The 57671-nt window shown below is 42.4% G+C and carries 45 protein-coding genes, 1 tRNA gene and 1 other RNA gene (1 of these 47 running past the window's edge); 23 read left to right on the plus strand and 24 right to left on the minus strand.

The features are described from left to right. Window positions 1-145 precede the first annotated feature (145 nt). On the minus strand, window positions 146-1390 hold the full coding sequence (locus V7K50_RS17950; protein ID WP_334962307.1) for an FAD-dependent oxidoreductase: 1245 nt from the start codon (window positions 1388-1390) through the stop codon (window positions 146-148). Between the two features lie 115 nt (window positions 1391-1505). Here V7K50_RS17950 and V7K50_RS17955 point away from each other — a divergent pair, with 115 nt between their 5' ends. Beyond that, the gene (locus V7K50_RS17955; protein WP_334962309.1) at window positions 1506-2216 is read left to right on the plus strand and encodes a pentapeptide repeat-containing protein; all 711 of its coding nucleotides are present in this window, start codon (window positions 1506-1508) and stop codon (window positions 2214-2216) included. A 76-nt stretch (window positions 2217-2292) separates the two neighbouring features. Here the strand turns inward: V7K50_RS17955 and V7K50_RS17960 are convergent, their stop codons facing one another. The 3 genes from V7K50_RS17960 to V7K50_RS17970 all read right to left on the minus strand — a co-directional run bounded on the left by V7K50_RS17960 (window position 2293) and on the right by V7K50_RS17970 (window position 3924). After that, window positions 2293-2454, minus strand: a complete 162-nt coding sequence (locus V7K50_RS17960; RefSeq protein WP_334962311.1) for a hypothetical protein — start codon at window positions 2452-2454, stop codon at window positions 2293-2295. Window positions 2455-2509: 55 nt separating this feature from the next. Beyond that, on the minus strand, window positions 2510-3364 hold the full coding sequence (locus V7K50_RS17965) for a cyanophycinase (RefSeq protein ID WP_334962313.1): 855 nt from the start codon (window positions 3362-3364) through the stop codon (window positions 2510-2512). A gap of 356 nt (window positions 3365-3720) precedes the next feature. After that, window positions 3721-3924 carry a hypothetical protein gene (locus V7K50_RS17970; protein ID WP_334962315.1) on the minus strand — a complete coding sequence of 68 codons (204 nt, stop codon included), beginning with the start codon at window positions 3922-3924 and terminating at the stop codon, window positions 3721-3723. A gap of 626 nt (window positions 3925-4550) precedes the next feature. On the opposite strand from V7K50_RS17970, the gene V7K50_RS17975 reads away from it, so the two are divergent. From V7K50_RS17975 to radC, 6 genes are all read left to right on the plus strand, one after another. After that, window positions 4551-6461: an ATP-binding protein gene (locus V7K50_RS17975; protein ID WP_334962317.1), complete on the plus strand. Its 1911-nt coding sequence runs from the start codon at window positions 4551-4553 to the stop codon at window positions 6459-6461. Between the two features lie 256 nt (window positions 6462-6717). Further along, window positions 6718-7386, plus strand: coding sequence for an O-methyltransferase (locus V7K50_RS17980; RefSeq protein ID WP_334962319.1), 669 nt, complete (start codon window positions 6718-6720; stop codon window positions 7384-7386). Between the two features lie 109 nt (window positions 7387-7495). Then, window positions 7496-8095, plus strand: a complete 600-nt coding sequence (locus V7K50_RS17985) for a thioredoxin family protein (RefSeq protein WP_334962321.1) — start codon at window positions 7496-7498, stop codon at window positions 8093-8095. A gap of 407 nt (window positions 8096-8502) precedes the next feature. Further along, the gene (locus tag V7K50_RS17990) at window positions 8503-10752 is read left to right on the plus strand and encodes a GAF domain-containing protein (RefSeq protein ID WP_334962323.1); all 2250 of its coding nucleotides are present in this window, start codon (window positions 8503-8505) and stop codon (window positions 10750-10752) included. 63 nt (window positions 10753-10815) lie between these two features. Further along, window positions 10816-10887, plus strand: a tRNA-Lys gene (locus tag V7K50_RS17995). 414 nt (window positions 10888-11301) lie between these two features. Beyond that, the gene (gene radC / locus V7K50_RS18000) at window positions 11302-12033 is read left to right on the plus strand and encodes a RadC family protein (RefSeq protein WP_334962325.1); all 732 of its coding nucleotides are present in this window, start codon (window positions 11302-11304) and stop codon (window positions 12031-12033) included. 89 nt (window positions 12034-12122) lie between these two features. Here the strand turns inward: radC and V7K50_RS18005 are convergent, their stop codons facing one another. Together V7K50_RS18005 and V7K50_RS18010 are read right to left on the minus strand one after the other, a co-directional pair. Next, window positions 12123-13505 (minus strand): glycerophosphodiester phosphodiesterase, encoded by a 1383-nt coding sequence (locus tag V7K50_RS18005; protein WP_334962327.1) that lies wholly within the window; start codon window positions 13503-13505, stop codon window positions 12123-12125. Between the two features lie 221 nt (window positions 13506-13726). Further along, window positions 13727-14098: a hypothetical protein gene (locus V7K50_RS18010; protein WP_334962329.1), complete on the minus strand. Its 372-nt coding sequence runs from the start codon at window positions 14096-14098 to the stop codon at window positions 13727-13729. Between the two features lie 1002 nt (window positions 14099-15100). Between V7K50_RS18010 and V7K50_RS18015 the strand changes: the two genes are divergently transcribed. The 4 genes from V7K50_RS18015 to V7K50_RS18025 all read left to right on the plus strand — a co-directional run bounded on the left by V7K50_RS18015 (window position 15101) and on the right by V7K50_RS18025 (window position 18934). Beyond that, window positions 15101-15478 carry a DUF6632 domain-containing protein gene (locus V7K50_RS18015; protein ID WP_334962331.1) on the plus strand — a complete coding sequence of 126 codons (378 nt, stop codon included), beginning with the start codon at window positions 15101-15103 and terminating at the stop codon, window positions 15476-15478. 435 nt (window positions 15479-15913) lie between these two features. Continuing rightward, window positions 15914-16984, plus strand: a complete 1071-nt coding sequence (locus V7K50_RS18020) for an aldo/keto reductase (RefSeq protein WP_334962333.1) — start codon at window positions 15914-15916, stop codon at window positions 16982-16984. A 426-nt stretch (window positions 16985-17410) separates the two neighbouring features. Next, window positions 17411-17497 carry a hypothetical protein gene (locus V7K50_RS30755; protein ID WP_442944625.1) on the plus strand — a complete coding sequence of 29 codons (87 nt, stop codon included), beginning with the start codon at window positions 17411-17413 and terminating at the stop codon, window positions 17495-17497. A 111-nt stretch (window positions 17498-17608) separates the two neighbouring features. After that, window positions 17609-18934 (plus strand): DUF58 domain-containing protein, encoded by a 1326-nt coding sequence (locus tag V7K50_RS18025; RefSeq protein ID WP_334962335.1) that lies wholly within the window; start codon window positions 17609-17611, stop codon window positions 18932-18934. Between the two features lie 287 nt (window positions 18935-19221). Here V7K50_RS18025 and V7K50_RS18030 read toward each other — a convergent pair whose 3' ends face one another. From V7K50_RS18030 to V7K50_RS18040, 3 genes are all read right to left on the minus strand, one after another. Next, a complete protein-coding gene (locus V7K50_RS18030; protein WP_334962337.1) occupies window positions 19222-19956 on the minus strand; it encodes a class I SAM-dependent methyltransferase in 735 nt (244 codons plus the stop codon). Between the two features lie 12 nt (window positions 19957-19968). Further along, a complete protein-coding gene (locus tag V7K50_RS18035) occupies window positions 19969-21048 on the minus strand; it encodes a sulfonate ABC transporter substrate-binding protein (RefSeq protein WP_334962594.1) in 1080 nt (359 codons plus the stop codon). Between the two features lie 313 nt (window positions 21049-21361). After that, the gene (locus tag V7K50_RS18040) at window positions 21362-22279 is read right to left on the minus strand and encodes an Rpn family recombination-promoting nuclease/putative transposase (RefSeq protein ID WP_334962339.1); all 918 of its coding nucleotides are present in this window, start codon (window positions 22277-22279) and stop codon (window positions 21362-21364) included. A gap of 341 nt (window positions 22280-22620) precedes the next feature. On the opposite strand from V7K50_RS18040, the gene V7K50_RS18045 reads away from it, so the two are divergent. After that, complete coding sequence (locus V7K50_RS18045; protein ID WP_334962341.1) at window positions 22621-23181, plus strand: ABC transporter permease; 561 nt, start codon at window positions 22621-22623, stop codon at window positions 23179-23181. Window positions 23182-23184: 3 nt separating this feature from the next. On the opposite strand, the gene V7K50_RS18050 is transcribed toward V7K50_RS18045, so the two are convergent. Both V7K50_RS18050 and V7K50_RS18055 read right to left on the minus strand, forming a co-directional pair. Further along, window positions 23185-24594 (minus strand): collagen-like protein, encoded by a 1410-nt coding sequence (locus V7K50_RS18050; protein WP_334962343.1) that lies wholly within the window; start codon window positions 24592-24594, stop codon window positions 23185-23187. A 192-nt stretch (window positions 24595-24786) separates the two neighbouring features. After that, window positions 24787-25809, minus strand: coding sequence for an NADP-dependent oxidoreductase (locus tag V7K50_RS18055; protein ID WP_334962345.1), 1023 nt, complete (start codon window positions 25807-25809; stop codon window positions 24787-24789). Between the two features lie 491 nt (window positions 25810-26300). Here V7K50_RS18055 and V7K50_RS18060 point away from each other — a divergent pair, with 491 nt between their 5' ends. Next, window positions 26301-32906: a HAMP domain-containing protein gene (locus tag V7K50_RS18060; protein WP_334962347.1), complete on the plus strand. Its 6606-nt coding sequence runs from the start codon at window positions 26301-26303 to the stop codon at window positions 32904-32906. Here the strand turns inward: V7K50_RS18060 and V7K50_RS18065 are convergent. From V7K50_RS18065 to V7K50_RS18075, 3 genes are read right to left on the minus strand one after another with little or no spacing between them, the layout of a single operon-like run. Continuing rightward, on the minus strand, window positions 32895-33134 hold the full coding sequence (locus V7K50_RS18065) for a hypothetical protein (RefSeq protein WP_334962348.1): 240 nt from the start codon (window positions 33132-33134) through the stop codon (window positions 32895-32897). The two genes, V7K50_RS18060 and V7K50_RS18065, sit on opposite strands and share 12 nt — an antisense overlap. After that, window positions 33127-33339, minus strand: coding sequence for a hypothetical protein (locus tag V7K50_RS18070; RefSeq protein ID WP_334962350.1), 213 nt, complete (start codon window positions 33337-33339; stop codon window positions 33127-33129). Before V7K50_RS18070 ends, V7K50_RS18065 begins: the two co-directional genes overlap by 8 nt. A 36-nt stretch (window positions 33340-33375) precedes the next feature. Continuing rightward, on the minus strand, window positions 33376-40491 hold the full coding sequence (locus V7K50_RS18075) for an AAA family ATPase (protein ID WP_334962352.1): 7116 nt from the start codon (window positions 40489-40491) through the stop codon (window positions 33376-33378). Window positions 40492-40672: 181 nt separating this feature from the next. On the opposite strand from V7K50_RS18075, the gene V7K50_RS18080 reads away from it, so the two are divergent. Further along, window positions 40673-41413: a cytochrome c biogenesis protein CcdA gene (locus tag V7K50_RS18080; protein ID WP_334962353.1), complete on the plus strand. Its 741-nt coding sequence runs from the start codon at window positions 40673-40675 to the stop codon at window positions 41411-41413. Between the two features lie 30 nt (window positions 41414-41443). Next, window positions 41444-42844, plus strand: a complete 1401-nt coding sequence (locus V7K50_RS18085) for a cytochrome c biogenesis protein (RefSeq protein WP_334962355.1) — start codon at window positions 41444-41446, stop codon at window positions 42842-42844. 18 nt (window positions 42845-42862) lie between these two features. On the opposite strand, the gene V7K50_RS18090 is transcribed toward V7K50_RS18085, so the two are convergent. Beyond that, window positions 42863-43117: a hypothetical protein gene (locus V7K50_RS18090; protein WP_334962357.1), complete on the minus strand. Its 255-nt coding sequence runs from the start codon at window positions 43115-43117 to the stop codon at window positions 42863-42865. 84 nt (window positions 43118-43201) lie between these two features. Between V7K50_RS18090 and pstS the strand changes: the two genes are divergently transcribed. Next, window positions 43202-44299, plus strand: coding sequence for a phosphate ABC transporter substrate-binding protein PstS (gene pstS / locus V7K50_RS18095; protein ID WP_334962360.1), 1098 nt, complete (start codon window positions 43202-43204; stop codon window positions 44297-44299). Between the two features lie 37 nt (window positions 44300-44336). Here the strand turns inward: pstS and queF are convergent, their stop codons facing one another. The 6 genes from queF to V7K50_RS18125 form a co-directional block, all read right to left on the minus strand. After that, a complete protein-coding gene (queF, locus tag V7K50_RS18100; protein ID WP_334962362.1) occupies window positions 44337-44738 on the minus strand; it encodes a preQ(1) synthase in 402 nt (133 codons plus the stop codon). 246 nt (window positions 44739-44984) lie between these two features. Continuing rightward, window positions 44985-45386 carry a hypothetical protein gene (locus V7K50_RS18105; RefSeq protein WP_334804558.1) on the minus strand — a complete coding sequence of 134 codons (402 nt, stop codon included), beginning with the start codon at window positions 45384-45386 and terminating at the stop codon, window positions 44985-44987. 156 nt (window positions 45387-45542) lie between these two features. Continuing rightward, entirely contained in the window at window positions 45543-45929 is a 387-nt protein-coding gene (locus tag V7K50_RS18110; protein WP_334962364.1) for a phasin family protein, read from the minus strand. Window positions 45930-45954: 25 nt separating this feature from the next. Next, window positions 45955-46051: signal recognition particle sRNA small type (gene ffs / locus V7K50_RS18115), an RNA gene on the minus strand. Between the two features lie 37 nt (window positions 46052-46088). Continuing rightward, entirely contained in the window at window positions 46089-46355 is a 267-nt protein-coding gene (locus V7K50_RS18120) for a YciI family protein (RefSeq protein ID WP_334962366.1), read from the minus strand. 165 nt (window positions 46356-46520) lie between these two features. Beyond that, entirely contained in the window at window positions 46521-46958 is a 438-nt protein-coding gene (locus V7K50_RS18125) for a KGK domain-containing protein (protein WP_334962368.1), read from the minus strand. Window positions 46959-47075: 117 nt separating this feature from the next. Between V7K50_RS18125 and V7K50_RS18130 the strand changes: the two genes are divergently transcribed. From V7K50_RS18130 to V7K50_RS18140, 3 genes are all read left to right on the plus strand, one after another. Next, window positions 47076-47627, plus strand: coding sequence for a 2'-5' RNA ligase family protein (locus V7K50_RS18130; protein ID WP_334962370.1), 552 nt, complete (start codon window positions 47076-47078; stop codon window positions 47625-47627). A gap of 325 nt (window positions 47628-47952) precedes the next feature. Next, on the plus strand, window positions 47953-48696 hold the full coding sequence (locus V7K50_RS18135; RefSeq protein WP_334962372.1) for a peptidoglycan-binding domain-containing protein: 744 nt from the start codon (window positions 47953-47955) through the stop codon (window positions 48694-48696). 710 nt (window positions 48697-49406) lie between these two features. Continuing rightward, window positions 49407-50348: an N-acetylmuramoyl-L-alanine amidase gene (locus tag V7K50_RS18140; RefSeq protein WP_334962374.1), complete on the plus strand. Its 942-nt coding sequence runs from the start codon at window positions 49407-49409 to the stop codon at window positions 50346-50348. Window positions 50349-50458: 110 nt separating this feature from the next. Here V7K50_RS18140 and V7K50_RS18145 read toward each other — a convergent pair whose 3' ends face one another. Together V7K50_RS18145 and V7K50_RS18150 are read right to left on the minus strand one after the other, a co-directional pair. Next, the gene (locus V7K50_RS18145) at window positions 50459-51328 is read right to left on the minus strand and encodes a zinc metalloprotease HtpX (RefSeq protein WP_334962376.1); all 870 of its coding nucleotides are present in this window, start codon (window positions 51326-51328) and stop codon (window positions 50459-50461) included. Between the two features lie 320 nt (window positions 51329-51648). Next, a complete protein-coding gene (locus V7K50_RS18150) occupies window positions 51649-51867 on the minus strand; it encodes a Chromate resistance protein ChrB (protein ID WP_334962378.1) in 219 nt (72 codons plus the stop codon). 6 nt (window positions 51868-51873) lie between these two features. Between V7K50_RS18150 and V7K50_RS18155 the strand changes: the two genes are divergently transcribed. Both V7K50_RS18155 and V7K50_RS18160 read left to right on the plus strand, forming a co-directional pair. Beyond that, on the plus strand, window positions 51874-52062 hold the full coding sequence (locus V7K50_RS18155) for a hypothetical protein (protein WP_334962380.1): 189 nt from the start codon (window positions 51874-51876) through the stop codon (window positions 52060-52062). A gap of 229 nt (window positions 52063-52291) precedes the next feature. Further along, window positions 52292-54808 (plus strand): CPBP family glutamic-type intramembrane protease, encoded by a 2517-nt coding sequence (locus V7K50_RS18160; protein ID WP_334962382.1) that lies wholly within the window; start codon window positions 52292-52294, stop codon window positions 54806-54808. A gap of 365 nt (window positions 54809-55173) precedes the next feature. On the opposite strand, the gene V7K50_RS18165 is transcribed toward V7K50_RS18160, so the two are convergent. After that, window positions 55174-55581 carry a universal stress protein gene (locus V7K50_RS18165; protein ID WP_334962384.1) on the minus strand — a complete coding sequence of 136 codons (408 nt, stop codon included), beginning with the start codon at window positions 55579-55581 and terminating at the stop codon, window positions 55174-55176. 89 nt (window positions 55582-55670) lie between these two features. Here V7K50_RS18165 and V7K50_RS18170 point away from each other — a divergent pair, with 89 nt between their 5' ends. After that, entirely contained in the window at window positions 55671-56873 is a 1203-nt protein-coding gene (locus V7K50_RS18170) for a phosphoglycerate kinase (RefSeq protein ID WP_334804547.1), read from the plus strand. 136 nt (window positions 56874-57009) lie between these two features. Further along, window positions 57010-57671: the 5' portion of an AAA family ATPase gene (locus tag V7K50_RS18175; RefSeq protein WP_334962386.1), read on the plus strand. 445 nt of this gene lie beyond the right edge of the window; 662 of the gene's 1107 nt are visible here — the first part of the coding sequence; its start codon is at window positions 57010-57012; its stop codon lies beyond the right edge, outside the window.

The following is a 57671-nucleotide window of genomic DNA, read 5'->3' on the forward strand; positions in this document are numbered from 1 at the left end:
ATTACTCATTACTCATTACTCATTACTCATTACTCATTACTCATTACTCATTACTCATTACTCATTACTCATTACTCATTACTCATTACTCATTTATTTAATCTTTCCTCACCACAAAACTTGTATCCCAATTGGAGATTTTCGTCTAATCTCTTGTTTCCTCAAAGCGAAAGCGTTCCATGAAGCGGCGGTCAATCCAATTTTTCCAATGCCATAATAGTTTGTGAGGTGGTAAAGTAAAACTGCCTCTGCTTGCGTAGGCGTAGCCCGGCGTTCGGGTAGCGTCTTGCAGAGAAGACATCGCTCGCTTGTCTCCTGTACCAATTAAACTCAAATATTGTTTCTGTGGTTTATAAGGTTTGAGCGACTTACCTAATAAAATTCGCTGCAAATTATTAAATAAAGGTTTGCCTTGCCTAACAGCAAATACCCCAGCTTTGGGACGTGGATGATTTACCATTGTGGCAATGTCACCAGATGCAAATACCTGCGGGTGCCTTTGAGATTGCAATGTGTCTTCTACCAGAATAAAACCTTGCTCATCAGTTCCTAGTCCAGCCGTTTTTAACCAATTTGGTGCTGAAGCTTGTGTTACCCAAAAGATTTTATTGCACTCTACTTTCAACCCCGATTCGCATTTAATTTCAAATACTTCTTTAGTTTCCTTGGGTGTTATGGGTGCAATTTTACACACAGTTTCCCCAAGATGGAGTTTAATACCTCGCTCAGTTAAAATTTGCTGAAGTTGATGCCGCACTGATTGATGGTAATTGGGCATCAGTTCTTGTCCGCGCTGAAATAAATGAATTTCTAGATTTTGAATTGGTTGTTGAGCTTGATGCAAAATCCCATGTAAGCGCGATCGCATCGATAGGGCTAATTCTACACCGCCTGCGCCACCACCTGCGATCGCGATCTTAATTGGTTCTTGAGGATTTTTACCTACGGTTTCAATTAGTTCGTGCCAATGCTCTAATAGCTGCCATACTGGTTTAGCTGCGATCGCATATTCTGCCGCACCTGATACAGATATTTTGGAAGGAGTGCTGCCAATATCAATAGACAGCAAATCAAAATCTACCGCCAGTCCGTTAGCACAAAGAACTTTGTTGTTTTCCAAGTCTAGGGCAACTACCGTGTCAATATACAACCGTGCTTGAGCAAAGTTCGCCAAGGGTCGCAAGTCAATATGGCATTCATCGTGGCTGTAAAGTCCGGCAATGTATCCTGGTAACATCCCAGAGTAAGCTGTTTCTGATGCTGCGGTAATCAACGTCAAACGTACTCCGGGCAACGGTTTTATTCCGAACATTTTCAAGACAATAGCATGGCTGTGTCCGCCACCAATTAACACCAATTCTTTAACTAGTGGCTGTAATTTTTGTTTCATTTAAATACTCAATTTTAGTTAATCGCTGATTATAAATAAATCAAAATCATCATGATCAAGGTTAATTGTCAGTCAAGAATAAATATCTTCAGTAATTATTAATTATTTTCCGATTGTGAAAAATATTTTATCCCTAAATAAGATCCAGCTATCAAAAATATTCCTGTGGATACCTACTTTCCAGGAACAAGTCAAAAAAACTCAGCATCATTCGCCAAAACAACGCTTAAGAATAGCAAGTGAACAGCTAGGAAATAACACACTAGAAACCAGTCTAGCGATAATTAATGATTTAGAGCAAATTGCCCACAATCATCCACAGTACCACTGGATAATCATAGACATTCTTACTACTTTTATCCGAAAAAATGCTCCTTACATACCCCAAGAAGAAGTTGCGAGTAACCTCTCAACAAAAGTTCGTGTAGATATTCAAGCAGCACTGACTGTTATCGCCAGAAGAGATGCAAACAAAGACCCAGAAAATGAACAACTTGATTTAAGCTACACGAATATGAGAGGAGCAAACTTAAATGGGGCGAAACTAGAACAGGCAAATCTCTATCAAGCAAATCTTGCTGGGGCTAACCTTAGAGAAGCTAATGTAGCGGGGGCAATACTTAGTGCAGCGAACCTAGAAGGAGCTAACTTATATCTAGCCAACCTAGAAGGAGCAATCCTCAGTGCCGCCAATCTAGAGAGAGCTAACCTCGAAAGAGCTAACCTGCGTCGTGCAAGTTTATATTTAGCTGGGTTGCATGGAGCAATTCTCAATGATGCCATACTCGATGGGGCAAACCTCAGAGAAACCAAATTTTCTGAGTAAAAGTTAAAGCGATTAGAAATCGCGGCTACACAAACCAAGTCCGCACTTCGACAAGCTCAGTGACCACCTACGCCAACTAACGCAAGATTAGGCGATTTACAGGAATAAATATACCGCCGCCGTTGGTTTCGACTTCGCTCAACCAACTGAGAGATCGAGAGTTGAGCGAAGCGATGCACTGAGCGTAGTCGAAGTGTCGAAACTCGCCAACACAGGTATTTTCGTTCTCGGAAATCACCTTAAGGGTTTTGCCTGTGTAGCCGTGACTTCCAGTCGCGCGGTACTACTAAAAATTAACTGTTAATTGAAGCAACTGGCACAGAGCCATTTGGTACAAAGACATTATTTAAGATAGGCTGGCGGGTTTCGAGGTCAAATTTGAAGCCATGTGGCAAAATATGAAGCTTTGCTCCACAAATCGCCAAAGATTCATCCTTCAAAATTTCGCCCATATTGTTATATGTAGCTTCTGATTCATCAACAATCGTAACCGCACCTTCACCAATTACTTCAACTTGGTTATCTGTCACCACCATCGCGGTATTTTCGTCAATACCAAATCCCAAGACAGCAGGTTCTAAAATTAAAGCTGAAATTAAGCGTCCCAAACGTCCACGCTGAGAAAAATGTTGGTCAATTACCACCCCTGGTAAAAATCCCAAACCTGGGCCCATTTCAACAGTTTCAATGCGAGGATGTGTCTGGGAGTCACCTTCCACAATCATTTTATCTGGCATCACAGCAGCTCCGGCGCTTGTGCCTGCAACAACGACACCTTCAGAAAACCGTTTGTGAATCGCCACATCGATTTCGGTATCCTTGAGAATGCTGGTAATCCGAGCTTGGTCTCCCCCAGTAAAAAATACTCCAGTTGCTTTATTAATCGCTTCTAATGCGGTAGATGAAGATGCATCTTCACGGGTTTCTGTATCAATAATGCGAACATTTTCGGCTCCCAGCCGCTCAAAGACTCTGATATAATTTTCCCCCACTTCTCTTGGTAGTTCTGTTGCGGCTGTCATAATCACAATGTACGCCTTTGTACCCCCGGCGCGTCGGACAAAATCCCGCAAAATTACAGAATCACCCTCTTTGTCTTCGGCTCCGCCAATAATTACTAACTGCCGTTTAATATTACTTTGCACCATGATGGCTCCTGATTGGAATTAATAAATTTCACTAAACCATGACAATTAAAAGTATCAAATCATCCCTGTGGTAGATTACTTGATGGAAGGTGGGATTAAAATTTGCGCTGGCAATTAGACCAAAAGATTTTTGATATACTAAATAAAATCCACAACATCAACGGCCTCTAGAGGTATTTTCTAGAGGCATTATTGGTGATGTTGCTAATTGCCGATTTATCGTGCGATTTTGACTCACTCAATTTTGGATTTGAGATTTATCCCATACATAAATGCTCTTTCTTGGATAAATCCAAAATCCAAAATTTAAAATTTCTAGCTGGGTGCAATTAGATTTAGATATCTAATGGCAAGTCCTAATCAATCCGACTTCTGTAAAGCAAGTCAGTCAAGAAAAAATGTGCTTGTTCTAGTGGCAGATGCCTGGGTTTCCCTTGGTAGACAATTTGATACTCATTCATATCTGCCCCATCTCCATGTCCAGAGATCAGCTTTTGGTGAAAAGCTTCCTCAGCAAGTTCTCGAATTTGATCTCTTAGAGCAGCTTGTGTGCTATTCATACTTTGCTGTCTTTTTTTAATACCCATATTTCTTTATACAAATTATCGGGTGAGTGTTGCACCTTTCAAAAGTTATATCTTCGATGATTCATGAGGATGAATTAACTGACTTTTCAGGTTCTATGCAAAAGCCCACGAAAAAGCTAACTCCCTTACCGACGTGGTTAGGGGAAAATTCAAAGTCTCTCTCCTTCAGGACTTACGCAACTGGCATATTATTTTCAGTTCGTAGTGTACCGCTTTGGGGATCTTGCTACGCGCAGCGTCTCGCAGAGAGGACGTTAGTCCTCAAAATAAGGGCTAGAGCCGCTTACTACAAACTACAAATCCGATTTTTTTGTGACACTTGCGTAAGTCGTATCCTTAAAGGAAGAGAGAAATAGAAGCGAGGCTTTCCAGATAAGGTGAAAATGACTGTTGTTGATTCTTCCCTCACGGATGAGGATTTAATTATGCCTTGAGATAGTTGAAAATACTTACTAATAGAGTTAGTGTAAGTTCTGATTAGTTCAATGGCAAAGCCATCACACTCCAAAATCAATGTGAATTAATCTACAATCAACAAGTCTGAGTAACTACAACTCAGCATTTAAATTTTAGGGTGTTTAGCCAAAGGTTCGTAATCAATGGTTCTACAAAAAAGCAGTGAATTAGTCCGCGTAAATGCTAGAAGAACGGATGTATTCGATATTTTCAACTTCAAGCATTACATTGGGCCAAATCCCTATTTAGATATAGGGGCGCTAGTATTTGATTTTGCTCTAGTTGACTCTAGAAAGCCTTTGCCCATTGAAGATTATATCGCAAGCATTAGCGATCGCTATCCAAACCTGCGCGATCAAAGCTACGAATCATATCCCCATCTCTTTGCCCAAGTTGTCTCCCAAGTTGGAAAGCTGGATATGGATTTACACCTTAACCATTGGAGTGTTAAGCCATATCCCAATTGCACGCGCATTAGCTTCCAATCACTACATGAACGTACAACTAGAGAGGTAGTTTACTTTGTTTGGGATTGGTTTGAAAGTATTACCCAAGATGAAGACTTTACCTTTGATGAGCAGCTAGTGAGGCTGCAAGATAGATTTCGCGCATCTGTCTACGGTGGTCCCACGGTTTACGCCCTATTGCGAACAGCTTACGAGAAAGCTATTCCCGCCTTTTATTTGTGGGAAGAAGGATTAATGCAATACGGCTTTGGAAAAAAACACGTCCGGGGAGTAGCAACAACATTTAACTGTGATAGCCATCTAGATTCGGAGTTTACCACCCGCAAAGATGATTGCAAGGCATTTTTGAAAACTTTGGGTTTTCCAGTACCTGAAGGTGATATTGTCTTTTCCGAGAAGGAAGCTTTGGTGGCAGCAAGACAAATCGGCTATCCAGTTGCAGTTAAGCCAGTGGTAGGCCACAAAGGAATTGGTGTCACGGCTGATGTGCAAGACTCAAAAGAACTGCTATCGGCTTATAATCGGGCACTGGCAGCGATTCCCGAAGATCAGCAAACCCGAATAATTGTAGAGAAAAGCATCTCAGGATCAGATTTTCGTTTGTTGTGTGTCAATGGTCGATTCGTCGCCGCCACAGAACGCCGTCCAGCCTCGGTTGTCGGTGATGGGTATTTAACCCTTGCAGAGTTAATTCGCCAAGAGAATCGCAAACCTGCACGTTTAGATACGCCAACCTCACCGATGGGTAAAATTCAAATCGATGAAGCGATGGAACTGTATCTAGAGGAACAGCGCTTATCATTAGATAGCGTGATTGAGAAAGAGCGGACTGTTTATCTGCGGAAAGTTGCCAATCTTTCAGCCGGAGGTATAAGCATCGATGCAACCCCGACAGTTCATGCTGACAATATTATTTTGGCGCAAGATATTGCCCAACATTTCCAACTGACTTGTTTGGGGATTGATGTCATTACCAAAAGTCTGGCAGAATCTTGGAAGTCCAGTAACTTTGCCATCCTGGAAATCAATGCGGCACCGGGAGTTTTAATGCATCTTAAACCTTCTGTTGGTGAAAGTGTTGATGTGCCTTCTCATATTTTAGAAACCTTTTTTGAGTCGGGTACAGATTCCAGGATACCAATTATTACCTTTAACAAAATCTCAGTTGAAGAACTACAAGAAACCATTGACCATATCCTTTTGCAAAATCCTAACTTGACAATAGGCGCTGTTTGTCGTGATGCTGTTTTTGTGAATCGGTCGAAAAAAGTATTAAGCAAAGATTACAACAGTAATGTCCAAACTTTGCTGCGTCATCCCAAACTTGATTTACTAATTGCCGAGTACCCTGAAGAAATCTTAGAAGAACAGGGGATGTTTTACCAGAATAGTAATATCGTAGTTTTGGATAATCCCACTGAAACTGAGATGATACTGGTGCGGGATGTTTTTGATAGTTCGACTGTGGTGATTAGAAAAGGCAACGGTATTTCTATTCGTCGCAAAGGGTTGATCGAAGATTATACTTTGGGTGAAGATGAACCATTTACGCGGGTTTATTTGAAAGAAACTGGAGCGATTTTGTAAATTGGGTACTGAAAAAATTTGGATACTTGAATTTACATCGGTTTGAAATTGAATAGACCCTCTGCAATAGACATATCCGAAAATTAATTCTGCGTTGCTCGAAATCCTTGGTAGGGACAATTCATGAATTGTCCCTACGTCATTTTCACTCCTATGTCTAATAATTTTGTATTCCAGTACCTTTGAAAATTGACGATTTTTGCATAATTCCTGGTAATCTTACCTTTGTGTAGGAACCGATGTAAAGCAAGGATTTATGACTCAGGAGCAATGGAGTGTAGTTGATCGTTACTTCACTGATCTACTTGTGCCGTCTGACCCCGTGCTGGATGCCGCACTCCATACCAGCGCTGCTGCCGGTCTGCCACCGCACAATGTTTCCCCGAATCAGGGTAAGCTGCTCTTTCTGTTGGCGCAGATCCAAGGGGCACGCACCATCCTAGAGATTGGCACTCTGGGCGGCTATAGTACAATCTGGCTGGCGCGGGCTTTACCCTCTGACGGTCGCCTGATCACGCTGGAGGCTGATCCAAAGCACGCCGAAGTCGCCGTCGCTAACATTGCCCGTGCAGGTCTGGCTGACATAGTTGAGCTGCGCCTCGGACGAGCGCTCTCTACCTTAGAGCAGCTCGCCACCGAGGGTAGCGGCCCATTTGACTTGATATTTATTGATGCTGACAAGCCAAGCAATCCCGATTACTTGGCGTGGGCGCTCAAGCTCTCCCGTCGTGGCAGCCTGATCATTGCTGATAATGTTGTACGCGATGGAGCAGTAGTCAACGCCGCCAGCGACGATCCTAGTGTTCAGGGGGTGCGTCGCTTCAACGAGCTACTCGCTGCACAGGGGCGCGTGAGCGCTACGGCAATCCAGACCGTGGGCAGCAAAGGTTATGACGGCTTCGCACTCGCCCTCGTCACCGGCTGACTAAGCCAAGCCCCTTTGGGGTGGGCTGTAGGGTGTAGGAGCATTGAGTTGAGTTGAACTAAAGCTAAACTAAAGAAGAAATTACTTAATAAGTTTTAATAATTCTGTTATGAGTACTGATTCACCTGTTAATTCTCCCGAAAAACCTGAATCCACATTCGGAAAGCGTCTGAGAAACTTCTTAATTGTAATGGTAGCGATCGCACTTAGCGTTTCCCTCGTCTTCGGATTGCGAACTGAAACAACCTCGGCAACTCTAGCCAAGTTAAGCGAGACATCCACACCGTTAGAACTAGCCGTCAGCAATGGCAAACCATCTCTAGTAGAGTTTTATGCCGATTGGTGTACTGTCTGCCAGAAAATGGCACCAGATATTACTCAACTAGAAACAGAGTATGCTGACAAGATGAATTTTGTCATGCTGAATGTAGATAATACCAAGTGGCTGCCAGAAATGCTGAAATATCGGGTAGATGGGATTCCCCATTTTGTATTTTTGAGTCAGCAAGGGGAAACCATCGCCCAAGCCATCGGCGATCAACCCCGGACGATTATGGCTAGCAACTTAGAAGCTTTGGTTACTGGTTCGTCTCTCCCCTATGCTCAAGCTAGCGGCAAAGTTTCCAAATTTTCAGCCCCAGTAGCACCAACAGCACCAACAGCGAGTCAAGATGACCCCCGCAGTCATGGCAGCCAAGTGGTAAATTAGTGACTGACAAATAAAAAAATACTTAACTACTTATTGTAGGGTAGGGGTTTCGCCATTGGCATCAAGTTAAAGCGTCAGCCCACTCCTTTTATTAAGAATTATAAATCTCATTGATGTATACTGATGATTGCACTTAGATATATGCAAGAATGCTGGAAAACTGTTAAAAACCAATTTTCAGTAAGTTTGCCCTAACCTGCAAATGTATTTTCGCCTTCAAAAAGCAGGATTTGTGAAGCTGACTTCTATTAGCTTTCCTAGATTTCTGACCAGAAGTAGAGAAAGATCCAAGTTTCCATGAGCAACAGCTGACAAGACTTTGCTATAGGCGCTAAAGTGCATCTACTACAAGCTTAACGACAGGAGAGCGCCTAGAAGAGTCAGTAATACCAGACAGGGACTCTCGCATGAATATAAATCCAGCAGAATCAACTATGGAGTTGACAAAATTATCGCCACCCCAAATTCTTTTCGGCACAGAATTAGATGATAAAAGCAGTAGTGAGCAGTTTCTACTAAGTATGTACGATTCTGTGCAAGCATCAATATTTGTAGTTGATGTTCTGGAGGACAAGGATTTTCGATATGTGGCACTTAATCCTACTCATGAGCGATGGATAGGCATTCGCTCAGATGATCTCCGGGGCAAAAAACCAGAGGATGTTCTCTCGCCCATCGATGCTGCTAAGGTGCGTCAACATTATGCTGACTGTGTACGCTTCGGCAAAACTATTTCTTACGAACAATGTTTGCAATTCCAGGGAATTCCCACTTGGTGGAGTACGACTCTCACCCCACTAAAAGATGCTAACTCTAGGGTTTATCGACTGATTGGTACTAGTAGCAATATCACCCCTGTGAAGCAAGCAGAACAAGCAGTTGGACTCCAGGCGGAACGGGAGCAACTGCTAGAAGCGATCGCCAGACGGATTCAGCAATCTATAGAATTAGAGACAAATCTGCATCAGACAGCAATTGAACTCCGACAGTTTTTGAATTGCGATCGCGTCCTAATTTATCGCTTCCACGCTGATGGTAGTGGGATAATCATTGCCGAATCAAGTGTCGCCCCTAGCGATCCCCTATTGGGAAAAAACATCACCGATCCCTGCTTCAATGGCAAACATCGAGAACACTACGGACGAGGTTGCATTCAAGTTGTTGAAGATATTTATGCCGCCGGCTTGCATCCTTGCCATATAGATTTCCTGGCATCTTTGCAGATCAGAGCCAATCTAGTCGTGCCGATTTTCCCAGAGCAAGATATGTGGGGGCTATTGATTGCCCAGCATTGCCACGAACCACATCAATGGCAACAAACTGAAACTGACTTGCTCAAACAGTTGGCAACTCAAATCGGTATTGCGATCCAACAGGCAGAACTTCGTCAGCAGCTTCAGGATCTCAAAGGCAAGATGGAGTTGCAGAAACAGAAGCACATCAATCAGTTGCACCAGGTGCGAAAATTTGAAGCCTTGGTGCGACGCATGACAGAACAAATCCGCGACAGTGTGGATGAAACTCAGGTGTTGCAGCCACTCACCCAGGAATTAGCACAGTTACTAAACCTCGAACGTTGCCAAATCGAACTCTATAGCACCTGCCAAACTCTGGTTACTATTACCTACGAGTACCGCATTAACCTACCCCACTGTCAAGGATTGACTAGACAGATTTCCAACCGTCTGGAAATTTATCAGCCGTTATTACAAAAACAACCATTGCAATTTTTGGAAATTGTACCGGGATGGCAACCAAAGTTGTTGGTTATGTCCCAAATGGCTTGTCCAATTTTTGATACTCAAGGGATTTTGGGAAATATTTGGTTGACAAAACCGACACAAGAGGCGTTTGAGGAATTTGAAGTTGAGCTAGTGCAGCAGATAGCAAATGAATGTGCGATCGCCATTCGTCAAGCCCAGCTTTACAACCAAACCCAGACACAGCTAAAAGAACTAGAAAAAGGCGATCGGCTCAAAAACCAATTTCTCAGAACCCTGTCCCAAGAACTGCGGACACCAATAACTAGCATCAGCCTCGCCGTCCAAACTCTCGAAAGTGTCCTCACACCAGCAGAAATATCAGAGATAGAAATAGTTCCGCAACTATTGCAGATTTTGCATAACGAGTGTGGGCGAGAAAGTAAATTAATTAACGACCTACTCACACTTACATATCTCGAAGCCGAACCCGATCCCCCAACATTGATTGCCATTGACCTTCAAAGCTGGCTTCACCCCATTATCGAGTCTTTTCGAGACCTCACCAACTGCCAGCGACAGCAATTAAACCTGATTGTTGATCATGGGCTGCCGCCTTTGGAGACAGATATCACCGATTTGGAGCGGATTGTCACAGAATTGCTGAACCATGCCTGCAAGTACACCCCAGCAGGCAAATCCATCAGAGTCTCTGCTCAACTGAGCGGGGATGCAGTAGAGCTTAATATTACCAATTCGGGAATAGAGCTTACCAGCAATGAACTTTCACAGATTTTTGAGCCTTTCTATCACCTTGACAAACACGATCCTTGGAAACATAGCGGCACTGGACTGGAATTGGCATTAGTGCAGAAAATGGTCAGACATTTAGGTGGCTCAATTTATGTAGAGAGTGCAGCAGGTCAAACCACCTTCACCGTCAAATTCCCCTTTTAATTTGTTTTTTGGGCGCGGCACTAGCCAAATTGTCAGAAGTTGTGCTATGATTGTTATTGGTGTGGGTGACTAGCTCAACGGTAGAGCAGTAGACTCTTAATCTATTGGTTGCGGGTTCAAATCCCTCGTCACCCACTTCTTTCAGTAACCTCGAATTTGCCCTTGACTAAGTTGAGCAAATATCCCCCTCCTAACGCACAAATTTTCGGGGATAAGCAGCCATTAAGTTTTGACTAATTTAAGTAAAAACCCCCCTTTTAATGCAGAAATGGTTCTGTGGGTTCGGGAACAGCAACGAGTTTTTCCAGTTCCTTAAAGGCTTAGTGAGCTTTAGAGACAATAAAACTTTTCAGATTGTTGAATAGATCATCGAACATAGCGATCGCCCTAAATCATCTTATTTTTAGTGTTCTCGTTGAAATTTTCAAATGAGAACACCCATAAAAACTGACCAAAATTAAAGATTTTCTCAAATAAAGATGATTTTGAGAGTAAACAAGGGATAACTAAGGATAGTTCGATGTGTGGTGACTATTCTCTTAGTTTTGTATGACCTATTGCCTCAGAATTGCCGACTTACCTACAAATGAGCGTCCGCGTGAACGACTAATAACGCATGGGGCCAAAATTTTAGCCACAGCAGAATTAATTGCAATTCTTCTAGGCACCGGTCAAGGGCCAGGAAAACTGTCTGCTGTGGGTTTGGGACAATATATTTTGAGCGAATTAGGCAAACACCAACGCGATCCTTTAGCAGTTCTGCGAGAAGTTAGCCCCGTCGAGTTGATGCAAATTTCTGGTGTTGGGCCAGCGAAGGCGACAAGCATTCTGGCGGCAATCGAATTGGGGAAACGCGCCTTTCAATCTCGTCCCAACGATGGCACATTAATTGATAGCCCACTTGCTGGTGCTGCTACCCTCAGTCAAGATTTGATGTGGCAGACACAAGAACGTTTTGCAGTGTTGCTGTTAGATGTTAAAAACCGCTTACTAGGTACGCAAGTAATTACCATTGGCACCGCAACTGAAACTCTAGCTTCTCCCCGTGATATTTTTCGGGAAGTCATTCGCCAGGGAGCAACACGGGTAATAGTTGCCCATAACCACCCTTCTGGGAATCTGGAACCCAGTCAAGAAGATATAGAATTGACGCGTCAGTTATTAGCAGGGGCACAGTTTTTAGGTATTCCACTACTAGATCATCTGATTTTAGGCAATGGCAATCATCAAAGTTTACGGGAATTGACAACCTTGTGGGATGAGCATCCACAGGGGGATTAATCATTAAATATATAGCAGATTGCGCTCTAATCGAATACACGTAGAGACGTAGCACTGCTACGTCTCTACGTGTAATTAATTCTGCTTAATCACTTAACGGGGTAGTTGTTTTTAATAAATTCCCAAATTTTAACTCGATCAGACTCATGTAAGCCATGTATCGCTTTTTCTCTGGCAACGTATCCATAATTAGCAAAGTCAGTAAAATAGCCATCTATTCCTAACTTAATGAACTGTTCATATTCACAAAGCGGTTTCCCTTGGTAGTCAGGGGAAAGAAAATATGAATCGCTGCGGAAGGTGTAAGGATGGACTAGCAAGCCAGCCTGATGAGCATCACTCACTAAAGAAGTTGGTTGTTTGAGGAACTTATCGGCATCACTAATCTGGCCATCTCCATTAATATCAATCGGTTGACCTTGGTTATCCAATCGTGCAGAGGCAGGCACAATTAACCGTTTGTCAGGGCCAATTCCGGTTGCGTAAGTTTTAACTTGAGTCAACCCTTTAAGAGTGATCAGATCAGCGTAAGTTTGAGGGACGTTGTGGTAAACAAAGTCATAAGGAGCGCCACTGCTATTAATTAACTGAATCAGAGGAATATTGACTCCAGCAGCAGGCATAATCTGATTTTTTAATTCTTTCAGATTAGACACTTCAAAGGATTGAATAAAAATGCGATCGCGATTCGTGTAGCCATTGGCAACCAACCGCTCAATCAAAAGTTTTGAAGTATTGACATGAATCGGAGTGCCATCTAAATATTTACCAGCTTCAGCAAAATATGTCGGGTGCTTAGTTTCGGGATAGATACCAATTTTCCGCCCAGTTTTTGCTTCGCTGCCTTTGGCAAGATTGATAACTTCATCAAAAGTAGGGATTTGGAACAGACCATTATACTGAGTATTCTGAGGGCGAATATTGGGGAGGCGCTCAATTGCCCGGAGTTTCTTAATCTCAGCTAAAGTAAAGTCTTCTGCAAACCAACCTGTAACAGAACTTCCGTCAAGGACTTTGGTTGTTAGACGAGAAGCAAATTCTGAAACATCGGCAACGTTTGTTGTGGCTTCTTGGATAGTAACTTTTCCATTAGCATCGTAAACAATCTTGCCATTTCTATCTGTTTTTACAGTTGCCAATAGAGGCTCGTGGCGAACAATCAAGACTCCATCTTTGGTTACTACCAAATCAGGTTCAATGTAGTCTGCGCCAAATTCAATTCCTAAGTTGTGAGAACCAATCAGATCACGTCCAAAATCTCCCACCGTATGTTCTGGACGATAACCAGTTCCACCGCCGCGATGACCAATTACTATCGGAGGTTGTCCGTATAGAGTATTTAGCTTGGGAAAGTTTGGGTTGCGGTTGCCCAAGTCATTAGCGTCAACCAAATTGATACTGCCTAGAATGACTGAAACAGATAATGCTAGAAAAAAGCACAGAAATAGTATATAACCTTTGAGTCTAAGCATACTAAAAACCTAGCGAGTCTAAGGTTTTAGTTTGAGAGTTTAAGGTTAAAACAAGGTTTATAAAAGTTTAATTTCTGCAATTGCCTATCAAGACTTAAACAAAAGATAAAAACAGTTTAATTACTCACAACAGCGAAGCTTGTAACTGGATCAGCGTTAATCCCCAGTCTACTAGGATTTGAGGGTGGGGACTTCCGCAATACCGCGCTTCTAGCGGGCGGTTACGCGATCGCAACTGCCTTTTTACGAGAAGGACGCTTGCGATCTGATTTTTTCTTCAGCCCCACAGCTTGAGCTTGATCGCTATCTGAACCATATTGCCCGCGCACAACTTCTTTCATCGCTAATACAGCATTATGAAATTCCCATTCTGCTAAACGGGCAGCATCAGCAGCAGCACGGTATAAAGCTAGTTTCTCGGTTTCGATTTGTTGAGAAATCAACATCGCCTGATAAACTTCCTTTAAGTTTGCAGCTGAGGCATCAGTACGAGTTGTGTTGTAGGTGCTGACGGTTTGCAAACCGTGGAATGAGCTAATATCTTGGCTAATGGTTTGAGGGCGCAAACGGTTTGTTGTATTTTGGGGAGGCATACACACATACTTAGTAAAGTGTACATTTAATGTACCCATTACAACAAAAAAAGTTAGCAGTAAGATGAAATTTTCAGATAGGGCAAGGTTAGAAAGGATAGTTTAAGATAACAGGTCGATGTATTGGCATAACAGACCGATGTATTGGCATAACAGACCGATGTATTAACATAACAGACTGATGTATTAACATAACAGGTCGATGTATTGGCATAACAGACCGATGTATTGGCATAACAGACCGATGTATTAACATAACAGACCGATGTATTGGCATAACAGACCGATGCAATTACAAAACCGTAAGACGACACTAATTAGCAAGTAGCGCAATTGCGATCGCGCTCTAATTTTTTCTTACAGCAGTTTTAATGTATTTGAACCACATCTGTCGTAGGGGCACAGCATTGCTGTGCCCCTACGACAGATGTGGTCTATTTACCTGAAAATAGCTGTAAATCTAACCGCTTACCATTAGACATCTCCAAAAAAGAATGTAGAAACGTAGCACTGCTAAGGGACTTCCAACAAATAAATTACCCAATCTTGTGGGGTGGGCATCTTGCCCGCCTTAGCTTAGGGGCGGGCGAGACGCCCACCCCACAAGAAGTAGTTGAGTATTTTTTTAGGGACTTCCAAATAAAAAAATATTCCAAAACTGACGCAAAAACCCTCTTAATCTCTCCTCTCTTTGTGTTCTCTGCGCGGCAGTCGCTTATGGGGGACGCGCTGCCTTGTCTCTGTGGTTCGTTTGTTGGGATAATTTATTCCTTGGAAATCCCTTATTTGTCAGTCCCTAAGTCTCTACAAAGTTTCTAGGTAACGCATATTTAATTTTTGGAGATGTCTCCACTTGCATTCACAATTGAATCAGTTTTAAACCACAAAGAGCATTAAAATTTCTAACACTCTAAAGTTGAAGTGCCACTAGTGGGAATACAATCAAAAAATTATACAGTTTTGTAGTAGAGACTGCACTAAAAAATAGCGGAGGTTAAAGCAATGGATGAGCGCGATCGGTATTTACGAATTGCTCTGGTTATTTTTGGAATAGCTTTTTTACTTATCTATCCGCTAACTCAGGTCTGGGCATCAGGCTGGTTATGGCAACCAGGTCAGCACGAATACGAACAGATGATCATTGGTGTTTATGCGACACTTGGTGTCTTTTTGCTTTTAGCTTCAAAGCAACCAGAAGCTCACCTCAGTTTAATCTGGTTCACCATCATATCAAGTGCAGTCCACGGGCTAATCATGGCGGTACATGCAGTAATTGACCCTGTTGAACAGGGACACCTGTTTGGTGATGTTCCAGCATTGTTTTTGGTAGCAATTGTCCTTGGCTCTTTAGCGCCCCGCAAAGTAGTGTCAAGTACATGAACGCGCATAAAATGTCTGTGTATTTCCCACAATTGAAGAGATACAGCACATTTCAGTTAAATGAAGTACATATATAACGCGATGTGCAACTTATTCTTGAAACCCCTCTCCAAACCTCTCTCCGCTTCGGGGAGAGGCTTTAAGTCTTTCTCCCCTTCCCTTGTAGGGAAGGGGCTGGGGGTTAGGTTTGAGAGCAAGTTGCACACCGCGTTATATAAAACCCAAAACCTTGTAGAGACGTAGTAGTGCTACGTCTCTACGTGTATTCGATTAGAGCGCAATCTGTTGTAAGCATCTGCCGTTATGAATACATCAACTTGCATTGTGAATATATCTTGCGGAGTATGTTTGAAAACACACTTTAGTTAGAGTCTTTATGCAAGATTGCCGTGATAGTATACGGCTCATTCTTGTTGTTACTTGTAGGACAAAATTATGGAAATTAGTAGACGCAGCTTGTTAAAAACTGTTTCTGCTTCGGGATTAGTGGCAGCAGGACTTGCAGTTTCGGAAGGATTTTTGCAACCGATTCTCGCTCAAACAAAAACTGTTGATGAAAATACTCAACTGTTAGCCCAAAGTTCAGCCACTCCAACTCGACGTGGCGAAATGTTATATCGCCACCTTGGACGCACCGGAGAACAAGTATCTGTGATTGGCTTGGGGGGGTATCACATTGGAAAAATTTCAGAAGAGCAAGAAAGTATTAAGTTAATCCGCAGCGCGATCGATCGCGGCATCAATTTTATGGATAACTCTTGGGACTATAACAACGGACGTAGCCACCGTTGGATGGGAAATGCTCTTAAGAATGGTTATCGCCAAAAAGTTTTCCTGATGACAAAAATCGATGGTCGGACCAAAGGCGCTGCCAAAATGCAGATTGATGAATCACTCAAAGATTTGCAGGTCGATCACATTGATTTATTGCAACATCATGAAATACTACGCTTTGAAGACCCCGATCGCGTTTTTGCTCCTGGTGGCGCAATGGAAGCAGTTTTGGAAGCCCAGAAAGCGGGCAAAATTCGCTATATCGGTTTCACAGGACACAAAAATCCTCTGATTCACCTGCAAATGCTGGAAACTGCGGCACAAAATGGTTTCCACTTTGATACTGTGCAGATGCCTTTGAATGTGATGGATGCCCATTTTAGAAGTTTTGAACATCAAGTTTTACCTGTGTTAGTGAAAAACAACATTGGTGTGCTGGGAATGAAATCTATCGGCGAGTCTTACATTCTCAGAAGCAACACCGTCAGTGCAATCGAGTGTCTGCATTACGCAATGAATTTGCCAACGTCAGTGGTAATTACAGGCATCGACAGCATGGGAATTTTAGACCAGGCGTTTGAGGCAGTCCGCACCTTTAAGCCAATGGATCAAGCACAAGTTACAGCACTGTTAGCGCGGACTCGTGACGCAGCAGCTAAAGGGCAGTATGAACGATATAAAACTACAACCCAAAATGATAGTACAGCCATGAATCCAGCTTATCTTGGCTAAATATTAATTCGATTTTTTTGAAGTAATAGTTGTAAAAAATATAGACAAAGTTCACAAACTATTATTGAGTAATCCTCTTGATTTAAAAGATGCATCAATTTACGTCTATTGTCATTAACACCGCTTCCAACTTCTTTAACTATTCTGACAATCTTATAGCCTCTAGCAGTGCAATAAAATTCAATATTATCAGGGCGGGCGAGACGCCCACCCCACAATCATATTGAAAAAATATTAGTGCAAATTAAAGGCGCAACAGCTTAGAGGTTGAATGAACAAGTATTTCGCTGTGACTTTAGGCACTTTAGATTCCCCCTAACCCACGCCAGTCGCTCCACTTGGGGAGACCCCAAGACCGCGCTGGCTCCCCTTAAAAAGGGGGGAACCGGAATCAAAGTCCCCCAATTGAGCGGAGGATTAAAACGCATGGCACTGGCTGAGTCGGCAATGGAGAAGTTGAAGAGTTATACTTTTCCTGGCAACGTGCGCGAATTGCAAAATACCTTGGAATGAGCAGCGATTCTCTCTGGAGGACGAACGATCTTGCACGAATATCTTATTTTTAGCCAACAGGATGAGACATGAATAACAATATATCTAACTCCTAACCTCTCACTCTCAAAAATGGTTCCTTCCAGACGAGTTTATTTATTGTTGGTTTTGGGCATAGCGATCGCTCTGATCCTATCTTTATTTCTCGCAATCAGAGCGGCGATCGCCATCACTATACTATTTGATGTCGTAGTTTTAATATTAATGGTTGTAGATGCTTTGCGGGTGCGGCGTTCTCGCGTGCAAATTACCCGCGAATTACCATCACGATTATCTATTGGGCGAGATAATCCCGTGGTGCTGAAGGTGACATCGGCAAATACCAACGCCAAAATTGAAATCCGGGACTATTACCCAACAGGATTTGGTGTGTCTGCACCTGCATTGGTTGGTACTGTTCCTAGTAACAGCACTGAGGAATTGAGGTATACCATCCACCCAACACAGAGGGGAGAGTTTCCTTGGGGGAATATTCAAGTTCGACAGTTGGGACTTTGGGGATTAGCTTGGGATGATTGGCAAATTTCCCAAAGTCTGCCAGTGAAAGTTTATCCTGATTTAGTGGGATTGCGATCGCTCACAATTCGTCTGACACTGCAATCATCAGGATCAATGCGCCAATCTCGGAAAACTGGTATTGGTACAGAGTTTGCCGAACTGCGAAACTATCGCACTGGTGACGATTTGCGGTTTATTGATTGGAAAGCTACCGCCCGTCGGGTTGGGGCTTATGGTAATGCAACCCCATTAGTGAGGGTTCTGGAACCAGAACAGGAACAAACATTACTAATTTTACTTGATCGTGGACGGTTGATGACAGCAAAAGTGCAGAGTTTGCAGCGATTTGACTGGGGTTTGAATGCAACTTTATCCTTAGCTTTAGCAGGATTACATCGAGGCGATCGCGTGGGTGTTGGTGTATTTGACCGCCAGATGCATACGTGGATTCCCCCAGAACGCGGTCAACATCATTTAAATCAGCTAATTGATCGCTTAACTCCAATTCAACCAGTGTTATTTGAATCTGATTATTTGGGGGCGGTGACAAATGTTTTGCAGCGACAAACTCGCAGGGCGCTTGTAGTAGTAATTACCGATTTAGTTGATGTTACTGCCTCTACAGAACTCCTGGCTGCACTCTCTAAGTTAGCACCCCGCTATCTCCCCTTTTGTGTGACTCTGCGAGATCCGCAAGTTGATCGTCTAGCACACACCTTCACAGATGATGTTGCAGGTGCTTACACCCGTGCAGTGGCACTCGATTTATTAATGCAACGACAAGTAGCTTATGCCCAACTGAAACAAAAAGGTGTATTAGTACTAGATGCACCAGCAAATCAAATTGCCGATCAGTTGGTTGAGCGATATCTGCAACTCAAAGCACGAAATCAACTTTAGTCATTTGCCATTTGTTATTTATTATTGTTCTCTTTTACATCTTTACAATAAAATCTGTAATTCTTTTCGTTTCCTTTTTTACTAAGCGATCGCGCCTATTTTGTTCTAGTCTCAGAGGTTGTTTGAAAAGTTTTTCCCTATGATTTTAATTGCACTGTTACCCCCCTTAATCCCCCCGATGTATTGGGGGAAATAAGAACACCCTAACCCTCGCCAATACATACGGGGAGGGTTAGGGTGGGGTAAAAAATATTTGATACATCAATCATGACTTTTCAAACATCCTCTCATACTGATTTACGAGCAATGAATGCTGCATGAGCTTTAGGCAGATTGTATTCACCATAACTACGCACAATCTCAACTTGGAAACCAATTTTACGAAGTTTTTGTGCAATATCTGTGGCTTCATATAACTGCTGATAGTGTACTTCGTGATCCCGTCTGTAGTATTCTCCCACTTTCCGAAAGGTGATAATTCGACGGGTGAGTATCCCCTGCTTTTGCTCCTCATTTTTTTCGACGAGTACTATCCAATCGTCTCCTTCATTGAATCCCTTCGTTGTGATTCCCTGTGCAATCTGTCCTGGCTCGGCAATATCGAAAATTAAGACACCTCCAGAAACCAAAGCTTTGTATATGCGCTCAAATAGATCAACTAGCATTTCACCAGAGGTATCTGAATCAAACAAATAATTAAAGCATTCACTGATGGATATCACAGCATGACACGGTAGAATTTCAGCTTTAAAAAATGATTCGACTCGAAACTCTGCATTTGCTACTCTTTTGCGAGCAATGGCAATCATTGACTCAGAGATATCAATTCCGAGAATACGATAATTAGCCTTTGTAAGTTCTTGTGCTGATATTCCACTTCCACACCCCAAATCTACCACTAGCCCGTCCTGTATTCCACTCTGATTCAGGATTTCGATAATGCCAGGAGTAGATTTGAGAGCGTAATTACTATAACCGACATCATGGATATATGCCAGATCGTCCTTGTACCACTCTTTCATATTGCGACTCGTCTATTTATTCACTTTGCCTTGCCAAACGATTTCCTTAATTTTGATTTCTTTCGGAATCAATTTAATTTTGTAAAAGGTATCTGCAACCTCTTGTTGTTTACTAATCACTTCATCTGTGAGTGGAAGTACATCATACTCACGTCGCTTTTCTGCTATTTCCAACACAGGAGCATCTATACCCAAAGCAGGGGAAAGAAATTTAGCAACTTCACTAGGATTATTCTTTGCCCAGTTACTAACTTGCTTCACCTGATCTAGAACTATTTTCAAGGCATCCGGCTTGCCATCAACAAAAGATTTTGCGGCCAGATAATAACCACGATTGGGAGCTAATCCCGTTGCATCTGCTAAAGTACGTGCGCCTGTTGCTGCTTCTGCTGCGGCTAAGTACGGGTCCCAAATTGCCCAAGCATCAACCTTTTTTCCCTCAAAGACAGCACGAGCATCGGCGGGAGTGAGACTTACTCGTTGGATGTCACTGTACTGTACTCCTGCCTTTTCCAGTGCTTTCACCAATAGGTAGTTAGCATTAGAACCTTTGGCAAAAGCAACTTTTTTGCCCTTGAGTTCAGCTACACTTTTAATAGGTGAATCCTTGGGCACTAGAATGGCTTCAGCCTTGGGACTCCAAGGATCGTAGGCAACATAAACCAAAGGAATCCCCCCAGCTTGAGCAAATATAGGTGGTGATTCTCCGGTATAGCCAAAATCAATACTGCCTGCATTCAATGCCTCTAGGAGTGGGGGACCAGCAGGAAATTCCGACCAAGTTACGGAAGATCCGGAAGCTGCAAAGGCTTTCTCTAATTCTCCTCTCGCCTTCAGTGCATAGAGGACAGTTGATGCCTTCTGGTAACCTATATGAACTGTAGTACCACTAGCTGCTGGACTTGGGGCTTGGCTTGTCTGCGGTGTGGCAGAGTTGTTGCTTGCACTTGGGGAACAAGCAGAGAGAGCCAAAGTTAAACTAAGTCCCACTGCAAACAGTAGGGAAAAGGTGCGGATTCTTCGTTGTTGGAACCTCTGGAGGAAGGCAAAAGCTATACCCAACAATCGGATTGGAGAGAACTTAGTCAACATCATCACTCTGCTTTCAGGGGGAAATAAATATTAGACTTCAGTAAACCTACGGTAAAACACCGATAAGCTTATTGACTTACCGTATTATATTGCAATCCGGTTGGGTTAAGAAAAATTGCTTTGTTGGGTTTCGTTCCTCAAACGCCACTTGCTTCTCCCCCAGACGCTGCAAGTAGCAAGATCCCCAGAGGAGTACAAGTCAGGAAACCCGCACAACTTTTCAAGACTAATTTTGGATTGGAAATAGCTATTTTGATGAAGTTGGCTTGAGGATGAGACAGCAACAAGCTGCCTTGCCAACTTGATAATTGTACTACAAAAGCTGCCTCAATTCCTCAACTGAGTTTACAGTTTTGATAGCTTGTTGAATTGCTTTCAATCGCTGTAAATCTGTAATTTCAGAGATAATTGGCATTAATTCCAAGCCAGGATTGCCAAATTTTATCTCTAATGATGTCTCAAGACCCGTCTTAATTCCACGAGCTTCTCCACGGGCTTCGCCACGGGCTTCGCCACGGGCTTCTCCACGGGCTTCTCCACGGGCTTCTCCAAGGGCTTGTCCAAGGGCTTCGCCTTCGCGTAAAATTTCTTGATACCAAGGTGATTCGCGCAACACAGCCATATCCCACCTCATAATTTCTTTAACTAAGGCACTCTCTAGTACAAAAGTAGCAAAAAAAGCTAAAACTGTTTCGAGTTGGTTTAATTGTTCATCTCTACGCAAAATTTGCAATGCTTGTCGGATGGTTGACTCATTTTCACCACCTTTGAGAATTGGGACAAAGGGAAGCAATGATGGTAAAGATTGTTCAAATACAATATTTACATCAACCTCCCACAAATTAATGACGCGATAATCTTGATGTGCCCTGATTCCTGCAACATTTGATGTGTAAGTTGTTGGAATTTGCGTGTCACTTGTTTTCAGGATATTGATGAGTACGGGGTATGTTGGTAAATTATACTTTTCTTCTGCTAAAGAAGCATACGCACGCATTCGGCGGGGCATTTTGGAATTATAGCGTAATTGTAATTCGTTGACAATTAAAAATTCTCCGTCTTGGGGACTTTCAGCGCGGATTAAAACATCACTTTCTCTACTTATCCATTGAAATTCCGAGTTGAGAATTTCCCCAACTGTGACATCGGGAATTTGAGTTACCCATTTCACCCAGTTGTCGGGTGCAAGGCTAATCAAGCGTTTGGTGCTGACATCTGCGGGTTTGGTCATCGGGAGTAGCTGCACTCATCTATAAGAAATCATACTAAGGTATCTATACAATCATTAAGCAAGTAAATTCGGGAAATTGTATTTAATTTACTAATCAGGATTTGCTTTTCTGATAAAGTTTAGGAAAGCCAAGTTTTACCTCTTCTTTGTACAACTACTATCACATCACATCGTAATAATACCTAACTTTGTTGATTATTCATCAAGGAGGATGAAAATATAAACATCTTGTATTAATCAAAGACAAAGTGTAATCAAAGACACTTTATTATTCGCCATTTCGTGTTATTGCCGCAGTATTTACAAGTATTTTTCATGAGAACTGAGGCAGAGAAAATAATATGTTTTTAGACATTTTGGCCAGCCTGCAACGGTTATTTGTGGGTTACATTCCAGCCGTGATTTTGGGTAGCTTCATCGGATACTTAATAGGTATGAATAGCATGATTTATCAGCTATTTAGGCTGATATTTCAGATACCACATAGTATCCCTCCTATAGCTTTGTTACCTATTGCCCTAATAGCATTTCCAGAGAGCGAATCGGCTGCTATTGTAGTAGTTTTTCTGGGAACTCTCTGGACGATGATTATTAATATGGCAATAGGTATGCGACATTTCCATAGACAGAATAATAACTTTAGAGTAGCTATATTTCATATATTTCATGCCTTGAAAGTTAGCATTTGGGTGGCCTGGTTTATAGTTATTGCCACAGAAATGTTAATCGGTCCAAAAGGACTTGGCTTTACCCTCTGGGATGCTTATAAAGCTGGCAATGCTGATTACATAATCCAGGTGATCATCTACATCGGTATTATTGGCTTTTTGCTGGATCAGTTACTAGATTTTGCAGCCTATATTCTCTCGCAAATGGTTTCAGATGGGAAAAAGTCTTCTTAAACTTTATCTAGGCTTGCGGATTGCACCCTGCCAGCTAATAGTTTGCTTGGCAGAACGTATTCCCAAAGAACGAGTTGCTACTATTTCAATATCAACGTTGACACCAGGGCGTAAAGCTTCGTCAGGAATTTTTAGCTTGCCCAAAGCTAGAGTAAAACGGTTGTAGTCACGAGTCACAAGTTCGTTGGGAATATCACCTTCATATTCAGTTTTATAGCCAGAAAAACCTTGCAAGCTATCCTGTGTGCGGAATTTTACGCGAAACTGAGTATTAATGGCATCAGACTTTGCTGCCAAATCGACTATTTTTAAGTTGAGGTTTTGTCCTGCATCGGCAAATTCTGCCACAGCTAACCGGGTGACATCTTTCTTAGAAATGGCATGGTTAACTGTAAATGTTGTTAAGTTAGCTTCACTTTTGGTGCTACCCTCAACCCATAATTCCTCAGAAAAAGTAATTTCTACTTGTTTGCTGTCAGTTAAATTCAGTGTTACAGCTTGATTGCCAAAGTTGGTGATGGGTTGTCTTTCTTGCCAAACTATTTGAAAAGCCTCTTCTAGACGCTGTTCAAACTCAAGGTAATCATCTGCGATCGCAGCACCAGGCGCAAGTAGAGAAGCTGCACCTTTGCGAAGGTTCCACTTGTTCTTCGAGAGGTGAAACTGTTTGTTTGTCAGTTCAGAAATCGCTAGCTGCACAGTTGGACTATCAGCTGCCAAAGCTTTCTTGCTATTGACAATACTCAAAGTTCCTAAGCGCCCTTGGCTACCATCGCTGCCATCACTGCCATCTCGCCCATCGCTACCGTCTCTACATCTATAAACCTTGTCAGTACACTGATAATCAGGGCTACCAGGAGTTCCCTTACAGGTTTTCACTTCCCAACTCCGTCTGTGACAGTTACAACCCTGGGTACCGTTGCCACCTCTACCGCCCCGCCCGCCTTCCCCACCAGTTGCCCGAACGGAAATGTTTCGCAAGTCTGCCAAATTGCTGTAATAGACAGTGAGGGAACCACCATTTCCCCCATCTCCTCCTTTGCCACCGTTACCGCCATTACCACCATTTGGGGCATTTATGTCGTGGCTGACGTCGTAGGCATCGCGTTGATCGTGACAGTCAGGTTGATAACCATGTTCTCCGTCTTCTCCGTCTTCACCATTTTTACCGGACAAGTCAAGATTCACAGATGAACCATTGACAAAAATATTTTGGTTTTCACCACTGCGGCCTTCTCTACCCAATCGCCCATCGGTTCCTGTGCGTCCATCTCTCCCATAATTTCTGGCTACTTTATAGTATTCGTCAGAGGCAAAGGCTGGACATAAAACTGAACCAGATGCAGGCAAAAAGCTACTAAATAAACCGAATATCAACAGTAGGGGCAGCTTACTTCTAAAATCATTGTGCATCTAGTTATACCTAAAACTTTAGTTGAATTATCTACTCCTGACGCTGACTTCCAACAATTTGCTCCCTTTTATCAAGTGGTATGCCAAAATGTCGCCCATTTGATTTACAAACGAGAGCCTCAGATCCGCGATTTCTAATCGCTAGGTATATTTGCACTGATTGAGATGCTCCCTGCCCAACTTACTAACCGATTAAGTTGCTGTTGGATCGTCATTAACCTTAACAATCAGCTTGCCAAAATTATCACCTCGAAGTAAACCGATGAATGCACCAGGAGCATTCTCTAAACCATCAACTACATCTTCTTTATACTTCAGTTGACCAGACTTTAACCATCCAGAAACATCATGGGAAAAATCATCAAACCGATGTTGATAATCACCAACTAGAAAACCTTTAATCAAAGCCCGTTTGACTAGCAGTGGTCTTAAATTAGGCCCTGGTGGAGTAGATGTGGCGTTATACTCCGAAATCAAACCTACTAGTGGAATTCTGGCTCCCAGGTTGATCTGCTGCAACACGGCTTCTAAAATCACACCTGCTGTATTGTCATAATAAACATCAATGCCATTAGGAGCAGCTTTTTTGAGCGCTGAATCAAGTTCTTGGGTTTTGCGGTTAATGCCAACATCAAAACCTAATTCCTTAACTATATAATCCCGCTTATCGTCACTCCCAACAATTCCTACTACTCGCGCACCTTTAATTTTGGCAATTTGACCTGCTACTGCACCGACAGCACCAGAAGCGGCTGAAACCACAACAGTTTCACCTTCTTTCGGTTGACCAATATCAAGCAGAGCAGCATAAGCAGTCAGACCAGGCATACCCAGTACACCTAGATTATAGGATAAAGGTGCTTGAGTGGGATCAAGTTTACGCAGCGTTTCACCCTTAGATACAGCATAAGTTTGCCAACCGTTACTGCTAAGAACGAAATCTCCTACTTGAAATTGAGGATGATTTGATTTAATTACTTGGCTGACTGTACCACCGACAATAACTGAACCCAACTCTAATGATGCAGCATAAGACTGTCCTCCACTAATGCGACCACGCACGTAAGGGTCGAGAGATAGATAAATGGTGCGACTAAGAATTTCACCTTCACCAGGTTCGGGAGTTGGTGTTTCTACTACAGCAAAATCGCTATCTTTTGGTTCGCCGACTGGACGACTTTTGAGGATGATTTGTTTGTTAATTAAATCAGACATAAGTTATTTTCCTCTACATTAATCTGAAAATCCGTGGGCATACAGATGTGTACGCCCCTTCAAGAAATATTTCTACCTTTAGTTTGACACTTACGAAAAAATATTATCAGTAAGTCAACTTAGAGGATGTTTGAAAAGTCCTCTTCTCGGTAAAAAAACGTTTACATCCCCCTAAGTCCCCCGATAAATTGGGGGACTTTGACTCCGGTTCCCCCCTTTTTTAAGGGGGGTTAGGGGGGATCAAAACGTTGTGGGGCTAGGTTCTAAGACTTGTGTGTACACCGTAGCCTTTTTAAGGGGAGCCAGACTGGCGTGGGTTAGGGGGGATCAATGAGTGCAAAGATACAGCCAACTACTTTTCAAACAACCTCTTAGGGACAAAGATTTGTTGCTATAAAGTTAAAAGCACTGATCAGAGTTAAAATCAACTTTCTGATTTGAGAAAACCTTTTTAAACACGAAAACCCAGAAAATTTTTTAGAGATTAAGCTATGGCAACCGAACAGTTGACTAGAGACAGCGACAATCTAGATTTAAATCAGCTACTAAGAACGCTGAATGCTGTTAAACAGGGTGACTTCTCGGCTCGGATGCCCATAGACCATACTGGCGTGGCTGGGAAAATAGCTGACACGCTCAATGATATTATTGATCAAAATGAGCGGATGGCGGCCGAACTACAGCGAATTGGTAATGTTGTCGGCAAGGAAGGCAAAATTGCCGATCGCGCCTCTCTCGGAGATGTTCGGGGTTCTTGGTCAGATTGTGTTACTTCTGTCAATACTCTGATTACAGATTTAGTTCAACCAACAGCTGAAACTACGCGGGTAATTCGGTCAGTCGCCAATGGTGACTTATCCCAAACGATCGCTACACAAATTGACGGCAGACCTCTCCAAGGTGAGTTTCTCCAAACTGCTAATATCGTCAACACGATGGTAGATCGGCTCGGTTCTTTTGCGAGTGAAGTAACGCGGGTAGCGCGGGAAGTGGGAACTGAAGGGAAGTTGGGCGTTCAAGCCGAAGTGCAAGGTGTGGCTGGCACTTGGAAAGATTTGACTGATAACGTTAACTTGATGGCGGGTAATCTCACCGGACAAGTTCGCAACATTGCCGAAGTTGCCACTGCGATCGCTAATGGTGATTTATCGAAAAAAATCACTGTGGATGTGAAAGGCGAAATTTTGGAGTTGAAAAACACTGTTAATACAATGGTGGATCAACTTAATTCTTTTGCAAGTGAAGTGACACGAGTTGCCCGTGAGGTGGGAACTGAAGGGAAGTTGGGCGTACAAGCAGAAGTTAAAGGCGTTGCAGGTACTTGGAAGGATCTTACAGATAACGTTAATTTGATGGCAGGAAATTTAACCGCCCAAGTGCGTAATATTGCGGAAGTGACAACGGCAGTAGCGAATGGCGACCTTTCCAAGAAAATCACTGTTGATGTCAAAGGCGAAATTTTAGAGTTGAAAAATACCGTCAACATCATGGTGGATCAACTTAATTCCTTTGCATCGGAAGTAACACGGGTGGCGCGGGAAGTGGGTGCAGAAGGTAAATTAGGCGGTCAAGCAGAAGTGCGCGGCGTCGCGGGTACGTGGAAAGATTTAACTGATAGTGTGAATTTCATGGCGGGAAGCTTGACGGCACAGGTGCGGAATATTGCCGAAGTGACAACGGCGGTGGCAAATGGCGACTTATCCAAAAAAATCACTGTGGATGTGAAAGGCGAAATTTTAGAGTTGAAAAACACGATCAATACAATGGTGGATCAACTCAATTCCTTTGCATCAGAAGTAACGCGGGTGGCGCGGGAAGTGGGAACTGAAGGTAAGTTGGGCGTACAAGCGCAAGTGCAGGGAATCGCGGGAACTTGGAAAGATTTAACTGACAACGTTAACTTAATGGCGGGTAATCTTACCGGACAGGTGCGAAATATTGCCGAAGTTGCGACGGCGATCGCTAATGGTGATCTATCTAAAAAAATCACCGTCGATGTCAGAGGTGAAATTCTCGAACTCAAGAATACCATTAATATCATGGTAGATCAACTCAGTTCCTTTGCAAGTGAAGTGACGCGGGTGGCGCGTGAGGTGGGAAGTGAAGGTAAACTGGGTGTGCAAGCCGATGTACGCGGTGTGGCTGGCACTTGGAAAGATTTAACTGACAGCGTGAACTTCATGGCGGGAAGCTTAACGGCACAGGTGCGGAATATTGCCGAAGTCACTACCGCCGTCGCAACTGGCGACTTATCCAAGAAAATCACCGTCGATGTCAAAGGTGAAATTCTGGAGTTGAAAAATACGATCAACACAATGGTAGATCAACTCAATTCTTTTGCCAGTGAAGTAACACGAGTTGCCCGCGAAGTGGGAAGCGAAGGTAAACTAGGCGTGCAAGCAGAAGTACGCGGCGTGGCTGGTACTTGGAAAGATTTAACTGATAGCGTAAACTTTATGGCGGGAAGCTTGACGGCACAGGTGCGAAACATTGCCGAAGTGACTACCGCCGTTGCAACTGGCGACTTATCAAAGAAAATTACCGTCGATGTCAAAGGTGAAATTCTGGAGTTGAAAAATACGATCAACACAATGGTAGATCAACTCAGTTCCTTTGCCAGTGAAGTGACGCGAGTTGCCCGTGAGGTGGGAACTGAAGGTAAATTGGGTGTACAAGCGGAAGTGAAAGACGTTGCCGGCACTTGGAAAGATTTAACCGACAGCGTGAATTTCATGGCGGGAAGCTTGACGGCACAGGTGCGGAACATTGCCGAAGTAACAACTGCGATCGCTAATGGTGATTTATCCAAAAAAATCACTGTTGCTGTCAAAGGCGAAATTCTCGAACTTAAGAATACCATCAATATCATGGTAGATCAACTCAACTCCTTTGCCAGTGAAGTTACACGGGTGGCGCGGGAGGTGGGAAGTGAAGGTAAACTGGGTGTCCAAGCAGATGTGCGCGGCGTGGCTGGAACTTGGAAAGATTTAACCGACAGCGTAAACTTCATGGCGGGAAGCTTAACGGCACAGGTGCGAAATATTGCCGCCGTCACCACCGCCGTCGCAAATGGCGACTTATCTAAAAAAATCTCTGTTGATGTCAAAGGTGAAATTTTAGAGTTGAAAAATACCGTCAACACAATGGTAGATCAACTCAATTCTTTTGCCAGTGAAGTAACGCGAGTTGCCCGTGAGGTGGGAACAGAAGGTAAACTGGGCGTACAAGCCGAAGTTAAAGGTGTAGCCGGCACTTGGAAAGATTTAACCGACAGCGTAAACTTCATGGCGGGAAGTTTGACGGCGCAAGTGCGGAATATTGCCGAAGTTACCACGGCGGTAGCAAACGGCGACTTATCTAAAAAAATTACCGTTGATGTGAAAGGCGAAATTCAAGAGCTTAAAAACACCATTAATACAATGGTGGATCAGCTAAATTCCTTTGCATCAGAAGTTACCAGGGTTGCCCGTGAGGTGGGAACGGAAGGTAAATTGGGCGTACAAGCCTACGTCAGAGGCGTTGCAGGAACTTGGAAAGATTTGACGGATAACGTAAATTCGATGGCGGGGAACCTCACCGGACAAGTTCGCAACATCGCCGAAGTTACCAAGGCGGTAGCTAATGGCGACTTATCGAAGAAAATTACCGTTGACGCCAGAGGCGAAATTTTGGACTTGAAGAACACCACCAATACAATGGTAGATCAACTCAGTTCCTTTGCCAGTGAAGTAACGCGGGTGGCGCGGGAAGTGGGAACTGAAGGGAAGTTGGGCGGACAAGCCCAAGTCCAAGGTGTTGCCGGGACTTGGAAAGATTTAACTGATAATGTTAACTCAATGGCGGGGAACTTAACGGCACAAGTACGGGGTATCGCCAGAGTTGTCACCGCAGTTGCAAACGGTGACTTGAAGCGGAAACTCATGTTAGATGCTAAGGGAGAAATTGAAACCTTGGCAGAGACAATCAACGAGATGATTGATACCCTCGCAACATTTGCCAATCAAGTAACCACAGTGGCGCGGGAAGTGGGAATTGAAGGGAAATTGGGCGGACAAGCGAGAGTCCCTGGGGCGGCTGGAACTTGGAAAGATTTGACAGATAATGTGAATGAACTGGCTGCTACATTGACAACTCAGTTGCGAGCGATCGCAGAAGTTGCTACAGCTGTTACTAAAGGTGATTTAACTCGCTCAATCGCCGTCGAAGCACAAGGGGAAGTTGCCATCCTCAAAGATAATATCAACCAGATGATTGCCAATCTGCGGGAGACAACGCAGAAAAATACCGAACAAGATTGGTTAAAAACTAACTTAGCCAAATTTACCCGAATGCTCCAAGGGCAGCGAGACTTAGAAACCGTATCTAAACTAATTCTCTCAGAATTAGCACCCTTGGTAGGAGCGCAACACGGTGTATTCTTCCTGATGGATTATTCTGTTGAAAATACGCCCTATTTGAAATTAATTAGTAGCTACGCTTACCGCGAACGCAGACATCTAGCTAACCGCTTCCAATTGGGTGAAGGCTTGGTGGGACAATGCGCCTTAGAAAAAGAGCGAATTCTGCTGACGGAAGTACCGAACGATTATATCAGAATTACCTCTGGTTTAGGAGAAGCCACGCCCCTGAATGCCGTAGTCTTACCTGTACTCTTTGAAGGACAGGTGACAGCAGTGATTGAATTAGCATCCTTCCGCCGCTTTAGCGAAATTCATCTGACATTCTTCGACCAGCTTACCGAAAGTATCGCGATCGTCCTCAACACGATCGCCGCATCCATGCGAACTGAAGAATTACTCAAGCAGTCGCAATCTTTGGCTGAAGAACTCCAAACCCAGCAAAGCGAACTCCGGGAAACCAACAAGCGTTTAGAACAACAAGCCCAATCACTCAAAACTTCCGAAGATTTACTCAAAGGACAGCAAGAGGAACTGCAACAAACCAACGCCGAATTAGAAGAAAAGGCAGAGTTGTTGGCGATGCAAAAGAAAGAAGTGGAGCGCAAAAATCGGGAAATTGAACAAGCAAGAGTATCTTTGGAAGATAAAGCTGAACAACTCGCCCTTTCCTCAAAATACAAATCAGAATTTCTTGCCAATATGTCCCATGAACTGCGGACACCGCTAAATAGCTTGTTAATTTTGGCGAAATTGTTGACAGATAATATTGATCGCAACCTTACCAGCAAGCAAGTCGAATACAGCCAGACAATTTATTCAGCAGGTAATGATTTGTTGACCTTAATCAATGACATTCTGGATCTCGCTAAAATTGAATCTGGAACGATGTCTATTGACATGACCCAAATGCCATTGGTAGATTTGGGCGAACAGGTTGAACGCACCTTCCGACAAATCGCTCAGAGTAAAGGACTTGTCTTTGCGATTGAATTTACTCCCGAATTGCCAAACACCATCTATACAGATGTCAAACGCTTACAACAGGTGTTGAAAAATCTCCTCTCCAACGCTTTTAAATTTACAGAGAAAGGAGAGGTGCATTTACAGATTGCGGTAGCCAAGCAAGACTGGAGTTCTGACAATCAAAACTTAAATCGCGCTCAAATCGTCATTGCCTTCTCAGTCAGCGATACAGGCATTGGCATTGCCCCCGAAAAACAGAAAGTGATTTTTGAAGCATTTCAGCAAGCCGACGGCTCTACCAGTCGCAGATACGGTGGTACTGGATTGGGCTTATCAATTAGCCGCGAAATCGCCCGTCTATTTGGCGGCGAAATTAAACTCATCAGTCAACCCGGTCAAGGTAGCACCTTTACATTCTACTTACCACAATTCAGTCCTGAGTCAACATCAACACAACTCAGCACTCCTTACTCAGAAACGCGATTAATCGGGTCTAATACAGACGCGATTAATCGCGTCTCTACAATGATTAATGACGATCGCACTACGATTGAAACAGGCGATCGCGTTTTACTAATTGTCGAAGATGATGTAAATTTTGCACGTATCCTTCTCGATATGGCGCAACAACAGGGATTCAAGGTAATCGCTGCCCAAACCGGTAGTACAGGTTTGATGCTAGCGCAGCAATTCCTACCTTCAGCCATTTTACTAGATATTCGGTTGCCAGAAATGGATGGTTGGACAGTATTGGATCGTCTAAAACATGACCCAAATACTCGTCATATTCCCGTACATATCATGACTGTTGAAGAAGGGAGACAACGCGGTTTACAACTAGGTGCGATCGCATATCTGCAAAAACCTTTAACTAGCGAGACAATATCCGAGGCGTTGACCAAAATTAAAGGTTTTGTTGAGCGCCAGGTGAAAAATTTATTGGTAGTCGAAGACGACGAGACTCAACGGCGTAGTATTGTTGAGTTGATTGGCAACAGCGATGTTTCGATCATTGCTGTAGACACTGGTGCAGCAGCCCTAGAGGCCATTCGCACCCAGCATTTTGATTGCCTTGTCCTCGATTTAGGGCTACCCGACATGACCGGCTTTGAACTGATTGAACAGATCAAGCTTCTACCTCACGGCAAAACTTTGCCAATTATTGTTTACACAGGTAGAGAAATTAGCAAAGCTCAAGAAACGGAACTCAGACGAATTGCCGAGACAATCATTATTAAAGATGTGCGATCGCCCGAACGTCTTCTCGATGAAACGGCATTATTTTTACACCGAGTCCAGGCAAATTTACCAGCCCCAAAACGGCAAATACTCGAACAACTGCATTCACAAGACTACTTACTCACAGGCAAAAAAGCCCTAATTGTAGACGACGATATGCGGAATATCTTCGCCCTGACCAGTATGCTGGAGCGTTATCAAATCCAAGTTTTATATGCTGAAAACGGCAGAGAGGGAATCACTCTGTTAGAAAATACACCAGATATTGATGTGGTTTTGATGGATGTCATGATGCCAGAAATGGATGGTTACGAAACAACACGCGTCATCCGCCAAAAGGATCAATTTAAATCTTTGCCGATTATTGCACTGACCGCTAAAGCGATGCAAGGCGATCGCGAAAAGTGTATTGAAGCCGGCGCATCAGACTACATCACCAAACCCGTAGATACTGAGCAATTGCTTTCACTGTTGCGTGTTTGGCTATATCGTTGATACTATCGTAAAACCTTTACTGCATTTTTGAATTAACAGCCAACGGTCAGAGTCTTTGTCCAGTGCTGGCTTGAGGCGAAAATTAAAAACATCCTCCCACACCTCTATTCCGTGAGTAGAAGCAAAATCAATCTCAAGCTCTTTAAAACGTGGGTAGTCCCGTTCGCTGATCGCAGTCAGCATAGGAAGTAAGGCGGTTAACGGTATTTGGGTTGCTGTCTCAGTCATCTGGGTAGTCCTCAAAAATACAAATTATTGGTAGAGGTTCGTCTTCTGTATCGATTATTTCGACTAATCGTTTACCTATGTTTCTGGCTATTCTTTTACAGCGTTCCTCGGATGCTGCTGCTGACCATTGCCTAGTTTCTTGGAAGGGATCAAATTTACCCTGAGAGCGTCTTATACCGTCGTTTGGCTGTTTTTCTTGGGTCAAATTACCTCCTTAATTGTAACCTGCTATATTTCACCATCATGGCAAATTAGGAACCAATGACACGATCGCTTTCACCAATTCCTCTGGATCTACAGGCTTGGAAATATGCAGTTGAAATCCCACAGCGATCGCTTGCTGATAATCCATCTCACCAGCATAAGCAGTTAAAGCGATCGCCAGAATTTTCCCGCCTCGCTCTGATTCCAGACTCCTCACCTGTCGCATCAGCATATAACCATCCATTTCTGGCATCCCAATATCGCTGATAATCAGATTTGGCTGGGATTGACTCAGTGCAGTTAAAGCTGCAATGGCTGAGGCGACGGTGGTAACAGTTGCACCATACTGATTCAGCATGAAGGACAAAAACTCTCGCATATCTGCATCATCGTCCACCACGAGAATCTCTAAGCCAGACAAGGGCGAGGATTGAGCCGCCACAAGTGAGGAGTGATCTTTTGTATCCTTGATTCCTTTGCTTTCATTCTGTAAAGATGAAAATCTGACAGTGAAAGTTGCTCCTTGCGCTTCCCCCAGACTTTCTGCTTGCACAGTTCCCCCGTGAAGTTCTACAAGATGGCGAACGATCGCTAAACCTAAACCTAAACCGCCAAATCTGCGAGTTGTAGCCCCATCTGCTTGACGGAAATAATCAAACACATAAGGTAAAAACTCAGGCGCGATCCCCTTCCCTGTGTCAGTGATGCAGATTTGTACCTGGGAGCCAACTTGCTGTAATTTAATTTTTATCTGTCCCTCGCTAGGAGTAAACTTAATCGCATTAGAAAGGATATTCCAAAAAACTTGTTGCAATCGATTGGCATCGCCTAAAATTGGCCATACACCAGATTCAAAAATTGTCTGAATTTGGATAGACTTAGCCTCCGCCGCTAAACGCACTGTCTCGATCGCAGCTTCAATGACTGATACCAAATTAATGCGGACAAAGTTGAGATTAAGTTTACCCTGAAGAATGCGGGAAACATCCAGCAAATCTTCAATTAATTGGGTTTGTAACTTGGCATTGCGCTCAATGGTTTCTAAGGCGCGATCGCTTGTAGCTTGATCCAGCTTACGGCTCCGCATTAGTTTTGCCCAACCCAGAATCGGGTTAAGTGGTGTTCTCAATTCATGGGACAGCACAGCTAAAAATTCATCTTTGACGCGGTTTGCACTTTCAGCAGCGCTTCGTGCTGTTCGTTCGGCTTCGTAGAGATGGGCGCGAGTGATGGCTTGGGCGCATTGTTGAGCAACAGCCAAGATAAATGCTTGATCTTCGCCACTAAGTTGTTGAGGCTGGGCAAATCCCAAGCTGATACCACCAACTGCCGAACCTTCTACCATCAAGGGAATAGAAATCCAGGCATTAAAATCATATTGGGCGTACACTTCTGCTAAATGTGGGTAACGATCTACCCGATTTTTTGTTGTTTCAGCCCAAATAGGTTTCCCAGTCCGCACAGCTTCTGCTAGGGGAAAGGGGGAATCGATGGCAAAATTACGCCAATTATTCACCAAATCTTCGTTATAGCCAACTGCTCGGACAATTTCTAGTTCAGTTTTACCTTCATTTAACAAGGCGACGAGGGCAGAACTGCCTCCCAAGGCAGCCATGCTCTGCTCTACAATGACTTCAGATACTTGGGCTGGTGTCAGCGATTCTGAAAGAGCCGCCGTAATCGATTGAAGACGAGCAATGCGCTCCAATGCTCTTTCTGCCGTTTTTTGTGCTTGCTGCGCTTCTTGGTAAAGGCGGGCATTATCAATGGCGATCGCTGCTCGATGGGTAATATCCTCCGCTAGTGACAAGTCAGCCGTACTATAACGACGTTCTGATTCCGCAGTCAAAAAGGAAATGGCACCAAAAATTCTTTCACGTGCCACCAGGGGTAAGATTATACAAGACTTTAAACCAAGCTGACGTATAATCCTGAGATGTTCTGCGTCTGGGATAGCTTCTACCAGAGCTGCATCTGGAATTTCAGTTACCATTTCACCAACTCCTGTACGCAACACTTTCGGCACACCTTGAGGTTCATCCAACTTTCTCGGATAACGCTGATGAACTTCCCAACCGAGTTTCACTTTCTCTGGATTGCGGTGAGCAACTGCTACCCGATTAATTGATTGGTTCTCTTGCAGCAGATCAACGCTGCACCAATCGGCGAAATAAGGCACAACCAGGTTGGCCACACTTGCTAGTGTGCTTTCGTAATCGAGGGAAGAGGCGAAGGTTGCACTGACTTGAGCCAAAAATGCTGCTCGTTGCTGATCGGCTTCGGCTTCGAGTCGGGCAGTTTGCTCTTGAATCAGTTGGATACGTTCGGCTTCAGATTGTTTGCGCTCTGTGATATCAAGCACAACACCACTCATGTGTGTGGCTTTCCCAGCTTCGTTGAAAAAGGCTTTTCCGCGACAGGCTACGTAGCGGATACTGCCGTCATCGTGAATAATTCGATATTCTAAATTATGCTCCACACCTTCGTTAATCGCTCGGCTCAAGGATTTAGCCAGCAATCCTCGATCATCTGGATGCAGCCGAGCTAAAATTGTTTCGGAAGTGGTAGTAAAGGTTTCAGGCGTTACCCCAAATAGTTGATAAATCTGCTCATCCCAGTTAAAGCGATCGCTGGCAATATCCCAACTCCAAACACCGATTTTACCAGATTTCAACGCTAGGTTGAGTTGTGCTTGGCTGTCTTCTAAACCTTGATAAAGACGAGCATTTTCTAGAGAAATAGCAATTTGAACTGTCAATATTTCCAGTACCGAAAGTTTCTCCTGCGTAAAAGCACTGGAGATGAGATTGTTTTCTAAATATAATATACCAAGTAATTTCGACTGACGAGCGATCGGCAAACAAAGTACAGATTTAGGTTGTTTTTGAATTACATACTCATCTTTTGAAAACAGATGATTATGCTCAGTGGCATTCGCCAAAATCACAGCTTCTTGAGTTCGCTGAACATAATTCAGCATTGATTGTGGAATCAACTGGGAAATTTCACCATCTAATACAGGTCGATAAACATTGAGCTTTTCTGCTTGGAGATTAACCTTAGCTTCTACTTCGATTACCAGATTTTGCTCGTGTTCAAGCAACAAATAACCGATTTCTGCTCCTGCTTGCTCGATCACAATCTGCATTAATGTTTTCAACAACCGCGAAAGAACAATTTCACTACTTATGGTTTGAGAGGCTTTAACTACTGATAAAAAGTCTAAATGTTCACCTGTGGTGATAAACGTTCCATTAGAGACAAGCTGTTGTCGTGGCAATAGCACAGGATAAGATTCTTCGAGGTGCTTAATTTTAGCAAATGCTTCCCAACGCACATAGCTATTTTTAGCTGCTTGCAAATAGGTTTCGGCAATTAATTCAAACTCTCGCTCCAAGTAAAACTTAGCACTTAGCTCATTAGCCAAAGCTTCATATTGCACAAATCCCTGCTCACGCGCTGAAGCAATTGATTGCTCATACAGGCGCATTGCTGACAAATCTCTACCTTGAATCCGAGCTATTTCCGCAGCGACTAATTGAGATTTGTGCAAGAAGTTTGCCGGGCAGTGGTTAGCCCAGTATTGCAATTGCTGCTGATGCAATTCTAGGGTTAATAAAAACTGTTCTTGCTCTTGATCAGATACTGTTGGATAAAGAGCCGTGAGAGTCAGTGAGTAATATAAAATATAATCTGTTTCAATTGGTAATGCCAGTGTCGTCACTGGAAAATTGGATAATTCTAATGCACAAGTAAGCGCCTCTGGATACTGTTGATATGTGAAAAATATAATTAATTTGATAATATGATAAAAAATAATTCCACTGAGAAAACCTGCATCTTTAATCACAGAAAAGGCCTGTAATTCATCAAAATCATCATCACTTAGAGTCAGATTTTGGTGAGTCAGTCCCCGCAGATTCATCAGTAACATTTGTTGTAATCTAATTGTCTGATAGACAGCTTCATGTTTAGATTGGCGGGCAAACACGGTATATTTTTCGAGAGATTTGGCTGTTTCCGTAAGTGAAGAGCCTAACTGGATAATTTGCCAGGAACTTTGATAGCCGTTGTAGTTTGCCATCGTCACATCACCTGCTTCTACACAGCCAATAAATCCGCGCTCTAAAAAGGGAATGTCGGTGGCAATATGGTTACACCAAACGTTGATATGACTTCCATGAATGTGCAGCACAACTCCTCTAAGTTTCAAGTCATGTAACTTTTCATTTAATTTAATTGTCATCTCAGAAAATGCGTAGCCTGTAGGAATATCATGGAAGATAGAGACTAACAACATGGCATACATACTGTAAGCAAAACAGGAATCTTCCGTATTCCCAAACTTGAGTGAGTAGTTAACGGCTTTAAGTACAACTAAGGGAAAGAGATCAGGTCTACCGAGATAAGTAGGTGGCCCCAATGTTGTCAACAGACTAATTAGTGTCTTAATATTTGGATCTTCGATTACCGGAGCATTAATTAAATCAGAGACTTGTCTATCACCTAAATTTATTAATACCTGGCTTTTTTCAATTGCGATGGCACTTTGCACTTCCTCATTTGAATCAGGAAATATTACCCAAAAAAGTTTTAAAGCTTCTAATCCCAATGTCAGCGCCTGTTCATACCTCCCTGCAACTTGATAGAGTCTAATTTGCAGCATATAAATATTAGATTCATCCAAATGAAATTTGGCTTTGAGCAGTAATAGTTGAAATAATTCTTCCGCTTGTTCTAAATTTCCGGTTAAAAATTCACACTCAGCCAATTCTCTAAACAAAGTAAATGTTTGTTCATATTGTTCAATCCAGGCATCTTCAGCCAAAAGATTCATCGCCACACTAAAAAATTTTTTCGCAGGAGTGTAAGCTGTGGAAGCTTTTGCTTTTTTCCCAGCAATTAAATTCAATCGGACTAATTCATCTTTTTCTGTTTGTTCAACAATCAGATCCACTGCGAGATTGAGTTGATTGACTAGATCAAAAATTTGCTCGTTCACTTGTTCAGGACTAGCATTTTTCAGCAAAATTTGCCCAATCTTTAGGTGAACAGCCGACTTTGATTCATCGGCAATTAAGGAGTATGCAGCTTGTTGAACTCGGTCATGGTAGAAGCGATAGTTTTTATCAACAGTTTCATCTGACTCAATGGAAATAATTAATCCTCTTAAAATTGCTTCCACAAGTGCATTTGCCGTTTCTTCAATAGATTGTTCGCCAACGTTCACATCGTGTGCGCCCCGCGCAATCGCTAAAACTTCTAAATCAAAGCGATTACCAATACAAGAGGCTAATTTAAGCACCTCTTGAGTTGCTTTTGGCAATTTTTGCATCCGCCCAATCATCAAACTAACAATATTATCTGTAATACCTTGGGCTTCAATCTCATCTAGATTCCATTGCCAAACACCATCTTGGCGATTAAAATTCAGCAGGTTTTCTTGATGCAGTGTTTTGAGAAATTCATTGACAAAGAAAGGATTACCGTCAGTTTTTTTGAGAATTAATTGGGCGAGGGGTTCTACTTGTTCTGCTGAACTATGCAAGGTATCAGCAATTAATTGATTTACATAGACAATATTCAACGGAGTCAGGGGAATTTCAGTCGTTCTTGCACCATGCTGTCGAACTTTATCCATCATCAAATTGAAGGGATGTACAACATCTATTTCGTTATCCCTATACGCCAAAATGAAGCAGAGATATTGAATACTAGAGCCAGTAATAATAGTTTGAATTAAATTCAAAGTAGCGGTGTCTGCCCACTGCATATCATCTAAAAAAACAGTGAGTGGATGCTCTTTTTGAGCAAAGACGCTGATAAAGTTTTGAAACACCAAATTAAATCGGTTTTGAGATTCAGCAGGCCCCAACTCTGGTATATAAGATTGTTCTCCAATAATGAGTTCAACTTCTGGAATTACATCAGTGATTAATCTACCATTGTTCCCTAATGCTGCTTGTATTTCCTTTTTCCAGGTAGCAAGTTTATTTTCAGGTTGCGTTAAAATTTGTCGCGCGAGTGTTTGAAAAGCTTGAACAATCGTGGAATAAGGAATATCTCGTTTGTACTGATCAAACTTACCAGAAATAAAAACGCCGCGTTCTCTGACAATGGGCTTGTGAATCTCCTTTACCAGAGAAGATTTACCAACTCCAGCATAGCCAGAAACTAACACGAGTTCTGCTTTACCTTGACTAAGAACTCGTTCAAATGCTTGTAAAAGCTGGACAATTTCTGATTCTCGTCCATACAATTTTTGAGGAATTTTAAAGCGTTCTGAGATATCTTGCTCACCCAAAATAAAGGATTGGATTTGTTCGTTTGTTTCTAATTGCTTTAAGCATCTTTCCAAATCAAATTGCAAACCTAAAGCGCTCTGATATCTCTGTTCTGCAACCTTAGACAGCAATTTCATCATGATGTCACAGAGCATTTGGGGAATATCAGACTTCAGTTTTTTCGGGGATGGCGGAGATTTAGCAATATGACAATGCACCCACTCTAAAGGGTCTTTACCTTGGAATGGTAGCTGACCTGTGAGCATTTCATAAAAGGTGACTCCCAGAGAATACAAATCGCTGCGATGGTCAATTCCTCGATTCATCCGCCCGGTTTGCTCAGGTGACATATAAGGTAAACTGCCTTCAATGCGACTGGAACTGCTAACTATTTGCTGTTGGTAGGGAATGAAAGCAGCAATTCCAAAATCGGCAATTTTGACCTGATTAGTTTCGAGGTTAACTAAGATATTTTGCGGCTTAATATCCTTGTGGACAATGTGATGAGTGTGGATTTGGGCGAGTTTGCTGGTAATTTCAATGGCAATTTTCAGAAAGGGAATAGGCTGTTGAAATTGGTCTAGAAATTGGTCGAGCGATCGCGCCTGAAAATCCTCCATAATTAAATAAGGGATTCCCTGGTGCATTTCCAAGGCGTAGACTTTGACTGCTGCGGCGATATTTAAGCTTTGGGCGATCGCATACTCATGTTTGAGTTGTTCAATATTATTGGGTGTACACTGTTCTGGACGTAGCCCTTTGATAATTACCGGACACTGATCTTTAACCTTAATTCCACGGTATATGACTGCTTTTACCCCTGCTTTTAACAAAGTGACAATTTTAAATCCGGGTAATGCAATCATCATGCCAAATACTCCAGCCGTGGTTCTTCAGGGATAATTCGAGCTTAATTGTATTTTAAATACATTTCCTTAGACAGATGAAGTTTAGATGAGATCGGGTTGCGATCGTGAGTTATGGTGACTCTACATCTAAAAATAAGCTACCATTCAAGCAGAGTAAGCATTTCCCGCTCAGAAACTCCCCATGCTTGATAACCTGCAAACCCAAATTTACCAATTAGAACAATTTGCCAACAGCCTTGTTTCTAACCAACTCACACACCTAAGCGTGGTGAGTATTGGTATCATCTTTGCGGCTGGCTTGCTCACCAGTCTCACACCGTGTATGCTTTCTATGCTACCAATTACCATTGGTTATATCGGTGGTTATGAAGCGAAAAGTCGCTTACAAGCAGCAGCCCAATCAACTTGGTTTGCACTCGGATTAGCAACTACATTGGCAGCGTTAGGTATTGTAGCAGCTTTTCTCGGAAAAGTCTACGGTCAAGTGGGAATTGGTTTGCCGATTATCGTCAGCATTATCGCCATTCTCATGGGGCTGAACTTATTAGAAGCACTACCTTTACAATTTCCATCCTTGGGTGAAACTAATTGGATTTCGCCAGATTTACCAGCCGGATTGCGTTCTTATTTGCTGGGGCTGACTTTCGGCTTAGTCGCATCTCCTTGTAGCACCCCTGTTTTAGCTAGTTTACTAGTTTGGATTGCCAATACACAAGACTTAATTTTAGGCGCTGTTTTGCTACTTTCTTATACAGCAGGTTATGTAGCACCGTTAATTTTGGCGGGTACTTTTACAGCTTCAATTAAAAAATTACTAGAATTGCGTCGCTGGTCTGGTTGGATTAACCCAGTTAGTGGGGCGCTGTTAGTAGGATTCGGTGTATTTTCCTTAATTTCTCGGATTCCCCTAGGCAGTTTTTAATATCAATACCTCTATTAGATTTTACACATAATGACCTTAGAAGATTCAGTGTCAAAAGAATTAAAATGGTGGGCTATACCTGGGCAACTCTTACGGCAAGACCTTTTGCCTGTACTGACCAACTTACGACTAGCGATCGCACTACTGCTATTGATTGCCATCTTTAGCTCCACCGGTACTGTCATTGAGCAAGGTCGAACACCTGCATTTTACCAGGCTAACTACCCAGAACATCCAGCTTTATTTGGTTTCTTAACTTGGAAGGTAATTCAAGTAGTTGGATTAGACCACGTATATCGTACCTGGTGGTTTTTGTCCTTACTCGTCTTATTTGGCACCAGCTTAACTGCTTGTTCATTTACCCGACAGTTACCAGCCTTAAAAACTGCCCAGCGTTGGAAATATTACGAAGAACCACGGCAATTTCAAAAGTTAGCTTTAAGTGCAGAATTAGATACTGGTTCCCTAGATTCTTTAAACCAGATATTACAGAAACACCGCTATAAAATCTTTCAAGATCCAGAAAAAGAAAATCTCCTCTACGCCCGCAAAGGAATAGTCGGACGCATCGGCCCAATTATCGTTCATATTGGCATCGTCGCTATTCTGCTAGGGGGAATTTGGGGGGCAATGACTGGGTTTCTGGCTCAAGAAATGGTTGCCAGTGGTGATACATTTCAGATCACAAATATTGTCGATGCTGGTCCTTTAGCAGCAGCCCAAGTCCCGAAAGATTGGTCTGTGCGCGTCAATCGTTTTTGGATTGACTACACACCATCTGGCGGCATTGATCAATTTTATTCAGATTTGTCTGTCTTGAATAATCAGGGAAAGGAAGTTGACCACAAGAAGATTTTTGTCAACGAGCCTCTGCGCTATCATGGTGTAACTTTGTATCAAACTGATTGGGGAATCGCAGCAGTTCGCGTCCAATTTAACAACAGCCCTATTTTTCAGCTACCGATGGCGCAATTGAACAGCAACGGTAATGGGCGCATTTGGGGAACCTGGGTGCCGACTAAACCCGATTTGAGTGAGGGTGTCTCCCTGCTAACCAAAGACTTACAAGGGATGGTATTAGTTTATGATGTCACCGGTAAACTTGTTGATACAGTCCGCGCGGGGATGTTCACCAAAGTTAATGGCGTGAAGCTGAAAATTCTGGATGTAGTTGGTAGCACTGGCTTACAAATTAAAGCCGATCCAGGGATACCAATTGTTTACACAGGGTTTGGTTTGCTAATGCTGGGTGTAGTGATGAGTTACTTTTCCCACTCGCAAATCTGGGCATTGCAAAAAGGCGATCGCTTGTATGTGGGTGGCAAAACCAATCGCGCCCAAGTTGCTTTTGAACAAGAGGTTTTAGAGATTTTAGATCGGCTGAGTTTACAGCCAAAAGGTGAAGAGAAAGAGACAGCGATCGAAGTTTAAACGCTCCAGGGGCGCAAACTAAACCTTTACGCCCCTCTGCATTTCAAAGTTATTTACAATTAATTCGATGTCCGCCAAATCAACCATCATAAGCAGTTTGTAGTGGGGACTGAAGTCCCCAAAACCAGGACTAATAACATTTCTTTGTGAGGCTGCACCAAACCCTTTTAACTTCTTTCTTTCTTTCTTTCTTTCTTTCTTTCTTTGTGTCCTTTGCGTCCTTTGCGGTTCGTTTTTCTTTCTTGGTATAAAGTCCTGACTACGAAAGAACATTTTTTATTCAGCTTGATTAAGCGGACATGATATTACATCTACATAGCTATAAATTGGAGAGTTACCAGAGGTATTTATTAAAAATTGGAACAAAAGATTTCTATATCTGCTCAACTTCAATCCAAGGGATGCGTTTACCTTCTACCCTTAATCGCTATCTTGTTGAGTATCGCTTCTTGCACCGCTAATAATCGAAACATCAATCGTGTTTCTCTTGTTGGTGCCGGGGCAAGTTTTCCCGCACCTTTGTACGAACGCTGGCTTTCAGATTATAACCAGCAAAATCCCAATGTGGAAATTAACTATCAAGCTATAGGCAGCAGTGCTGGAGTGCAACAGCTAATCGAAGGTACCGTGGACTTTGCAGCCAGTGATGTGGGAATTACAAATCAAGAAGCAGCCAAGATAAAACGGGGAGTCATCGCTTTACCTCTAACTGCCGGTTCAATTGTGCTGGCTTATAACCTGACACCAGTTACACAGCACTCGTCTCAAGTCAATGTGCCAACTGCTCTCAGGCTATCACGCCAAGTTTACGTAGATATCTTTCTCGGAAAAATTACGAATTGGAATCATCCTCAAATAGCCGCAGCTAATCCAGGAGTAAGTTTGCCCGATTTACCGATTCAGGTTGTACACCGAACTGATGGGAGTGGAACTACAGGCGTGTTGACACAACACCTAAGCGCCATAAGTCCACAATGGAAAACCAAAGTTGGGGCTGGTAAATCGGTAGCATGGCAAGTGGGAATTGGTGGAAAGGGTAACGAAGGTGTTACCGCCCTGATTCAACAAATACCAGGAGCTATTGGCTATGTCGAGTACATTTACGCCAAACAAAATAAACTTCCTGTAGCTGCTTTAGAAAATAAATCTGGTAATTATATTGCGCCGACACCCAAATCTGTAGCCCAAACTTTAGAGACAGTGAAATTACCCGCCGATAACTTGATTGCTTTTATCACCGATCCTACAGATGCCAAGTCTTATCCCATCGTTACTTACACCTGGCTTTTAACTTATCACCAATATCCAAACCGAGTTAAAGCTCAAGCGCTGAAAAAGTTTGTTAATTGGGCTGTGATTGACGGGCAAAAATCCAGTTTGGAACTCGGATATATTCCTTTGTCTAAAAAAGTTGTGCTGCAAGTGGAATCTGCTGTCAAGAAAATTGGTGAATAAAGCCGATTAATCCCATCTGCGCTTATCAGTGATGATATTACTTTTGGTGACGCACTTCAACCACGGTATGTACATTACCGCGAGGGGTAAAATCCGCTTTCACCGTGACTTCCAACGGATCACAAGCAGCCACAAAATCATCTAAAATTTGATTTGCAGATTCTTCGTGGGAAATGTAGCGATCGCGGTAACTATTAATATAAAGTTTGAGTGCCTTTAATTCCACTACCCGTTCATCAGGCACATAGCTAACGTAAATTGTCGCAAAATCAGGATAGCCGGAAAAGGGACATTTACAAGTAAATTCCGGCAAAGTAATATTAATGTCATATCGCCTCCCCACACGCGGATTCGGAAAGGTAATTAATTTACCTTCCGCAATGTCGCGTTCGCCATATTTCATCTCTTGGTTTGTCTGGGATACACTTTCATTTGTCATTTGTCATTTGTCATTAGTCATTTGTTATTAGTTATTTTACCGAAAAAATGGGTTTAAAGCCCCGTGCTTCACGCAATGCTTTAAAGTAATGAGTAATAAGTAATAAGTAATAAGTGAATATTCTTACTCATTACTCATTACTCATTACTTATTACTCCAGAATCACCGTGGCTTCAGTCCGGTGAGGATGTCAATTATCTTTACGTCCTTTTAGTAATTTTATAACTCCTAACTCCTAACTCCCCCTCAATACTCTTCTTTCTCCCAATCTAGACAACTCTCATCTTCACAACCGTTGGGATGCATAGCACAAACTAACAAATTACCACCATAAACTTGGCCGTGGTAGTGATTACAACCAATACAGGCGGGATTTTTTTCGGCTGTGGCTTCAACTGAATAAGGAAAACCCGGATCTACATCTGCTACAACGTCTTCCAGTTCCCAGTAAGCTTCCAACATTGGTTCAGCAAAATCCTGTAAATACTGATCGACTTCAGTCACAATGTTGTTGTGTACTTGCTCGGTGACTTCTTCCGTTAGCTCAAAAAATGCGTCTACCACTTCACTCATTCCCAGGAAGAAACGCTCTACTTCTTCAGCCACTATTTCGACAATTTCTGCTAAATCTTTTTGCCACTGTTCCATAAACTTGACACCTTTGCAGGCTATAAACAGGACGCTTTGTGTTATCTGGCTTGAAGCACTAACGTATACACTAGGCAATGTATCTTATCAAGTTTCTATCCTAAGTGTCATGTCAAAATGCCACTTATTACTGATATTTCCATCAAAGAATGCTTTTTATTGATCGCGTTGCAATCGTTTTAACTCTTCTTGCAGGTTTAGCACTTCTTGGCGTAACTTATCTACATTCTCATCATTTGATGCCTGTTTCACCGTTGGTTCTTCATCTTCCTCTAAAATCTCAATGCGGCGAGGTTCAGAAGGGGGTGCTTTCTCAGAGGTTTCACCAGATGGTTGGGCTTGTTGGGCTTGCTTCATCATATCTTCAACGAAGCGGCGGGCTTCTTCTGTATTCATTTCGCCCTTTGCAACCATTTCATCTGCCAGTTTTTGGACTTGCGATCGCACTTGGGCTAATTTTCCCCCTGCTTTCTCACCTGCGTAAGAAGCTAATCCAACACCGAGGTAAAAAGCTTTTTGAACAATATCTCCAAAACCAGCCATTGTTGCTGACCGCTCCTAAAAATAGGGCGACCCGGAGACTACGCCTACCACAAGCCTCCCGTGTTGCTGCTACCTTCCGGTTCTGACAAGATTTGGGTGTTGCGATCGCATAGATCCAGGTCTTCTCAAAGCATAACATGAAAAGTCAGTAAGTGTGTGTTATTCCATAACAATTCGCCATTCATAAAGCTGATAGGTAACGCAGTCGTTTTGCACCAAGGGGTCATCAGCGACAATTGCTTCGGCTTCAGCTTTTGAGGCTGCCTCAAATAGCAACATCCCGCCTCTTTGCTCTGCCCAATAGCCTGTTCGCGCTTTGTGTCCTTTAGCAATCAAATCCTGAATGTAGGCTCTGTGGGCAGGTACATATTGGTCAAAGGTAGGTTTATCGACTTTGCCTTCTTCAATTTTGACAAACCACGGCATTTGCTTCTTAACTCCAGTTACAACGAACATCCTGCTTAAGTTATGACTATTTTTAGTAGCATTTTAGTAGCAATATACACGAACTACAGTGATTTATTTCTCATGGATATGTTGCCTATGCCTACTGTCTACCAGTAGACGACGCATCTGTGACTATTCGATATCTTAGATATCTAGGTGCGATCGCAGATCATCCAAGGGTGACTGTGGTTTTTCATCTGCCGCAGGGGGCTTTTTCAAAAAAGCCTCTGGGTTGTCAGGGATGAATTCCAGACGAAAACGGAATCGTCCCTTCTGCCAGCCTCCGCCTCTAGCTAGTAAAACCTCACACTTACAACCCTCTTCGGTAAACCATTGGCGCTCAGGAGTAGGATAATTATTCTTCCGATATGTCCAAGAAAGAATAGCTTCTACAAGGTTGCGGAACTTAAGCATGGGCGGTGTATCAAAAGCGTTTGAAGAAAAACCAGATACAACATCTTCATCGTCCAAGTTAAATCTGTCTTCATCGCTGAAGTCAAATCTATATTTCTTGCTCTCATCGCTGAATTTCTTACTCTCGTCGCTGAAGCTCGAACTACGTCTATGTCTATGTCTACGCATTTCAATTTTCTGTTTCGGTACACAATATAGCAGATCAAACGCCAACTCGATCTGCCTTCTCTAAGTTTTCCCAGCGACCACCAATTACTAAAGAATAAAAATAATTAATATAGATAGATGAGCCGTTTTTTTGTCGCCCTCCTACCACCGCAAGACATCCAAGACTACGCCAACGAGATTAAGCAGTACTTTAGCGATCGCTATGCTAGTAGCGGGGCGCTAAAGTCTCCGCCTCATATTACCCTGCGATCGCCCTTTGAATGGGCAGATGCTAACTTGCCACTGCTAGAAGCATCTTTGAAAGAGTTTGCTACTGGACAACAGCCAGTAGTAATTACACTCAGGGGATTTGATGCCTTTGCGCCTCGTGTTATATACATAGATGTAGTCAAAAGTCAAGAGCTTTTAACTTTGGAAGCTGATTTAATGGCTTATACAGAAAGCAACTTGGGAATTGTTGACAAGGTTTCTAAAACCCGCCCTTTTGCGCCTCATCTAACGGTTGCATTTCGGGATTTAACAAAGCAAAACTTTCAAGCTGCTTGGTCAGAATTTGAAAAGCGTCAGTTACATTTTGAGTTTACTGCTGACAAATTAACACTGCTGCTTCACGATGGGAATCGCTGGAATATTAAATCGGAGTTTGATTTTTTTTCTGGTAGTAGTTGAGCGATGTTTTGGTGATTTTTAATGTTGTAGCTAATTTTATTTTGGATTGTGGGTAGAGCGGTAGGGTAGCATAGCTAGTTGTGCTACCCTACTACGTAGTAGTATTATCAATAGTTGAGAATAAGCCGCGATCGCCCTTTCTTTTTTCCAGTGTGTAGTCGCGTAAGCCGAACGTCTCAAAGAGTTGCAGTTTGTCGTCACACATCGCTTAACTTTTGGAACGCCTTGCAAACAAGAAATGTTAGATTTATTTATTCCTACGTACTTAATTTTTGTAAAACAAGATACATTAAATGGTAGTTTAGTCGCAAAGGAACCAAAAAGTATGTCCGTTAGTAGCCCTGAAGTCATCCGTCACATATTGATTGGGTTGGGATATTTAGCTCCTGAGATTGATCCTAAACCGGATCTCACCAAATTTGCTCCCTGGAAGCGGAATAACAACTCATTGACAGATGATCCTACTGAAGAAGCGATTAAAAAGTTTCAGAAACAGTACTCACAAAAACTTGTGGTTAATGGTAACGCTGACTCTGATACTCGATCTGTAATGGAAGATACAGTTACAGGGCTTCAGAATAGATTGAAGTTGCACGGTTTTGCAACCAATGCCGAAATTCCAAAAGACAAGCCTTTTTATGGGCCAGCCACTTATACAGCAGTCAAGAAATTTCAAAAATCTCAGGGTTTAACTGAAAATGGCATTGCCACTATTGAACAGCGTCAAATTCTACAGCAACCTAGTTTAACAGATAAGCCCCAGTCTCAGCCCCAATCACAACTCAAGCTGATAGATTTGTGCTTCCAATTCAAAAAAGATCCTCAAAATCCTTCTTACATCGCAGCATTAAATAACTTACAACAAAATCTACCCAAGGACGTTTTACACAAAGTTACTAACAAATGGAGGGGGACAAACGATCAAAATCCTGAGATTGTCAAACTGACGAATCTCTTTACTTATTATGATGACAACAATCAGAACCATCGTGATGCACTAAATCACTTACAAAGTCAGATTACCCCAGCCATCTCTCAAGCATTTTTAAGCCTCTGGAATAAGAAATAACAAATAGGACTTATAGGGGGCAGCATTGTACGAATTTTACAACTGATTCCGGGACGGGATAATCCTGAAAGAGCCTGCAACTGTTGCCTTTACCGACGAGTAACAGCAATGCTTGTCTATTCTTGCACCTACAATAGATCAAAAAACTGGACTTCAACAAAACCCTCCGGGAATTACTACTTTAATTCGTGGACTTTATCAGTTTTAATCCACCTTTTTTAGCTGGGAACTCTCTCTATATCTACTTCTGTGTACACCGTAGCCTTTTAGGATGGAGAAATAGAAGCGAGGTTTTCCAGAACCCGTGAAAAGTCAGGTTTACATTAGGGTATGCCTTCGTTCAGGGATTTGGGCCTCGTACTAGGTAAATTTATCATGGCTTTCTACTTTTACAAAGAGTTATTATCTCAATAATGGAGTCAATTGCTGCATTTCAATATATTGCAAAAATCAACGACTTATTCCCGATTTTGATAGATTATAATGATTGTATTTTTGGTGACAAAACGCCTTTAGTATAGTGCATTTTACGACACAAAATTTGCTGTTCATCTTCGCACGAAAACTTATTTTGTCTACCAGCGTAGTAATGCTGAAAACAATGCAGCTATTGCTAACAAGTACTTTCACAAATTTATTAACCAAACTTTGTCTATATAATTAGAAGAGTTTTGAACTAGTGTAAAAACAAGTAAGTTGAGGATAAATTCATGAAATTTGGAATTGATAGCGGGCACAATTGTCCACCAGACACAGGAGCCAACGGAATTAGATTTGAGGATAATTTAACTCTAGATGTAGGTAATAGAGTTATAGCCAAGTTAAGAGCATTGGGGAACGAAGTCGTTGTATGTAGACCAAGTAGTGCTCGTACAGTAACTGAATCGCTTTCAAAAAGATGTTCTACAGCTAATGGAAGTAAAGTAGATATTTACGTCTCGATTCATTTTAACTGTTTTAACGGACAAGCTAACGGCACAGAAGTATATGCGAATAGCGATACAGGGAGAAAAATCGCTAAACCTGTACTAGACGAAATCATCAAGTTAGGATTTTTTAATCGCGGCGTTAAGAGTGGTTCCCACTTATACGTTCTGAAAAATACAGATATGCCTGCGATTCTTGTAGAAGGTTGCTTTATCGATTCGCAAAAAGATATGAATCTTTTTAATCCTGAAGCAATGGCTAATGCGATCGTCAAAGGCTTAACAGGTAAAGTGTCAAGTGTTCCTGTTAACCCCGTACAAGATGAAGAAAATAATGCAGATGAGACTATTCTCAGATTGCAAAAAACCTTAAATCAGCTAAAAATAACTGATAAAAATGGTAAGGCTTTAGTGGAAGATGGCTTCACCGGGGCTAACACCAAATCTGCCGTAGAAAAATTTCAGACTATTATTGCAGTTCAGCCCACTGGAATTGCTGATGATGCTACGTGGAATGCCATAAATCTAATTTTGGCAAAACGAATTATCAGACCAAACCATGCTGGTGGTGCAGTTGTCAGATACTTGCAATACCGTTTAGGTGTTGAGAATGATGGCGTTTACGGCCCGCAAACAGAGGTTATAGTTAAGAATTTTCAAAAGCAAAATGGTCTAGATGCCGATGGCATTGTTGGGCCTGCTAGCTGGCAGAAATTAATTGCTTAGGTTGATGGAGACTAAGGACTAGGGACTGGGGAAGTTTCCTTCCTTTAATATTGTTCGCAATAATCATTAGTCATTGTGAATTTCACAAATGACTAATGACTAATGACTAATTAATAAACTTTTGTTGGCAGTTGTTGCTCTAATTTTAGCAATGCTGCAACTCGCACTTCTGTAGCAGGGTGACTGGAGAATAAGTTACCCAAAAACTGCCCAGAGATAGAATTGATAATTAATAACGGCTCATAAGCTGGATTAGCATTTAAAGGCACCTGCTTTGCTGAAGCTTCTAACCGTTGCAACGCCCTAGCTAAAGCGCGGGGATTACCAGTTAATCTAGCAGAACCGGCATCAGCAGAAAATTCTCGTGTGCGCGAAATTGCTAGCTGAATAATTGTTGCAGCCACCGGTGCAAGCATAACTGTTAATAAAACTCCTATTGGATTTCCACCTCTGTTGTCATCTCGTGAACTACCGCCAAACCATAAGCTATAACTAACCATTTGGGCTAGAAATGAAATAGCACCAGCAACAGTAGCAGCAACGGCTTGTGTGAGGGTGTCACGATTAATAATATGGGTTAGCTCATGGGCAATAACGCCTTCGAGTTCATCCTCTGGCAATATATTTAAAATACCTTCGGTGACAGCCACAGCAGCGTGTTCTGGATCGCGCCCTGTTGCAAAGGCGTTAGCACCAAGGCTAGGAACGATGTAAACTTTAGGCATGGGAATATTGGCGCGATCGCTCAATCTCTGCACTATCCGATAAAGTCCTGGTGCTTCCCTTTCACTCACAGGCTGTGCCTGATATACTGCCAAGGCAATTTTATCTGATTGATACCAAGAAAACAGGTTTGTTGCTGCTGCCAAGCCAATCCCGATAATTAAGCCACTAGAACCGCCAATTACCCAGTAACTAATTGCGATCAAAAGACCACTTAACGCAGCAAGCAAAGCAGCCGTTTTTAATTGATTTGTCATATTTTTGCTCTCCTGCTAATGCTGTGTAATTTTTTTTAGAAGACAGCATTACTTCAGCTACATTCTGATTTTATCCAGCCAAACTTAGATATGTGGTACAGAAAACCTATCACAGAAGTACGGTTTTCCCACTTAACTTTTATCGAACAGAATTTAGTTGTTTTTGATACCTATGTATTTATAATAAAACCAGCATAGATAAATACCCAAAATGCATCTATCTACAGGAATAAATTGTCTATCTAGATAGAAATTACAAGTGCAATTTCTAAGTTAGGCTACGCCAACATCATTAATTCAGATCCAGTTACTTATACAGGTTACGAATTTATCCCTTCTGCTTGATATACTTGTTCGGTAAATAGGTGAAAGTCTAATTCACACGCCTTAAAAGCTTCAGTGGCTTGTGAGTATTTTTGAGCATTAAACAAATCGCGATCGCGGATTTTGGGCAACCAAGAACGGAGTTTAGTTAGTTCCGCCTCATTCTCTCCCAGTTCTGCAAAAATCAGGTTACTTATTTTCCGTTCCTCGCTCAATTCGCTATGAAAATCCCGACATTGCCCCAAAAACTCAATAGTATACCTGCAAATTTGTGCGGCACTGCTTTTGGATTCCTCAACTTGGCTGTAGGATTAGCCCTTTTACCTGCTAGTTTGCTAGCTGGTGGCTTGTGGCAAACATTGGGAGCAGAGGCAACATTGATCACTGGGAGCTTGTTTGCGTTGGCGTAGCCCGCCGAAGGCATCGCTGCTGTGTTATTGCTGGTAATTAATAGAAAAAAATATTTACAAATATAAGGTAATACAGACTTAACCCCCAGCCCTTCCCTGCAATAGAAGGGGAGCAAGAATCAAAGCCTCTCAGAAGTGGGGGATCAATAAGTGCCTAAAATCATTGGCAACCTACAGTACTCTTATATTTATAGTAAGATTATCAGCAAGTTTTAGTTGCTGATAATATATGATTTGGCGTGGATTGAGTCGAAAAGCAAAGCTACTATTTACAAGATTTTTACTGCTAGTTTTCATAGCAGTAATTGCGGGGTGGCAACTCTCCCCAATACAAGCCCAGTTAGTACAACAAGAAAGCAATTACGCGATACATATTCGACAAAATTTTAATCAATCTGGTTTTTATCCCATTGCCAAAATTCCATCTGCAAACCTTTATAAACCGATTGGCGATTGGGTAGGAAGGTTAATTTTACCAACTAAACAGCAATTACAAGATGGTTTGGATTGGGTATGGATGGAAGTGCAATATGCACCACCTACAGCACAAAATTTAGTAGGGAATATTGTACGTTTAGAGTGGAAAAACAATCAAGATTTGCTTGCTTTGGATCAAGCAGTAATGCGAGATGTAAATTTCACTTTGGAAGTGATTAAAAGTCAAGAAAAAGGAAACATTCATCCTTTTCGACTAAATGGAGTTCGCCACGTAGGGATTTTACGCTCTTTGGCAGGTGCAAATCCTGATGATAATGTAATTGTTGTTTTAGACTCAAGTACAGTAATTGATCCAAGTCAAGAAAAATCTATTTTGCAAATTGAACGCGAACCTGTTTTGGCAACTGGCAGGTTTTATGGGTTGGTAAAAATAATTAAACCGATTAAATCTAGCTCCAAAACTATTTCATTTCCAAAAGCGAAGCAATATCCCGATGATTTTTTGGTAAAGCATTATAATCCTTATTCAAATAAATTTGATGGTCTTCAAGAAACTATTCATATTCCCCAACAAGTAATAGATAGGCGAAATTTTGCTCCTTCAAGTTCGCAGCAAATCGAACAATCACCTGCGGGTGAAGATGGGTGGTATATTTATGGTGCTGCCGATGCAAAGGGTGTATTTACGGTAGCCGCACTTGCACCTCGTTCTCTCTTTCAAATTCAACCCCATCACATCACTACTGGTGATAAATTAGGGCTAAATTACATTCAAGATGTAAATTGGCAAAATACTGAGAAAAATAAAGGTAAATTCAATACTGTATTATTAAAACCTGTAGAAACACAAAATTCACTTAATCAATCTATATCAAAATGGCAAGACGGTAATAAAGCTATTGTCCTACACCTATTTGGTGGAATTGGCGGACGTAATGCTGAAGCAGTCGCAGTACCTTATACTATCACCGGACATTTTGCTTTTGGAATTGCAGAAGTTGTCCGTGACGAGTTTACTAAAGAATTACGTTTCGAGACTAAATACCACCAAATTTATGCCCATAACCCCGATGGAATTATTGCCGGAACGCATACATGGGCTGATTATATGGGTAATTTGCAACGTGGTTGGCTGGCAACACGTCCAGTATCAGATATTCTGATCAAATTCGATCCTGTAACCCAGGATTATGATTTTGGTGGTGTTAAACTTTCGCCTTTAGAACAATTCCAGCAGCAATTACAGATAACAATGGCACGTTATCGGGTTGGTGATGGAACTGGTGGCGCAATGGTATCACCTGCTACCTCATGCGTCCAAGACGCAAGCCAAGCACTTTATGCTGCGATACTGGCAATTAAAAACCAAGTTGCAACAACTCCTCAAATTCAAACTTGGATACGCGCAAACCCCAATCATCCGCAAACATTACGCTTTCAGCAGCTAGTTGAATTAGGTAAATCTTTAGAACAACAATTAGCACCATTGGGTATAGTTCGCGCTGATTGGCAAAGTCAAGCAAGTATACTCGCAGGTACGGGCATAGGAAAAACGACGCAACCATTTGAAGATCGTAGTATTTGGGCTGGTTTGACAACATGGCGAACAATAATGCCTAGACAGGCACACGACGATCTCGCCGCAATATTTTTAAAACATGGTGCGATTATGCAAGTATTGCGAACCAATCAAGTAGGTGGTTGGCAACCTAATATTACACCCATTGCGCCAACAGTACTTTTAGGACAAATTAAGATTCCCTTTACCAATATTTCACCAATTTCAATTATTTTAAATCGCGTTTTAGCGTCCTTAGCAGTTCCGACATTAAAAGATTGGTTAGTTGTTGCTTTAATGCTGATAATTTATAGCGTTATTGCCCTACCTTATGGCTGGAAATTTGGATTTTTAGATATCCAAATTTGGTCTGCAAATTGGATTAATAAATGCTTGTTAGCATTGCGTTGTTTATTTTTAGCTGCCATTGTTGAAGAACTCTTCTTTCGCGTTTTTTTGCTTCCTCATCCTAGCGAAATCAGCAATTGGTTAGGAGTGACTCTGGGGGCAATAGTGAGTTTATTCTTATTTGTTTTGTATCATCCATTGAATGCTAAAACATTTTTTAAAGGTGGAATTACCACATTTTACAATCGTGTTTTTCTGGTTTTGGCTGCATTCTTGGGAATTATATGTACTGTTGCATATACCCTAACAGGATCTTTGTTTGTAATAGTTTTAATTCACTGGGTTGTTGTAGTAGTTTGGTTAATTTTTTTTGGAGGAATCAGAAGATTTGATCAGAGTTGATTCAATACGGTTCGGATAAGGTTCTTTGATGACACGCCGCTAATCGCAAAGATGCGATAAATCACCGTCTTTACAATAATTAGTCCTTTCTTTGTAGAGACGGCGATTTATCGCGTCTTTTGCTTTAACCGAACCGTATTGAGAGTTGATTGATCAAGTAAATTTTAAGTAGGGTGTGTTAGGTGCTTGACCAAAATTTTTCGTGGCAAAGCATATTTTAATATGCGCCTAACACAACGCCAGTTGCTTCTCCGAGGGGGAAATGCTACGCGTAGCAAGATCCCCGGAGGGGTGCGGGGGAAACCGTCCAACGCACTGGCGTCCCTACAGTAATTTTCTTTTTGCTAGTATTCTGCAATACACTGCTAAGGCACAATCAGCACTGGGCAAGGGGAAAGGTTAATCACGCGAGTGGTAACACTATCATCCGCTCCCTCTTCAGTCAAACCTAGCCCTCGACAACCCATGATAATTAAATCGGCCCCGATTTCATCAGCGACATCGCAGATAGTAAAAGCTGGTTTGCCTTGCCTTTCCAGGATTTCTGATTTAATTCCTTGTCCAGAAAATAAAGATTGGGCATTTTCTAGCAGTTTGGCAACTACCTCTGGCGACACCATCGGATCTGGGCTAGGTGCGTCTTTTGGCGGTTCTTCTACCACAGACAGCAGCACCAAGCGACTGCCGTATTTTTGGACGACGTTGGTAACTACGTCAGCAGCTTCCCGCGTTTCCCGGCTTTGATCAATAGGAAATAGTACTGTTTTAAACATTTCTGTCACCTGGACACCCCTGACTCCGGTAAAATCTGGATGGTTCTACTTTCAAAACAATAACAAAAAGGCAATCAGGAGAGTTTGGTGTGTCCAAAAAAAGTTTAGCAAGTTTATCTTCGGCTGATATCTCTGGGAAACGTGCCTTAGTACGGGTTGACTTTAATGTGCCTGTGGACGATAAAGGCAACATTACCGACGATACTCGCATTCGCGCCGCTCTACCAACTATCAGAGATTTGACGCAGAAGGGTGCTAAGGTCATTCTCGCAAGCCATTTTGGCCGTCCCAAGGGTGTGGATGACAAACTACGCCTAACTCCCGTTGCCAAGCGTCTGTCGGAGTTACTGGGGCAAGAAGTCGTTAAAACTGATGACTCTATTGGTGATGAAGTTGCAGCTAAAGTTGGCGCGTTGCAAAATGGTCAAGTGCTGTTACTAGAAAATGTCCGTTTTTACCCAGAAGAGGAGAAAAACGATCCAGAATTTGCGAAAAAATTGGCAGCTAATGCTGATTTTTATGTAAATGATGCTTTTGGTACTGCACACCGCGCCCATGCTTCTACTGAAGGTGTGACTAAATTCCTCAGTCCTTCTGTGGCTGGATATTTGGTTGAGAAGGAATTGCAATATCTGCAAAACGCTATTGAAAATCCCCAACGTCCTTTGGCGGCAATTATTGGCGGTTCCAAGGTTTCCAGTAAAATTGGCGTGATTGAAACGTTGCTGGAGAAGTGCGACAAGCTGATAATCGGCGGTGGAATGATTTTCACATTCTACAAAGCCCGTGGTTTGAATGTTGGTAAGTCTTTGGTGGAAGAAGACAAGCTGGAACTGGCGAAGTCTTTGGAAGCTAAGGCTAAGGAACGTGGTGTCAGCTTACTGTTACCTACAGATGTGGTAGTGGCAGATAACTTTGCCCCTGATGCCAATTCTCAAACCGTTAGTATTGAGAATATCCCTGATGGTTGGATGGGTTTGGATATTGGGCCAGACTCGGTGAAGGTTTTCCAAGATGCCCTTGCAGATACCAAAACGGTTATTTGGAACGGGCCGATGGGTGTGTTTGAGTTTGATAAGTTTGCAGTAGGTACGGAAGCGATCGCTCATACCCTCGCTGAAATTAGCAAAACTGGCACAACTACCATTATCGGCGGTGGTGACTCAGTAGCGGCTGTGGAAAAAGTTGGTTTAGCAGACCAAATGAGCCACATCTCTACTGGTGGCGGCGCTAGCTTGGAGTTACTTGAAGGCAAGGTATTGCCTGGAATTGCCGCTTTAGATGATGCGTAATAAATTTAGTTCTTAAGCTATTGTTAACATCAGCTTATTGATCACAAATTGAGTAGGGGCACAGTGTACTGTGCCCTTGCTATTTTTGTTAATATTTCTGCAACCATGTGACCAAAGTTATGGAAGTGATGTTGTAATGGCAAGAATTGAAGAAATTTCAGTCAAAAACTATCGGGTTCTCCAAAATATTACCCTAAAGGATATCAAACCTTTTTCCGTTTTTCTTGGGCCTAATGGTAGTGGCAAAACTACTTTTTTTGATGTGATAGGTTTCCTATCAGATTGCCTAACTACTAATGTTCGGAAAGCGTTAGAAAAACGAGGAAGATTTCAAGAGGTTATCTCCCGTGATTGTCAAGGTCAAGAAATTGAAATTATAATTAAGTATAAAGAAGATAAAAAATCTCCTAAAATCACATATACCGTTGCTATTGCTTTACAAAATGGAGCGCCGATTATTTCAAGAGAAACTCTCAAATGGAAGCGCGGTTCTCATGGAAAGCCATTTGATTTTCTTAAGTTTGAAAATGGTGGAGGTGAAGTAATTAGTGGTGAAAATCCAGAAATAAATGACAAGAGAATTCATTATCAAATGGATGATCCAAGTTCTCTTGCTATTAAAACTATAGGTCAATTATCAGATAACCCACACATTGCTAGTTTGCGCCGTTTTATTGAGGGATGGTTTCTCTCTTATTTCATACCAGATCAAGCTCGTCAGCTAGCAACTGCTGGTGCAATGGAACATCTCTCTCGTGAAGGAGACAATATTGCCAATGTAGTTCAATACCTTGCTGA

The organism is Nostoc sp., from assembly GCF_036917135.1.
Taxonomy (GTDB): Bacteria; Cyanobacteriota; Cyanobacteriia; order Cyanobacteriales; family Nostocaceae; genus Nostoc.

Excerpts from the sequence above, each read along its gene's own strand:
- V7K50_RS18085 (WP_334962355.1), top strand. The coding sequence starts at position 41,444 with ATGACCTTAGAAGATTCAGTGTCAAAAGAATTAAAATGGTGGGCTATA.
- V7K50_RS18130 (WP_334962370.1), top strand. The coding sequence starts at position 47,076 with ATGAGCCGTTTTTTTGTCGCCCTCCTACCACCGCAAGACATCCAAGAC.
- V7K50_RS18025 (WP_334962335.1), top strand. The coding sequence starts at position 17,609 with ATGGTTCCTTCCAGACGAGTTTATTTATTGTTGGTTTTGGGCATAGCG.
- V7K50_RS17985 (WP_334962321.1), top strand. The coding sequence starts at position 7,496 with ATGAGTACTGATTCACCTGTTAATTCTCCCGAAAAACCTGAATCCACA.
- V7K50_RS18120 (WP_334962366.1), bottom strand. The coding sequence starts at position 46,355 with ATGCCGTGGTTTGTCAAAATTGAAGAAGGCAAAGTCGATAAACCTACC.
- V7K50_RS18040 (WP_334962339.1), bottom strand. The coding sequence starts at position 22,279 with ATGACCAAACCCGCAGATGTCAGCACCAAACGCTTGATTAGCCTTGCA.
- V7K50_RS17990 (WP_334962323.1), top strand. The coding sequence starts at position 8,503 with ATGAATATAAATCCAGCAGAATCAACTATGGAGTTGACAAAATTATCG.
- V7K50_RS18030 (WP_334962337.1), bottom strand. The coding sequence starts at position 19,956 with ATGAAAGAGTGGTACAAGGACGATCTGGCATATATCCATGATGTCGGT.
- V7K50_RS18145 (WP_334962376.1), bottom strand. The coding sequence starts at position 51,328 with ATGACAAATCAATTAAAAACGGCTGCTTTGCTTGCTGCGTTAAGTGGT.
- V7K50_RS18135 (WP_334962372.1), top strand. The coding sequence starts at position 47,953 with ATGTCCGTTAGTAGCCCTGAAGTCATCCGTCACATATTGATTGGGTTG.
- V7K50_RS18050 (WP_334962343.1), bottom strand. The coding sequence starts at position 24,594 with ATGCACAATGATTTTAGAAGTAAGCTGCCCCTACTGTTGATATTCGGT.
- V7K50_RS18155 (WP_334962380.1), top strand. The coding sequence starts at position 51,874 with ATGAAAATCCCGACATTGCCCCAAAAACTCAATAGTATACCTGCAAAT.
- V7K50_RS17950 (WP_334962307.1), bottom strand. The coding sequence starts at position 1,390 with ATGAAACAAAAATTACAGCCACTAGTTAAAGAATTGGTGTTAATTGGT.
- V7K50_RS17970 (WP_334962315.1), bottom strand. The coding sequence starts at position 3,924 with ATGAATAGCACACAAGCTGCTCTAAGAGATCAAATTCGAGAACTTGCT.
- V7K50_RS17975 (WP_334962317.1), top strand. The coding sequence starts at position 4,551 with ATGGTTCTACAAAAAAGCAGTGAATTAGTCCGCGTAAATGCTAGAAGA.
- V7K50_RS18110 (WP_334962364.1), bottom strand. The coding sequence starts at position 45,929 with ATGGCTGGTTTTGGAGATATTGTTCAAAAAGCTTTTTACCTCGGTGTT.
- V7K50_RS18125 (WP_334962368.1), bottom strand. The coding sequence starts at position 46,958 with ATGCGTAGACATAGACATAGACGTAGTTCGAGCTTCAGCGACGAGAGT.
- V7K50_RS18045 (WP_334962341.1), top strand. The coding sequence starts at position 22,621 with ATGTTTTTAGACATTTTGGCCAGCCTGCAACGGTTATTTGTGGGTTAC.
- queF (WP_334962362.1), bottom strand. The coding sequence starts at position 44,738 with ATGACAAATGAAAGTGTATCCCAGACAAACCAAGAGATGAAATATGGC.
- V7K50_RS30755 (WP_442944625.1), top strand. The coding sequence starts at position 17,411 with ATGGCACTGGCTGAGTCGGCAATGGAGAAGTTGAAGAGTTATACTTTT.
- V7K50_RS17980 (WP_334962319.1), top strand. The coding sequence starts at position 6,718 with ATGACTCAGGAGCAATGGAGTGTAGTTGATCGTTACTTCACTGATCTA.
- V7K50_RS18015 (WP_334962331.1), top strand. The coding sequence starts at position 15,101 with ATGGATGAGCGCGATCGGTATTTACGAATTGCTCTGGTTATTTTTGGA.
- V7K50_RS18020 (WP_334962333.1), top strand. The coding sequence starts at position 15,914 with ATGGAAATTAGTAGACGCAGCTTGTTAAAAACTGTTTCTGCTTCGGGA.
- radC (WP_334962325.1), top strand. The coding sequence starts at position 11,302 with ATGACCTATTGCCTCAGAATTGCCGACTTACCTACAAATGAGCGTCCG.
- V7K50_RS18080 (WP_334962353.1), top strand. The coding sequence starts at position 40,673 with ATGCTTGATAACCTGCAAACCCAAATTTACCAATTAGAACAATTTGCC.
- V7K50_RS18010 (WP_334962329.1), bottom strand. The coding sequence starts at position 14,098 with ATGCCTCCCCAAAATACAACAAACCGTTTGCGCCCTCAAACCATTAGC.
- V7K50_RS18165 (WP_334962384.1), bottom strand. The coding sequence starts at position 55,581 with ATGTTTAAAACAGTACTATTTCCTATTGATCAAAGCCGGGAAACGCGG.
- V7K50_RS18090 (WP_334962357.1), bottom strand. The coding sequence starts at position 43,117 with ATGTTCTTTCGTAGTCAGGACTTTATACCAAGAAAGAAAAACGAACCG.
- V7K50_RS17965 (WP_334962313.1), bottom strand. The coding sequence starts at position 3,364 with ATGGTGCAAAGTAATATTAAACGGCAGTTAGTAATTATTGGCGGAGCC.
- V7K50_RS18075 (WP_334962352.1), bottom strand. The coding sequence starts at position 40,491 with ATGATGATTGCATTACCCGGATTTAAAATTGTCACTTTGTTAAAAGCA.
- V7K50_RS18060 (WP_334962347.1), top strand. The coding sequence starts at position 26,301 with ATGGCAACCGAACAGTTGACTAGAGACAGCGACAATCTAGATTTAAAT.
- V7K50_RS18065 (WP_334962348.1), bottom strand. The coding sequence starts at position 33,134 with ATGACTGAGACAGCAACCCAAATACCGTTAACCGCCTTACTTCCTATG.
- V7K50_RS18160 (WP_334962382.1), top strand. The coding sequence starts at position 52,292 with ATGATTTGGCGTGGATTGAGTCGAAAAGCAAAGCTACTATTTACAAGA.
- V7K50_RS18140 (WP_334962374.1), top strand. The coding sequence starts at position 49,407 with ATGAAATTTGGAATTGATAGCGGGCACAATTGTCCACCAGACACAGGA.
- V7K50_RS18105 (WP_334804558.1), bottom strand. The coding sequence starts at position 45,386 with ATGGAACAGTGGCAAAAAGATTTAGCAGAAATTGTCGAAATAGTGGCT.
- V7K50_RS18055 (WP_334962345.1), bottom strand. The coding sequence starts at position 25,809 with ATGTCTGATTTAATTAACAAACAAATCATCCTCAAAAGTCGTCCAGTC.
- V7K50_RS18005 (WP_334962327.1), bottom strand. The coding sequence starts at position 13,505 with ATGCTTAGACTCAAAGGTTATATACTATTTCTGTGCTTTTTTCTAGCA.
- V7K50_RS18035 (WP_334962594.1), bottom strand. The coding sequence starts at position 21,048 with ATGTTGACTAAGTTCTCTCCAATCCGATTGTTGGGTATAGCTTTTGCC.